Annotated in this window: 51 protein-coding genes (2 of these 51 cut by a window edge); 19 read left to right on the forward strand and 32 right to left on the reverse strand. The window is 45.2% G+C overall.

The features are described from left to right. From AC0VYA_RS18650 to rsmI, 4 genes are all read right to left on the reverse strand, one after another. A protein-coding gene (locus AC0VYA_RS18650; protein WP_475489265.1) for an alpha/beta hydrolase family protein crosses the window boundary here: on the reverse strand, nucleotides 1–978 show its 5' portion. It extends 315 nt beyond the left edge of the window; only the first 978 of its 1,293 coding nucleotides appear in the window; its start codon is at nucleotides 976–978; its stop codon lies beyond the left edge, outside the window. Between the two features lie 113 nt (nucleotides 979–1,091). Beyond that, a complete protein-coding gene (locus AC0VYA_RS18655; RefSeq protein ID WP_473476175.1) occupies nucleotides 1,092–1,745 on the reverse strand; it encodes a 2OG-Fe(II) oxygenase in 654 nt (217 codons plus the stop codon). Between the two features lie 75 nt (nucleotides 1,746–1,820). Continuing rightward, nucleotides 1,821–2,318, reverse strand: a complete 498-nt coding sequence (locus AC0VYA_RS18660; RefSeq protein ID WP_473476177.1) for a hypothetical protein — start codon at nucleotides 2,316–2,318, stop codon at nucleotides 1,821–1,823. A 68-nt stretch (nucleotides 2,319–2,386) separates the two neighbouring features. After that, nucleotides 2,387–3,232 (reverse strand): 16S rRNA (cytidine(1402)-2'-O)-methyltransferase, encoded by an 846-nt coding sequence (gene rsmI / locus AC0VYA_RS18665; RefSeq protein WP_475489266.1) that lies wholly within the window; start codon nucleotides 3,230–3,232, stop codon nucleotides 2,387–2,389. 152 nt (nucleotides 3,233–3,384) lie between these two features. Here rsmI and AC0VYA_RS18670 point away from each other — a divergent pair, with 152 nt between their 5' ends. Genes AC0VYA_RS18670 through dolP form a run of 4 tightly spaced genes read left to right on the forward strand, consistent with a single transcriptional unit; the run spans nucleotide 3,385 to nucleotide 6,922 of the window. Beyond that, entirely contained in the window at nucleotides 3,385–5,361 is a 1,977-nt protein-coding gene (locus AC0VYA_RS18670) for a penicillin-binding protein activator (protein ID WP_475489267.1), read from the forward strand. After that, a complete protein-coding gene (locus tag AC0VYA_RS18675; protein ID WP_041714081.1) occupies nucleotides 5,348–5,722 on the forward strand; it encodes a YraN family protein in 375 nt (124 codons plus the stop codon). Before AC0VYA_RS18670 ends, AC0VYA_RS18675 begins: the two co-directional genes overlap by 14 nt. A 23-nt stretch (nucleotides 5,723–5,745) precedes the next feature. After that, entirely contained in the window at nucleotides 5,746–6,339 is a 594-nt protein-coding gene (locus tag AC0VYA_RS18680; protein WP_011576419.1) for a phosphoheptose isomerase, read from the forward strand. A 4-nt stretch (nucleotides 6,340–6,343) separates the two neighbouring features. Further along, the gene (gene dolP, locus AC0VYA_RS18685; protein WP_475489268.1) at nucleotides 6,344–6,922 is read left to right on the forward strand and encodes a division/outer membrane stress-associated lipid-binding lipoprotein; all 579 of its coding nucleotides are present in this window, start codon (nucleotides 6,344–6,346) and stop codon (nucleotides 6,920–6,922) included. Nucleotides 6,923–7,211: 289 nt separating this feature from the next. Here dolP and AC0VYA_RS18690 read toward each other — a convergent pair whose 3' ends face one another. From AC0VYA_RS18690 to AC0VYA_RS18790, 21 genes are all read right to left on the reverse strand, one after another. Further along, a complete protein-coding gene (locus AC0VYA_RS18690) occupies nucleotides 7,212–7,637 on the reverse strand; it encodes a ClpXP protease specificity-enhancing factor (protein ID WP_011576421.1) in 426 nt (141 codons plus the stop codon). A gap of 14 nt (nucleotides 7,638–7,651) precedes the next feature. Continuing rightward, nucleotides 7,652–8,284: a stringent starvation protein SspA gene (sspA, locus tag AC0VYA_RS18695; protein WP_011576422.1), complete on the reverse strand. Its 633-nt coding sequence runs from the start codon at nucleotides 8,282–8,284 to the stop codon at nucleotides 7,652–7,654. Nucleotides 8,285–8,477: 193 nt separating this feature from the next. Next, nucleotides 8,478–9,212, reverse strand: coding sequence for a cytochrome c1 (locus AC0VYA_RS18700; protein ID WP_473476189.1), 735 nt, complete (start codon nucleotides 9,210–9,212; stop codon nucleotides 8,478–8,480). Beyond that, complete coding sequence (locus AC0VYA_RS18705) at nucleotides 9,209–10,477, reverse strand: cytochrome b (protein ID WP_011576424.1); 1,269 nt, start codon at nucleotides 10,475–10,477, stop codon at nucleotides 9,209–9,211. Before AC0VYA_RS18705 ends, AC0VYA_RS18700 begins: the two co-directional genes overlap by 4 nt. 1 nt (nucleotide 10,478) lies before the next feature. Continuing rightward, a complete protein-coding gene (gene petA / locus AC0VYA_RS18710) occupies nucleotides 10,479–11,111 on the reverse strand; it encodes a ubiquinol-cytochrome c reductase iron-sulfur subunit (protein WP_006991014.1) in 633 nt (210 codons plus the stop codon). A 257-nt stretch (nucleotides 11,112–11,368) separates the two neighbouring features. Continuing rightward, nucleotides 11,369–11,761, reverse strand: coding sequence for a 30S ribosomal protein S9 (gene rpsI / locus AC0VYA_RS18715; protein WP_006991013.1), 393 nt, complete (start codon nucleotides 11,759–11,761; stop codon nucleotides 11,369–11,371). Between the two features lie 12 nt (nucleotides 11,762–11,773). After that, nucleotides 11,774–12,202 (reverse strand): 50S ribosomal protein L13, encoded by a 429-nt coding sequence (gene rplM / locus AC0VYA_RS18720; protein WP_006991012.1) that lies wholly within the window; start codon nucleotides 12,200–12,202, stop codon nucleotides 11,774–11,776. A 318-nt stretch (nucleotides 12,203–12,520) separates the two neighbouring features. Further along, on the reverse strand, nucleotides 12,521–13,108 hold the full coding sequence (locus AC0VYA_RS18725; protein ID WP_011576425.1) for a CBS domain-containing protein: 588 nt from the start codon (nucleotides 13,106–13,108) through the stop codon (nucleotides 12,521–12,523). Nucleotides 13,109–13,215: 107 nt separating this feature from the next. Then, nucleotides 13,216–13,518 carry a hypothetical protein gene (locus AC0VYA_RS18730; protein ID WP_011576426.1) on the reverse strand — a complete coding sequence of 101 codons (303 nt, stop codon included), beginning with the start codon at nucleotides 13,516–13,518 and terminating at the stop codon, nucleotides 13,216–13,218. Nucleotides 13,519–13,690: 172 nt separating this feature from the next. Beyond that, nucleotides 13,691–14,545: a nucleoside triphosphate pyrophosphohydrolase gene (gene mazG / locus AC0VYA_RS18735; protein ID WP_475489269.1), complete on the reverse strand. Its 855-nt coding sequence runs from the start codon at nucleotides 14,543–14,545 to the stop codon at nucleotides 13,691–13,693. After that, nucleotides 14,545–16,707: a GTP diphosphokinase gene (relA, locus tag AC0VYA_RS18740; RefSeq protein WP_011576428.1), complete on the reverse strand. Its 2,163-nt coding sequence runs from the start codon at nucleotides 16,705–16,707 to the stop codon at nucleotides 14,545–14,547. The genes mazG and relA overlap by 1 nt, the downstream gene beginning before the upstream one ends. 275 nt (nucleotides 16,708–16,982) lie before the next feature. After that, nucleotides 16,983–17,363, reverse strand: a complete 381-nt coding sequence (gene acpS, locus AC0VYA_RS18745; RefSeq protein ID WP_475489270.1) for a holo-ACP synthase — start codon at nucleotides 17,361–17,363, stop codon at nucleotides 16,983–16,985. Nucleotides 17,364–17,377: 14 nt separating this feature from the next. Next, nucleotides 17,378–18,115, reverse strand: a complete 738-nt coding sequence (gene pdxJ / locus AC0VYA_RS18750; protein ID WP_475489271.1) for a pyridoxine 5'-phosphate synthase — start codon at nucleotides 18,113–18,115, stop codon at nucleotides 17,378–17,380. Beyond that, nucleotides 18,112–18,834 (reverse strand): DNA repair protein RecO, encoded by a 723-nt coding sequence (recO, locus tag AC0VYA_RS18755; protein ID WP_011576431.1) that lies wholly within the window; start codon nucleotides 18,832–18,834, stop codon nucleotides 18,112–18,114. Before recO ends, pdxJ begins: the two co-directional genes overlap by 4 nt. Before the next feature lie 47 nt (nucleotides 18,835–18,881). Next, a complete protein-coding gene (locus tag AC0VYA_RS18760; RefSeq protein WP_006991004.1) occupies nucleotides 18,882–19,163 on the reverse strand; it encodes a hypothetical protein in 282 nt (93 codons plus the stop codon). Between the two features lie 99 nt (nucleotides 19,164–19,262). After that, nucleotides 19,263–20,981: a single-stranded-DNA-specific exonuclease RecJ gene (gene recJ / locus AC0VYA_RS18765; protein WP_475489272.1), complete on the reverse strand. Its 1,719-nt coding sequence runs from the start codon at nucleotides 20,979–20,981 to the stop codon at nucleotides 19,263–19,265. Nucleotides 20,982–21,054: 73 nt separating this feature from the next. Next, a complete protein-coding gene (gene dsbC, locus AC0VYA_RS18770) occupies nucleotides 21,055–21,783 on the reverse strand; it encodes a bifunctional protein-disulfide isomerase/oxidoreductase DsbC (protein ID WP_475489273.1) in 729 nt (242 codons plus the stop codon). Nucleotides 21,784–21,928: 145 nt separating this feature from the next. Beyond that, on the reverse strand, nucleotides 21,929–22,834 hold the full coding sequence (xerD, locus tag AC0VYA_RS18775; protein ID WP_475489274.1) for a site-specific tyrosine recombinase XerD: 906 nt from the start codon (nucleotides 22,832–22,834) through the stop codon (nucleotides 21,929–21,931). Next, nucleotides 22,824–23,132 carry a putative signal transducing protein gene (locus tag AC0VYA_RS18780; RefSeq protein ID WP_041714088.1) on the reverse strand — a complete coding sequence of 103 codons (309 nt, stop codon included), beginning with the start codon at nucleotides 23,130–23,132 and terminating at the stop codon, nucleotides 22,824–22,826. Before AC0VYA_RS18780 ends, xerD begins: the two co-directional genes overlap by 11 nt. A gap of 86 nt (nucleotides 23,133–23,218) precedes the next feature. Beyond that, on the reverse strand, nucleotides 23,219–24,331 hold the full coding sequence (locus tag AC0VYA_RS18785) for a PilT/PilU family type 4a pilus ATPase (protein ID WP_475489275.1): 1,113 nt from the start codon (nucleotides 24,329–24,331) through the stop codon (nucleotides 23,219–23,221). Between the two features lie 32 nt (nucleotides 24,332–24,363). After that, nucleotides 24,364–25,407: a type IV pilus twitching motility protein PilT gene (locus AC0VYA_RS18790; protein ID WP_006990998.1), complete on the reverse strand. Its 1,044-nt coding sequence runs from the start codon at nucleotides 25,405–25,407 to the stop codon at nucleotides 24,364–24,366. Between the two features lie 28 nt (nucleotides 25,408–25,435). Here AC0VYA_RS18790 and AC0VYA_RS18795 point away from each other — a divergent pair, with 28 nt between their 5' ends. The 6 genes from AC0VYA_RS18795 (at nucleotide 25,436) to AC0VYA_RS18820 (ending at nucleotide 32,200) form a co-directional block, all read left to right on the forward strand. Continuing rightward, the gene (locus AC0VYA_RS18795; protein WP_475489276.1) at nucleotides 25,436–26,119 is read left to right on the forward strand and encodes a YggS family pyridoxal phosphate-dependent enzyme; all 684 of its coding nucleotides are present in this window, start codon (nucleotides 25,436–25,438) and stop codon (nucleotides 26,117–26,119) included. Nucleotides 26,120–26,255: 136 nt separating this feature from the next. Then, entirely contained in the window at nucleotides 26,256–27,077 is an 822-nt protein-coding gene (gene proC, locus AC0VYA_RS18800; protein WP_475489277.1) for a pyrroline-5-carboxylate reductase, read from the forward strand. Nucleotides 27,078–27,102: 25 nt separating this feature from the next. After that, nucleotides 27,103–27,645: a YggT family protein gene (locus AC0VYA_RS18805; RefSeq protein WP_011576440.1), complete on the forward strand. Its 543-nt coding sequence runs from the start codon at nucleotides 27,103–27,105 to the stop codon at nucleotides 27,643–27,645. Further along, nucleotides 27,626–28,075, forward strand: a complete 450-nt coding sequence (locus AC0VYA_RS18810; RefSeq protein WP_475489278.1) for a DUF4426 domain-containing protein — start codon at nucleotides 27,626–27,628, stop codon at nucleotides 28,073–28,075. Before AC0VYA_RS18805 ends, AC0VYA_RS18810 begins: the two co-directional genes overlap by 20 nt. Nucleotides 28,076–28,160: 85 nt before the next feature. Then, nucleotides 28,161–29,468 carry an ABC transporter substrate-binding protein gene (locus AC0VYA_RS18815; RefSeq protein ID WP_475489279.1) on the forward strand — a complete coding sequence of 436 codons (1,308 nt, stop codon included), beginning with the start codon at nucleotides 28,161–28,163 and terminating at the stop codon, nucleotides 29,466–29,468. 20 nt (nucleotides 29,469–29,488) lie between these two features. Then, nucleotides 29,489–32,200 (forward strand): ATP-binding protein, encoded by a 2,712-nt coding sequence (locus tag AC0VYA_RS18820; RefSeq protein WP_475489280.1) that lies wholly within the window; start codon nucleotides 29,489–29,491, stop codon nucleotides 32,198–32,200. Between the two features lie 62 nt (nucleotides 32,201–32,262). Here the strand turns inward: AC0VYA_RS18820 and AC0VYA_RS18825 are convergent, their stop codons facing one another. Continuing rightward, complete coding sequence (locus tag AC0VYA_RS18825; RefSeq protein WP_475489281.1) at nucleotides 32,263–33,435, reverse strand: XylR family transcriptional regulator; 1,173 nt, start codon at nucleotides 33,433–33,435, stop codon at nucleotides 32,263–32,265. Nucleotides 33,436–33,617: 182 nt separating this feature from the next. On the opposite strand from AC0VYA_RS18825, the gene xylB reads away from it, so the two are divergent. After that, nucleotides 33,618–35,096: a xylulokinase gene (xylB, locus tag AC0VYA_RS18830; RefSeq protein ID WP_475489282.1), complete on the forward strand. Its 1,479-nt coding sequence runs from the start codon at nucleotides 33,618–33,620 to the stop codon at nucleotides 35,094–35,096. 153 nt (nucleotides 35,097–35,249) lie between these two features. Beyond that, a complete protein-coding gene (gene xylA, locus AC0VYA_RS18835) occupies nucleotides 35,250–36,569 on the forward strand; it encodes a xylose isomerase (RefSeq protein ID WP_475489283.1) in 1,320 nt (439 codons plus the stop codon). A 557-nt stretch (nucleotides 36,570–37,126) separates the two neighbouring features. Here xylA and AC0VYA_RS18840 read toward each other — a convergent pair. The 3 genes from AC0VYA_RS18840 to AC0VYA_RS18850 form a co-directional block, all read right to left on the reverse strand. Further along, complete coding sequence (locus AC0VYA_RS18840; protein ID WP_475489284.1) at nucleotides 37,127–38,527, reverse strand: sugar porter family MFS transporter; 1,401 nt, start codon at nucleotides 38,525–38,527, stop codon at nucleotides 37,127–37,129. Between the two features lie 127 nt (nucleotides 38,528–38,654). Next, nucleotides 38,655–39,806, reverse strand: coding sequence for a glycoside hydrolase family 43 protein (locus tag AC0VYA_RS18845; RefSeq protein ID WP_475489285.1), 1,152 nt, complete (start codon nucleotides 39,804–39,806; stop codon nucleotides 38,655–38,657). A gap of 134 nt (nucleotides 39,807–39,940) precedes the next feature. Continuing rightward, nucleotides 39,941–40,645, reverse strand: a complete 705-nt coding sequence (locus tag AC0VYA_RS18850; RefSeq protein WP_041714610.1) for an NUDIX hydrolase — start codon at nucleotides 40,643–40,645, stop codon at nucleotides 39,941–39,943. Nucleotides 40,646–40,931: 286 nt separating this feature from the next. On the opposite strand from AC0VYA_RS18850, the gene AC0VYA_RS18855 reads away from it, so the two are divergent. Continuing rightward, nucleotides 40,932–43,349 (forward strand): glycoside hydrolase family 3 N-terminal domain-containing protein, encoded by a 2,418-nt coding sequence (locus AC0VYA_RS18855; RefSeq protein WP_475489286.1) that lies wholly within the window; start codon nucleotides 40,932–40,934, stop codon nucleotides 43,347–43,349. Between the two features lie 94 nt (nucleotides 43,350–43,443). Here the strand turns inward: AC0VYA_RS18855 and AC0VYA_RS18860 are convergent, their stop codons facing one another. The 3 genes from AC0VYA_RS18860 to AC0VYA_RS18870 are packed head-to-tail and all read right to left on the reverse strand — an operon-like array spanning nucleotide 43,444 to nucleotide 47,172. Beyond that, nucleotides 43,444–44,442 carry a substrate-binding domain-containing protein gene (locus AC0VYA_RS18860; RefSeq protein ID WP_473476227.1) on the reverse strand — a complete coding sequence of 333 codons (999 nt, stop codon included), beginning with the start codon at nucleotides 44,440–44,442 and terminating at the stop codon, nucleotides 43,444–43,446. Between the two features lie 41 nt (nucleotides 44,443–44,483). Continuing rightward, nucleotides 44,484–45,809, reverse strand: a complete 1,326-nt coding sequence (locus tag AC0VYA_RS18865; protein ID WP_475489287.1) for a glycoside-pentoside-hexuronide (GPH):cation symporter — start codon at nucleotides 45,807–45,809, stop codon at nucleotides 44,484–44,486. 16 nt (nucleotides 45,810–45,825) lie between these two features. Next, entirely contained in the window at nucleotides 45,826–47,172 is a 1,347-nt protein-coding gene (locus AC0VYA_RS18870) for a GH1 family beta-glucosidase (RefSeq protein WP_475489288.1), read from the reverse strand. Nucleotides 47,173–47,377: 205 nt separating this feature from the next. On the opposite strand from AC0VYA_RS18870, the gene AC0VYA_RS18875 reads away from it, so the two are divergent. From AC0VYA_RS18875 to AC0VYA_RS18900, 6 genes are all read left to right on the forward strand, one after another. After that, nucleotides 47,378–48,640, forward strand: a complete 1,263-nt coding sequence (locus AC0VYA_RS18875; protein ID WP_475489289.1) for a sugar MFS transporter — start codon at nucleotides 47,378–47,380, stop codon at nucleotides 48,638–48,640. A 21-nt stretch (nucleotides 48,641–48,661) separates the two neighbouring features. Then, nucleotides 48,662–51,238, forward strand: coding sequence for a glycoside hydrolase family 3 protein (locus tag AC0VYA_RS18880; RefSeq protein WP_475489290.1), 2,577 nt, complete (start codon nucleotides 48,662–48,664; stop codon nucleotides 51,236–51,238). 324 nt (nucleotides 51,239–51,562) lie between these two features. Then, a complete protein-coding gene (locus AC0VYA_RS18885) occupies nucleotides 51,563–54,547 on the forward strand; it encodes a TonB-dependent receptor (RefSeq protein ID WP_475489291.1) in 2,985 nt (994 codons plus the stop codon). Between the two features lie 124 nt (nucleotides 54,548–54,671). Then, on the forward strand, nucleotides 54,672–55,403 hold the full coding sequence (locus AC0VYA_RS18890) for a SapC family protein (RefSeq protein WP_475489292.1): 732 nt from the start codon (nucleotides 54,672–54,674) through the stop codon (nucleotides 55,401–55,403). A 44-nt stretch (nucleotides 55,404–55,447) separates the two neighbouring features. Then, the gene (locus AC0VYA_RS18895) at nucleotides 55,448–56,461 is read left to right on the forward strand and encodes a cupin-like domain-containing protein (RefSeq protein WP_475489293.1); all 1,014 of its coding nucleotides are present in this window, start codon (nucleotides 55,448–55,450) and stop codon (nucleotides 56,459–56,461) included. A gap of 34 nt (nucleotides 56,462–56,495) precedes the next feature. Next, a protein-coding gene (locus AC0VYA_RS18900; protein WP_475489294.1) for a tryptophan halogenase family protein crosses the window boundary here: on the forward strand, nucleotides 56,496–57,671 show its 5' portion. The gene runs 318 nt beyond the window's last position; 1,176 of the gene's 1,494 nt are visible here — the first part of the coding sequence; it begins with the start codon at nucleotides 56,496–56,498; its stop codon lies off the right edge, out of view.

Below are 57,671 nucleotides of genomic sequence, written 5' to 3' on the forward strand. Positions count from 1 at the left end.
CATCAGATACTTGTTATCACTACCGGTTTGTTCAAAAAGTTTTTTAACACCGTCTTCATAGCCGGATACATCATCCTGATCCCCTGATACATAAAGACTTGGAACCGTAATATTCGCCATCGATTTCGCATCATGTACAGAGGTTTCACCGCCCCAAGGTGCGAAAGCAATCATCGCTTTCCAGCGAGGGTCCACTGACTCCCGTCCCCCATTGCAACTATTAAATACCGGCAATAGTTGTTTGGCCGCATCTTCAGGGAAACCCAGACGTTGTAACCCCTCTTGATGAAAGTCGTAGCAGGCACCAATAGTATTGATTGCACCAAAGCCGCCCATGGAATAGCCAATGACTGCTGCATCGTCGGTATCAGCGATCTTAGCGATGTCTGAACTGTCTTGGCTAAAATAATCGAGCACAAATTGCTGGTCCCTCGCCCGGTTTATTAAAGTGCTAGGAAAACCAGAGAAACCTGAATTTACGAAATCTACATCCCCAGTGGTCGAGTCTGTATGGTCAATACCTACAACGATATAGCCATGACTGGCTAGATGTTCACCAAGATAATACATGATCGTTCGATAGCCAGTATAACCATGAGACAGCACAACCAAAGGAAATTGACCTGATGCTTGAGGAGCAGCGTTTCGATGAGCCGTACCTATTAAGCTAAAGGGCTTGTGCAGACGCGTGACGTTTTCATAAGTAGCAGTTGAGGCTTCAGTCGCTTTAGGATCGGCTGGATACCACACCTCTAAGGTCAGTGGGCGGTCTTTACGTGATGTAAACGTCTGTGTATCAAGTTGCTTTTCGTGGGTTACGTTGAGCGTTTGCACACCAACTGTGTATTGCCCTGCAAATGCAAGTTCCGGTGTGATAGATGGCTGGACAGTATATAGCTGTTCGTCCGCTTGAACGAGGCAACTTACCGATATAATGGTCAGTGCTGTGAGGAGTGCAGTAGAATTAAATATCTTCATTTTTTTCTCTTATTTATGTCTTTTTTCGAATTATTGTCACGCTCATTGGCTTATTATGGAATTTATATTATTTGTAATATTTAAAGCAACACAGATCTTGTATTCAAATATGTTTAGCGCGGAGGATCGATTTGTCCACCGATGCTATTGTTGGTGCGAAACCATCCCGCAATACTGTAACGATCCCTTTTAGCCGCGCGGACTTCATGGGGAAATTGCTCACTCAAAAAAATAATACATTGGTTAAAAGTAGGCTCTACTATCAAAAAAGGTGATACTTGATCATCATGAAACATAAGTAATTCCCCTCCATCAGCTTTAACCCAATCAGCGTTTAAATACACAACACTGCTAAGCAGACGATTACTGTTTCCTTTAAAAGCATCCACATGACGTCTATAAAAATCACCTGGGCCGTAATGAGCATAATGGCTTTCGTAATCGAATAATCCCAAAAATAAACGCCGATTTATCTCTATTCTCAGGTTTTCCATCAACTTTAAAAATAAGCCTTGAGATTCACTTTGACTGTTAATCCACGCAATACTGTCACTGCGCACACCGGTATTCACTTGTTGAAGTTGCTCACGGCCGATGGCTGCTTGCTTAAAGTTGAGGCGCACATCACTACTCGCTTCAAGATAAAGTGCATTTATCACCAGCTCTGGTAAAAAGTCAGAAACAACGCAGTAACCTGAAATGGTAAGCTGCTCACAGATATACACGATCACTTGCTCATTTAAGCAACCGGCTTCATGTGTTTGCATGTATTTGGAATCCTAATGGATGGCTGAAAGGCCGAGGGTTACACTCTTGCGAGCGCGCCAGTATTGGCAGTTAAATTAAATGTTACGTGTGGCTAAATAGGTTTGTAAAATGATGGAAGCATCAAAACTCGCGCGATGACGTTGCTCTCCTGTTTCAGATAAAATTCGGGACTTTGCCAAATGCCAATTATCCATCTGATGTTCATTTAATATCATTTCAAGCTGACTTAATTCGAAAGACATGCTCATGCCTGCACTCTCATATAAGCGCGATAACCATGGACTATCTACCACCCACCCATCGGAATAAACAGTGAGTCCATTCAGCAGTTGATTAAGTTCGATACATACTTGATGTACAGGCGCACCTTTTTCAAGCAACATACTCCGACTGATGCCATGCAGCCCTTGTGCCTCTTTGCTCCAATGTTGCCAGTCATTTTGCGGGCGAATAAGTCGGCAGAAGCGTGTATCTGGGTCCAGTGCAACGCCCACTTCAATAGGATAACTACTGGCACCAAATCCGCTTGCCTCAATGTCGAGGATGATAGGTGAAATCATACTACTGCGCACTAAATTTAGACTCCTCCATTCATACCTTCCAACGCCACATCCATGCTAAGAGTTTTTGTACAATAACGTTATGACTCACTGCCAAACTCTAAACCAATTTGATACAAGGTATTCTTTTTTAAGCCATATTGCTGAGCAACAATGGCAGCGGCTTTCTTGGGTGGCAATTCAGCCATCAATAACTTAAGCAACTTCAATGCCTCTTCTGGAATATCGCTTACATCAGATTTGTGTCCCGCAATCATCAGCACGAACTCACCTCGTTGATGATTCGAATCCGCATGCAACCACTCAAGGGCTTCACCTGCCGTACCTGAATAGAAGGTCTCGAAGGTCTTACTCAGCTCTTTGGCTACCACCACCTTGCGTTCAGCCCCTAGCACATCAACAACAGCCTGTACGGTATCAGCAATTCTGCGCGGGGATTCATAAAATACGCTGGTAGCAGTCTCACGCTCTATCGACTCTAGCGCTTGAATTTTTGCTTGTTGCTTGGCCGGCAAAAAGCCTTCGAACCGAAATCTGTCGGTAGCGAGTCCCGCACCACTTAATGCTGTGACTGCCGCGCATGCACCAGGTAAAGGGATCACATCAACATGGTTTGCCCTACATTGATTCACCAATCCGTAACCCGGATCGCTAATTAACGGTGTGCCCGCATCAGAGATAAGCGCAATATTTAAGCCTTGTTGTAACTTTTCAATAAGTTGTGCCGCCCGCTGAGTTTCGTTGTGATCATGTAATGAAATTAAGCGTGTGGAGATATCAAAATGCTGCATGAGTTTTTGGCTATGGCGCGTATCTTCTGCCGCAATCAAATCTACCTCATTTAAGGTACGAATTGCGCGCAGAGTAATATCTTCTAAATTACCGATAGGAGTAGGAACGATGAAGAGCTTTCCGAAATTTGCCACTTTGTATGCCTTTTAAATATGCCGTTGGACATTGATGCCGCTATTTTACCTTGTAACGTCCCATTTCTCTAAGCTCTGAGTAGGTAGATATTTATCAGCGTTGGTATAAACTAACGGGCGAATTATCAAGATGTTAAGTGAGTGCACTGTAAATGAAATTAATCAGGTCGGTAGTGGTTGTTAGCCTAGTCGTTTTTATGGCCTCCTGTGCAGATACGCCGAACAAAAAAAACACGGTAAAACGACCAGATATCAAGGTAGTGCAACCAGACCGTGAGCTTAACAGTCAATATTACCTAAACCAAGCGCAACGTCAGTTTGCCGAGACGGGTGACACTACTCAGCGTAATAGATTGATATTGCAAGCCGCGTCTGTTTTACAGCAAGAAGATAATTGCAATGCCAGTATAAAGTTGCTTAATATCCTTACGCCTGAACTTATTCACCCTGACCTTCAATCTGAAGCTCAATTGCTGTTGGCACAGTGTTATATGCAACTGCCTACCCCTGCGGTATCCCAAGCACAAAAGCTTGTGAATAAATTGCTTAAAAGCAAACATGAGTCAGCTCAGCTCAGTGAATTACAGGCCCTTATTGACGAACAGCAACATGCTTGGTTAGCCGCGAGTGAAAATTTATTAGCCGCTGGCAACCTCAATCAAGAAAATAGCCTTAGATTATGGCGGGCGATTGGCAATCTAACCAACAAGCAAGAAAAGCAAGCCGTGATAGATGAGCCCAGGCTCAAGTCATGGATTGAACTTAAAACGATTATTCAACAGCTAGGCACGCAGCCTCAAAGACTAAAAGTTCAGGTCAATCAGTGGCAAAATAAGCATCCATCCCACCCCTTATCTGAGGTACTCCCGGAGGCGTTAGTCAACGCCATGGAGCAAGACACTATAACGTCTAAGCGAGTGGCGGTATTGCTACCGCTAACAGGTAGGCTTTTTAGCCAAGGGAACGCAATTAAAGACGGAATTATTGCAGCGTACCTAGCTCATTTGAATAGCGAGTCAACGTCAAACAGCCAAGCTTCAACCCAGAACATTGAATTACAGTTTTTTGATTCAGCCTTAAAAACACCCAAGGAGTTGAGTGAACAGGTCACTGACTACGATACGATTATTGGGCCGCTACTAAAAGAGAAGATTGCTCAATTAATAGCGTTGTTACCAGCCAATAAATCGGTATTAGCGCTAAATCGTATTGACTCTATTATCGCAAATAAAACAACGGACAATGCACTAGTCAATAACATCATTGTGGATCAAGCAGTGCCGGCAGAAAACATAACACTGCCAGATGTTGATAACGCGTTTGAAACACTTCCCGCAGCATCGCCAGAAGTGTTTTACTTTTCACTAGCCCCTGAAGATGAAGCCATTCAATTGGCTAAGCACATACATGACCTAGGCCTGCGTCACCCCATAGTATTAGCGGCTGACACCAGTACCACCCAGCGCATGTCTGAGGCTTTCATTCAACAATGGCAACAAAATGACCAACAACAAGATTACGTTGTCCCCGCAACAGGCACCTTTACCGATAGCAAAAATATGCGCAAGTTGGTGTCTGAGTTATTAGATGTAGCCCAAAGCCGCCAGCGCGTGAAACAAATAGAACTACTTACCACCAGTGAAGTGTACGCAGTAGAGCGCAATCGCCGCGATGTAGATGCGATAATTTTATTTGCCAACCCGGAACAGACTGAATTACTTAACCCTATTATTGAGTCGAGCTTGAGTCCTTTCGCCGCTCGCGAAATCTCCGTTTTCGCCTCATCAAGAAGTTACACTTTGGAATTGAACAAAAACAGTATTCGAGATTTACGCAATTTGACCTTTATTGATATGCCATGGATGATGCCCAATAACCCATGGCAAGACTTAGCAAATGATACCCAGGCCTTATGGCCTCAAACCCAAGATAGTTTGTTACGTCTATTTGCCCTTGGTTACGATGCCTATAACCTAGTGCCTAAGCTGCGCCATTTGAGACTCCTGCCGATCACTTCGGTAAAGGGCTTAAGTGGCGAGTTAAGTATCAGTGCGGATGGGGAAGTTCACCGCGTATTGCCCTGGGCGAAAGTAGCGCAAGACCGGGTCATTCCCATTGCCATGGACTAACCCGTTGCGCTCTTTAATGAAGGGCGCGCAAGGCGAAGCCCAAGCATTAGCTTATTTAAAGCAGCAAGGGCTTACGTTGGTGACGCAAAATTACCGCTGCCGAAGCGGCGAAATTGATATCATCATGCGCGACCATCAAGAACTGGTCTTCGTTGAGGTCAAATACCGTAGCGGACAACAGTTTGGTAGCGCAGTGGAGTTTTTTCATCCCCACAAACGACGTAAATTCGAGTCTGCTATACAGCATTACATGCTAGACAATAAGCTGAATCCTTCGTTAATCGCCCATAGAATTGATATAGTCGGCATAGATGTATTAAGTAACAACAATGATAAAATCAGTTGGTTAAAGTATGTATAACAACAACGCGCACTGGAGCATGAATGTTAGAGAGTGTTAAAGCCAATTTTACCGAGAGCATTCAAACTATGATTGCTTCGTTAGAAGAACTACCTGAGCCCATTGCACTTGCCACGCAAATGATGGTTAATGCACTTATCAACGGAAATAAAATACTGTCTTGCGGTAACGGTGGTTCAGCAGCCCATGCCCAAAGTTTTGCTTCTCAAATGCTGAATCGATACGAGCGAGAGAGACCTAGCTTACCCGCCATTGCTTTAAGCACCGACACCTCAACCATGACGTCTATTGCCAATGACTACAGCTACGACGAAGTGTTTTCTAAACAGGTACGCGCCCTAGGGCAAACAGGCGATATACTACTGGCCATATCACCTAATGGCGCCTCTAGAAGCGTTATCAGCGCCATGGAGGCCGCTTTGAGTCGCGATATGACCATTGTTGCGTTAACTGGGCTGGATGGCGGTGAAATGGCAGGTTTACTTGGCCCGAATGATGTAGAAATCCGTGTTCCTTCAAGTCGCGCCGTGCGTATTCACGAAGTACATTTATTGGTTATCCATAACTTATGCGAAGGGGTAGACGATTGTCTTTTCCCAGAAACTTCACAGGAATAATGACGTGTTAAATTATCATCCTAAATTACTTATCAGTACATTGTTAGTCCTTAGCCTTTTACAAGGCTGCGCTGCACTAGTGGTAGGCGCTGGGGTCGGTGCGGCTTCTGCTGCCCACGATCGTCGTTCATTAGGCACTCAGCTTGACGATAAAACCGTTTCAAGTCGTATCTCTATCGCCTTGTCTGACAATAAAGCTATTGACGAGCAAGCGAATATCCATGTTCACGTTTTTAACGGATCCGTCTTGTTAGTCGGACAAGCACCGAATGAAGCCTTGATCAATCAAGCCCAAGTGGCCGCGACATCTGTGAAAAATATAGAAAAATTGCACAATCAAATTCGACTGGGCTCCCCAGTTTCAGCCAGCACCACCACCCATGACGTATGGCTAACCTCTAAAATCAAAGCCAACCTAGTGGCAGACAAACGGATAGACGGCTTCCACATTCATGTGGCGGTTGAAAACTCCGAGGTTTTCCTAATGGGTTTGGTTAGCACTAAAGAAGCAGAAATAGCAGCCACAGTGGCGCGTAATATTGATGGCGTGAAACAAGTCATTAAAGCATTTGAGTATCTGTAGCAGTATATAACGGCTACATTGAAAGCGCTGCCTGATAAATCCATGGAGCGCTTTTTACCACCCTCATAAGGTACTTTGGACTTTGTTTTGTAGCTATTTTTTAAACCTTTACTGTTACATCATTCAAGCGCCTTGACTAAGTCCTTTTAAGTTTTTCCCTGAGAAGTGAATTGTTCACTGGAATTGTATTGGCCTCTCATGTGTTCAAGCAAGAGCACTGGTATGCTAGCTGTCGAACAATAGACACAAAAAAAGGTGCCTTTTGGCACCTTTTTTAATGTGTAACACTTTACTTAACAATGGTTAAATTGGGCTTACCCTTTTTACTTGGGGCTGGCGCCTTTTCTGGTGAATCTGATGATTGAACGGGTGTTGGCGTTAAATCACTGCCGTCGCCCTCAAAATCGTCTTCAGGTGTAAACACCGTACCTGCACCATTTTCTTTGGCGTAAATCGCCAAAACCGCCTTACATGGAACAACGATATTACGTGGCACACCGCCGAAGCGAGCATCAAAGGTAATCTCGTCGTTGCCTAGCAACAACTTGCCACAAGAGGCGGGAGAAACATTAAGTACTATCTGACCATCACGAACATGTTCTTGTGGCACTAATGTACCTGAAACATGTGCATCAACCACGATATAAGGCGTCAAATTGTTATCCACAATCCATTCGTAGAATGCACGGAGTAAATAAGGCTGATTTGATGTCATATTGTCATTTCCCACTAAAGAGGGTTATGAATTTCGCGTTCTTGGTCCGTCAAAGATGCTTTGAACGAACTTCTTTCGAAAATGCGATTCATATAAGTGCGTACATCTTTTGCGCCAGTGCCCGTCAATTCAATACCAAGAGACGGCAAACGCCACAATAATGGAGCAAGATAACAATCTACGAGACTGAATTCTTCACTCATAAAGAACGGCGTCTCTGCGAACAATGGTGCCAAGCTCAACAACGCTTCACGCAATTCATTACGTGCAGCGGCTACATCGCCTTTACCCGCTAGAATTTGCTCAGCAAGTACATACCAATCATTCTGAATACGGTGCATGGTCAAGCGGCTTTGGCCACGAGATACAGGATATACAGGCATCAATGGAGGGTGAGGAAAACGCTCGTCCAAATATTCCATGATGATATGAGAATTATAAAGTACTAATTCTCTGTCAACCAAGGTTGGTACCGTGCCATAAGGATTTAAATCAATTAAATCTTCAGACAAGTTGTTTTTCTCGATATAGCTGATTTCTACTCCAACACCTTTTTCAGCAAGTACGATACGCACTTGATGACTATAGATATCAATGGTGTCTGAGAACAACGTCATGATAGAACGTTTATTTGTGGCTACAGCCATTAAGCTTCCTCCTAAATTCAGATATCCAGCTGTTTATATTTACAATAAAGCCTGCTGAAATATCCAATATTACTGTTTTTGCACCCTAGTTAAGGCTGCATCAACAGCAAAACGGTAAATTAATCTACCAGTGATAAGAAAGGGGCACGGGGCCCCTTAAAATTTTGCGGATTATACATTAACTTTTGTAGAATTAATGCACATCTCTCCAATAATCTTTCTTCAATAAGTAAATAAGTACGAAGAACACCAACAAGAATATTAAGACCCAGCGACCGATACTCTCAGACTCTAAGCGTGAAGGCTCACCGGTGTAAACCAGGTAGTTCACTAAGTCCAAAACGGCACTGTCATATTCTTCTGGGCTCAATTCCCCAGAACCATCAGATTTGATACCGACATAGCGTTCGACCATTTCGCCGTCGACCATATGCTCTTCAGTCGTCTTGCGAGGAACACCTTGCAACTCTTGCAATACATGTGGCATACCCACTTCAGGGAACACTAGGTTATTCACACCAAACGGACGACTCTCGTCGACGTAGAACGTACGTAGATAGGTATACAACCAATCAGCACCACGTACACGAGCTACCAAAGTCAAATCTGGAGGCGGCGCACCGAACCACTTAGCTGCAGCATCAGCAGGCATACCATTTTTAATATACTCGCCGGGCTTTTCGCCTGTGAACTGTAAGTTCTCTTGACCAAGCTCAACAGGGATACCTAAATCTTCGAACGCACGCTGATAACGTTGGTACTGCATTTGGTGACAACCCAAACAGTAGTTCTGAAAGATCTTGGCGCCGTTTTGCAACGATGCCTTGTCTGTTAAGTCATAGTCAGCGGTGTCTAAGTGAGCACCGCCGCCTGCTGCGAATACTGCATTTGGCAATAAAAATGCTAAAACGAGTATTAACTTCTTCATCCTGTAATCCTCGCTGGAACTGGCTTGGTTCTTTCGTTTTTACTGTATATCCACAGTAAGAAGAAAAAGCCGAAATACATTATGGTCAAAATTTGCGAAGCAATAATTTTCCACGCTTCTTGAGGTGTACCACCTAGATAGCCTAGGAAGATAAACACGCCGGCAAATACGAGCAGGTTCCAACGGTGCAAGCCACAGCGGTAACGCCAAGACTTAACACGTCCACGGTCAATCCAAGGCAATAGCGCCAATGCCACAATCGCTGCGAACATACAAATTACACCACCCAGTTTATGCGGTACGGCTTTCAAAATTGCATAGAAAGGCGTGAAATACCAAACAGGGAAGATGTGCTCAGGTGTTTTAAGCGGGTTAGCAATTTCAAAGTTAGGGTGCTCTAAGAAATAGCCGCCCATTCCTGGGTTGAAGAACATGACATAGCAAAAAGCGATTAAGAACAGGCTGAACGCCACCAAGTCTTTAAGCACAATATGCGGGAAGAAAGGTACGATATCATCAATGATGTCGTACTTATCTGTGTAGTACTCATGCATCTTAAATTTAGTTTTTTCGGCTTCTGTGAGTGAGCCTTTTTTACGTTTAACGTCGGTTCCATCAGGGTTGTTCGAACCCACTTCGTGAAGCGCAACAATATGCAAAAACACGAGAATAACGATAACCAGCGGTAACGCGATGACGTGCAAAGCAAAGAATCGGTTCAGCGTTGCTCCCGAGATAACATAGTCACCTTGGATCCAAATCACTAGATCTGGGCCAATAACAGGAATAGCACTAAACAAGGATACGATAACCTGTGCTCCCCAGTAAGACATTTGCCCCCAAGGTAATACATACCCCATGAACGCTTCCGCCATCAACGCTAAGTAGATGAACATTCCGAACAACCACAGCAACTCACGTGGTTTCTGGTATGAACCATAAATCATGCCGCGGAACATGTGCAAATACACCACGATAAAGAACGCAGAAGCACCGGTACTGTGCATATAACGTAAGATCCAGCCATATTCTACATCACGCATGATGTATTCGACTGACGCGAATGCGCGCTCGGCTGAAGGCTCAAAACTCATGGTTAACCAAACACCAGTCACGATTTGGTTAACGAGTACGATGGTAGCTAGAAAGCCAAACACGTACCAAAAATTCATATTACGCGGTGCAGGATATTGAATCGCATGCATGTTTGCCACACGCATAATTGGTAAGCGGTATTCAATCCAATCCATTAAATTTTTAAACATATTATGCAGCCCCTTCTTCGGAACCAATCAAAATGGTGTTGTCGTCCAAGTACATATACGGCGGAACAACCAAGTTAAGTGGTGCAGGAACGTTATTGAATACGCGACCAGCCATATCAAATTTAGAACCATGACATGGGCAATGGAAGCCTTCAGGAACGCCTTCAACGTACTCTTCAAAAGCGCCATCTTTTAGATGTTGAGGAGAGCAACCTAGGTGAGTACAGATCCCAACCAACACTGAGTATTCAGCTTTAATGGAACGATATGAATTACGAGCGAACTCAGGTTGTTGATCCTCTTCAGAATTTGGATCTTTCAATAAATCATCAATTTTGGTCAACGATTCAAGCAATTCTGGTGTACGTCTGGTGATCCAAACTGGCTTACTACGCCAAATAACGCGAATAAGCTGTCCAGGCTCGATTTTACTTATATCTGCTTCTACATCAGCACCGGCTGCTCGCGCTTTCACACTGGGGTTCCATGAACCGATGAAAGGTATAGCAGCACCTGCGACACCGACACCACCCACAACGGACGTAGCGACAGTCAAAAAGCGACGTCGATTGTTGTCTTGCGGTTGGTTTTCGGTAACAGACGAATCATTCGCATCTAATGATACATTGCTCATCCAATAATCTCCGAGGGTTGAATTTGCTCACACTTCTTTGCAAAAAAGGCTTTCAATACCTTACGAACTAAAAGAAGTTATAGTTTTGTCATTAACCGAAAATGATAAAAGAAAACCCACAATAAATACAAGGAATTCGTCAATAAAACGAAGAAATACCGAGACTTAAGAGGGAAATTTGTACAAGACGGCATTTTAGCCAAAAATAGGCCAAAAAAAACCCGGCAAATAGCCGGGTTTCGAATTCATAAAAACGATTAACGTTTTGAGAATTGTGGACGCTTACGCGCTTTATGTAGACCCACTTTCTTACGCTCAACTTTACGTGCATCACGGGTTACGAAACCAGCTTTACGTAGAGAAGGACGAAGTGTCTCATCAAATTCCATCAATGCACGAGTGATACCGTGACGAATTGCGCCAGCTTGGCCGCTAATTCCGCCGCCAGCAACTGTGACGTATAGATCGAATTTTTCAGTCATCTCAACCAATTCAAGTGGTTGACGAACAATCATTCGTGCCGTTTCACGACCGAAGAATTCATCTAGAGGACGTTTGTTAACAACGATGTTACCACTACCTGCACGAAGGAAAACACGAGCGGTAGAGCTTTTGCGGCGACCAGTGCCGTAGTATTGAGTATCTGCCATTTTCTATGCTCCTTAAATGTCTAAGACTTGAGGCTGTTGAGCAGCGTGTTTATGCTCAGGACCAGCGAAGACTTTCATTTTGCGGAACATATCGCGTCCAAGAGGACCTTTTGGCAACATACCTTTAACCGCTTTTTCAATGATCATCTCTGGTTTGAAGGCTTGTAACTTCTCGAAGTTAGTCTCTTTAAGACCGCCTGGGTAACCAGTGTGAGAGTAGTACATTTTACCTTTGGCTTTGTTGCCGGTAACAACTACTTTCTCTGCGTTGATCACAACAATGTAATCCCCTGTGTCCACATGAGGTGTGTACTCAGGCTTATGCTTTCCGCGTAAACGGCTAGCAATTTCAGTCGCTAAACGACCTAGTGTTTTGTCTGCGGCGTCTACCACATACCATTCACGTTTTACCGTTTCTGGCTTTGCAACAAAAGTTTTCATCTAATATTACCCAAAAAATATATGTCTAAATGTTACGTTGTTTCTGCTATTTCAAACCGAAGTTTGCAACCTCAGAAACCGCTAAAATCAATACACTGACCCCTTCGAGTCGTACGATTCTTCCACTTTCCCAAAGTGGGTGTAACTGGGCAGGGCGCGAATTATACAGATGTTTTTACGAAACGCGAGCAGAAATTGCGCATTTTTGGCTGGGTATAGCAAGAAAAATTATCTCAATTTGTCAGTGACAACTGGCAATACGAGGAATTTGCCATACAGCAAATTCCTCGTATTGCTATTATAAAAAGCCTTGGGCTCTTAACCGTAGGCTTTAAACAATGGCGCTTCACTATAAACTTCATTAAAGATGTCAAAAAAGGTTGGGCTAACACTCAAGTTCATCGCAATTCCTAAGCCTTTTGCTAAGTCGCTGGCTGATACGATGCCACGGATCTGATGCGCTTCGCTGTCAACGACTAAACAATGCTGCAGACCGTTGGCTTTGAGCATTTCGACCAAATCACCGACACTAGAGCGTTTCAACTCTCGCAATAAAATCACTTTTAGATCTGCTTTGGTACGCATAAAGTGACGAACGCATAAGTCTGGGCGCTCAATACCAGAGGCAATGCGCTTTATTTTTTCTTGATCGTTCAAGTCGTCAAGGCTAATCACGCCGATAAACTTGTAGGCGCTATCAAGCACAATTTTCAAGCGTACTTTCTCTTCGATCATACGTTGCTCTACTTCAGAAATAGGCGTATCAGCTTGAATAACAATTGGTTTTGTTTTTTTGAAATCAGTAAACACTGACGTGGCGGGGGAATCAAGGGAAACCCCTTGAAACGTTTCAGGCCAAGCTAATTCATCTAATTGGTTTAATTCGTAAAGGGCGATGTTTTTCATGATTTTCTTCCTCCCCCAGCGTTGGGTAAGCTAATGCTGGGGTGTTAATTCAATTAATTTATGTCACTGCATTGCTAAGTACAATGCGCGAACTGGATATGGATAAATTAAAGAATGGAAGGCGGGGCGCGAATACTAGTTGAACCAACGGTTTGCCCAATAGACGCCTGTGCTCCCACTGAAAAACGTGTTTGCTTGGCCTTAATGCGCAGTGTTGGATGTTTGAATCCGATATGGAGATGTTCTTCGCGGTCATCCGCTTCTTGGGATAACTGCAAAGATTGTGAGTCTAATACGTCTGACAGCAACGCACTGCGTTCGATATTTACGTTGCCACTGCTCGCCGCTCGTCCCTCAACACTGAGTAACGAGAACAACAAAGGAAATAACAGGACAAGTAACTTATTCATAATCTAACGCGGTTGATTAAACCCAACACCTCTTGAAAATAAGAATTTTATAAGATTAAATTTAAATCTACACCGAGTATGTAAAAAGTGAAATCAAAGTTTGTAACAAAGAGCAACATCGATTGTCTTTAAGCAGATTGCACAACGGTCTACATAAAGTTAAGGCAACAGATTATTTAGAAAGTTCTTTCGCCTGCTGCCAATATACTTCTAGCTCATCCAGTGATGTGTCACTAATAGCTTTCCCTTGCTCCTGCGCAATAAGCTCAACTTGCCGAAAGCGCTGCTCAAACTTATTAGACGCCTTTCGTAATGCCGTTTGGGCATCCACTTTGACGTGGCGTGCTAAATTCACCACCGAAAAGAGAACGTCACCTATTTCATCTTCAATCGCTGATTGATCGGGCGTTGGCGCATTTACTTCCACTATCACTTCATCAATTTCTTCTTGAAGTTTATCGAAGACCGGCGCCAGCTCAGGCCAATCAAAACCAAATTTCGCGCACTTTTGTTGCAGCTTTTGGGCGCGGAGTAACGGCGACATGCCTGCAGGTACGTTGGCGAGAATACTGTTGTCTGCCGTTTTACCCGCGGCGATGCGCTCTTGAGCTTTAATACTCTCCCATTGGCCTTTTTCTGCTAACGTGACATTGCCGTTTTCATCGGCGAATATGTGCGGATGACGACGGCGTAACTTAGCGGATATCCCTCGTGCTATATCCTCGAAAGCAAACGCATCTTGCTCTTGTGCCATCTGGGCATAAAACACCACTTGAAAGAGTAAATCTCCCAGTTCATCACGAATATCTGCCATATCACCTTTATCGATGGCATCGGCGACTTCGTATGCTTCTTCAATCGTGTAAGGTGCAATACTGGCAAAGGTCTGTTGCTTATCCCAATCGCAACCATTAGTCGGGTCACGCAAGGTTCGCATAATGCTTAACAGTTCGCTTAACGCGCATTCATTCGCATTGCTGCCCTTGTCCTGTTGATTGTTTATCTCTGGCGCTGATTCGGGTTTCATTAGTTGTCTGTTCGCTGAACCATTGACACACCTTTTATCCCTTCAATACGACTTATGACTCGTGACAGCCCCTGCAGGTCTTTAAGCTCTAATCTTAGGGAAATCCGTGCGAGGCCGAATTTCACATCGCTTGCACTATTGACCCCTAGTAACCCAGCTTTTTCGTTGGCCAGTACAGTCGTGATATCCCGTAATAAACCGTCTCTGTCACTGCAAAACACCTGAATATAAGTCTGGAAAGAGGCATTAATATTACTTGCCCAGTCCACATCAATCTCTCGTTCAGGATGTTGCTCTAATAAGTGACTGAGTTGTTCGCAATCTTCTCTATGTACACTGACGCCGCGGCCCTGAGTGATATAACCTTGAATGGTTTCCCCCGGTAAGGGCTGGCAACAACCAGCAATCTGCGTCATCAGATTTCCTACCCCTTCCACCACAACGGTATCTTTTTTGAACTTACTCGACTGAGGTTTTTTAGGTTTAATCCGTGGATCAATTTCGGTTGGTGGCACATGCAGTTGCTGCAGATAATGCACCACTTGCATTAAGCGAATATCTCCCGCACCAATTGCTGCATACAAATCGTCTACTGTATGCATGTTATAGCGGGTACATGCCTGTGCAATGTCTTTGCTGTCGATACCGGCTTTTTGCAATTCTCGCTCAAATATTTCTTTACCCGCGGCTAAGTTTTTATCCCTGTCTTGCTTCTTAAAATAGGTATGAATTTTCGCCCTGGCACGGGATGAATGAACGTAACCAAGTCCAGGGTGCATCCAGTCGCGGCTGGGGTTGAGCTGCTTACCGGTCAAAATATCGACCTGATCACCCGTACGTAATTCGTAGGTAAATGGCACTATACGCCCACCCACTTTCGCCCCAATACACCTGTGCCCCACATTGCTGTGAATATAATAAGCAAAATCTAATGGGGTAGAACCAAGTGGTAAATCGACAACATCGCCTTTGGGCGTAAAAACATAAACACGATCATCGAATACCTGACTACGCAATTCCTCGACTAAGTCGCCGGATTCAGCTACTTCTTCTTGCCATAACAGGATTTTACGCAACCAGTTGATACGCTCTTCATAACCTGAGCGGCTGCTACTTGTACCCTCTTTGTAGCGCCAGTGAGCAGCAACACCTAGCTCTGCGTCTTGATGCATTTGCGCTGTGCGAATTTGTATCTCAATGGTCTTATCTTCTTTACCTAGCGCCACGGTGTGAATCGATTGATAACCATTGGGTTTTGGCGTTGCGATATAATCGTCAAATTCACGGGGTATATGCTGCCAATTGGAGTGCACTACACCTAACGCCCCGTAACAGTCTTGTAACCGATCGGCGATCACCCGCACGGCACGAATATCAAATAACTGCTCAAAGCTAAGGTGCTTTTTCTGCATCTTTTTCCAAATGCTATAGATGTGCTTAGGTCGCCCGTACACTTTCGCCTTGATATGCTGTGCATCTAACGCTGCCTGCAATTCCTCTACGAAATCTTCAATATATTGTTGACGGTCTGTGCGTCGCTCATCCAATAAATTGGCTATTTGCATGTATGTTTCTGGGCGCAGATACCGAAACGAGAGGTCTTCAAGCTCCCATTTCAATTGTCCTATCCCCAATCGGTTGGCCAGTGGTGCGTAAATATTGGAGCATTCACGAGCGACTAGAACCCGAGTTTCTTCGTCCTCATTTTTAACTTGTTGTAAGGCGCAAATTCGCTCAGCCAGTTTAATGACGACGGCTCTCACATCTTCGACCATAGCCAGCAGCATGCGTCGCACGTTATCTATTTGCTCTTCATCATTTTTACGAGCGCTGTTGGCTCTAGTATGTAAAGACTTGATGGCGTCCATACGCCTAACGCCAGTAATGAGCTTTTGAATGCCCGTACCGAAACGCTCTTCAATTTGCTCTTCAGTTAATTCATGAGTTTGGCAATAGGGGTAGACAAGCGACGCTTGAAGCGTCTCATCATCCATGTGTAATTCATGCAGAATTTCCACCATTTCTTGACCTACAAGCAATATCTCTGGGGTGTCGGACACTTCCCGTAATTTATGCTTACACACATCAGAAAGGGACAGTGAATCTAACCATTCATCGAAAGGGGGCCGTTTGGACTCATGAACTTTACGGATAGCAACCATAACGTATCCTTGTATTCAGTAACGTTAACACCCACGCGCGTGCCTAGGCTGAAAAAATGATAAATATATACAGTAAATGCGCCAACTTTACCGAACCGGAAAAGTCCTATGATAACTGGGGCGAACTTATCGTATTCGCTGCATTACTGCCGGTGCGCAGTTGAAAATTGCCGACAACGATGCCTAATACTAGCAAAAATATACTCTCATTAATGTAAATACTGCATTTTTGGTGCGCCCTATTTCACTCGCGCACCAAAACATAGCATTAAGTCTTACGGGGACTCTAAAATGACAGTGGCAATTGCGTAATGCTGCTCATCTGAAATCGAGATATGGCTTGAGGTAATATTACGCTGCTCACATAGTTGGGCAAACTTTGCGTAGAACTTCAGAAAAGGTTGTCCTGAGGGCAAATTGTGCACTTCAACATCTTGAAAGCTAATGCCGTTACCTATGCCAATTCCTAATGCCTTGACCGCAGCTTCTTTAGCGGCAAAACGCTTAGCCAAATAGCGGGCTGGAAACGAGTGCTCGTCAAAAATTGCCAGTTCAGTAGCGGTCAATATGCGCTGTGCCAAACGATGAGAGCGCGTCAATTGCTTCTCGATACGCCCGATTTCAATTATGTCTGTGCCTAATCCCATCACCGCCATTGCGACTCTCCCATTTAGTGCCCGCTGCGCGCTTCTAACATTAAACTGCGCATGTCTGACACAGCTTTGTCTAAACCATCAAATGCTGCGCGAGCAATAATGGCGTGACCAATGTTCAACTCGATGATCTGCTTAATGGCTGCAATAGGTTTAACGTTATGATAGTGCAAACCATGCCCAGCATTGACTTTCAGTCCTTTGGCGTCAGCATATTCGATGCCAGCCACTAATTTTGCTAGTTCGGCTTCTTGCTCGGCTTCATTTTTGGCTTCAGCGTATTGGCCGGTGTGAATTTCGATATACGGCGCATTGCACGCTACCGCAGCATCAATTTGGGCAAAATCAGCGTCAATAAATAATGAAACCAAAATGCCGGCATCACTAAGTTGCTTACACGCATCTGCTATTTTCTGTTGATTACCCACCACGTCCAATCCGCCTTCAGTGGTCAGCTCTTCACGCTTTTCAGGGACTAAACAACAGAATTCGGGTTGAGTATTAAGGGCTATTTCCACCATTTCATCAGTCACGGCCATTTCTAAATTTAACCGGGTGTTGATCGTTTGACGCAGCAGGGCGACGTCTCGGTCCATAATATGTCGTCGGTCTTCGCGTAAGTGTACCGTGATACCATCTGCCCCTGCGCGCTCAGCAATGTCAGCAGCGTGAACAGGATCCGGGTAACTTGTGCCTCGAGCGTTACGTAATGTGGCGATATGGTCGATGTTGACCCCTAAAAGAATGTCTCTCAAAGCTCTCTCCCTCTCGATTTAAAATGGGTTTGTTTAAATAACTCTCTGCTCATTAGCGGTTTACTGCCTAACAACTCCCCGAGCGTAGTTCGAGTGATGTGCTTAGCGGCTAATAAACTGTCTTTGTCCCAGTTTTCGCTGGCCACATTTAATAAACTTTGGCCTGAATAACAGCCTGACAAACGTATGTCACCTTGATATACGCAGCCGAGCTCAGGCACTATCCGGTAATATCCATTATCAGCAACAGGCTGGCCTGTATCGGCATCATGAGTAAGATCAATTCCGTAGCCCAATGCATCTAGCAGGCCTAGCTCAAAGCTACGCAAAACGGGTTCAAAGTTTGTTTGGGCTACCAAGGCATGCATACTTTGTTGATACAATACGAAAATCTCGGGGTGGGGGATCTCATCCGCCAGTACACGATTCAAAACTTCGTTCAAATACAGGGCGCAATACAAAGCTTGCCCGGCCAAGCGTATCATTGCGCCGGTGGACTCTACCTGTTGTAAGTTTTTTAATTCGGAGCGCCCTGACACCCCAATCAACAGCGGCTGAAATGGTTGAAGAAGGCTCTTTTTGTCGCTTTTGCTACCGCGAACACCTTTCACAACAGCAGACACTTTACCGTTTTCTAAGGTGAAAATGTTAACCAGAAAGCTTGTTTCGCGATATGCACGTCGATGCAATACATAGCCATTGAGTTGTTCAGCTGCCACAAGATGCTCTTCAATTGCAGGAGAAAATAACCGGATTTTAAATAGTATTAAGAAACCTTGATCCTAACGACTTTCATAGCTTCAAAAGGGAACCCGGCGACATCTTCAGTGATGGGATAGTAGGTTAAATTGACCCGCGCACCTTCAAGATTTTTATATTGTTTTTTACGGCGAAAGCGAAACGGAACGTCGTAGCCTTTAATCATCAAGGTATTTACAAACCATTGATCTTCATTACGTTGCACGTGAGATTCTACGCTCATATCTTCAGAATGGGTCAACTCATCATGCTTACTAAGCAGCTTATCGATTTCCGATTTTTTTGCCATCATTGCGCCCTGTTTGCCTAAGAATAGATATAATAGCACCACAGCGAAGACAAAACGATATCCAGTCTGCTCATGGTTAACGTCCCTATTTCAGGGTAATCAAAGTGGATTTAATCCCTCGACTAAAAACTGCAAAGAAGTCCGACCGCGAAATTCGTTAATATCTAATTTGTAGGCCAACTCCACGTGTTTGCATTGCTCGTTAGGCCATATTTTGGTATCAACGTTAAATGCGATTGCATCGATTAATTTTCCCGACGGCATACGCAGCATCATTTTCAAATGCTTTTGGCCGACAATGCGCTGTTCAACCAATTCAAATTCGCCATCAAAAAGTGGCTCAGGGAAACCTTGTCCCCAAGGACCGGCGTCCTTCAGTAATTGGCTGAATTCTAAAGTCAATGAGCTGGCGGGTATTTCACCGTCTGAAATAAGCTCGCCAGCCAGCGGTTTACCTGCCAAATGCTCTTCAGCCAGTTGGGTAAATCGCAACTTAAATTCGTCTAATTTGCGCGCTTCGATGCTCAGACCCGCTGCCATAGCATGGCCACCAAATTTGATGATAACACCAGGGTAGCGAGTGCTGAGTTCTTCTAATAAGTCACGAATATGCACCCCTGGAATGGAGCGCGCTGACCCCTTAAGTATTTCATCATCTTGATGAGCAAAAGCAATGGTGGGCCTAAAGTACTTTTCTTTGATACGCCCAGCCAAAATACCAATCACGCCTTGATGAAAGTCAGCTTGGTACAATACCAAGCCGAGGGGCATGTCTTGCTCTGATAATTGTAAATTTTCGAGGGTCGTTACCGCTTCTTGCTGCATAGATTGTTCAATTTCACGACGTTCACGATTTAAACTGTCTAGCTCAACGGCAATCTGCTTGGCTTTGTAATCTGAATCCGTCAGTAAACATTCAATCCCCATGGACATGTCGTCTAATCGTCCAGCGGCGTTTAGCCTAGGTCCAATAACAAATCCCAAATCAGAGGCTACCATTTTACGTTTATCTCGCCCTGCGACATCTACCAAGGCTTGAATACCCGGGCGGCACTTGTCACTACGAATACGCAATAGCCCCTGATGCACTAAAATGCGGTTGTTTTCATCCAAAGGCACCACATCGGCTACAGTACCTAACGCGACTATATCCAATAAGTCTGCTAGATTTGGCACTGCAAGATTGTTCTGTGCGAACCAATCAATTTGGCGCAAATGCGCTCTCAGCGCGAGCATCAAATAAAATGCAACGCCTACCCCAGCCAAGTTCTTTGATATAAATGAGCAGTTTGGTTGATTCGGGTTAACAATGGCATCTGCAACAGGTAGTGATTCTGCAGCTAAGTGATGATCCGTTATCAACACGGTTATACCTAGTTCCTTGGCACGTTCGACCCCAGCAAAGCACGCAATGCCGTTATCCACGGTCATGATCACCTGAGCACCTTGCTCGTGTGCCACATCAACAATTTGCGGACTCAGTCCGTAGCCAAAGTTAAAGCGATTTGGCACTAGATAGTCATGATTTTTACTGCCCATCATGCCCAGCGCCAGCATGCTCAGCGCCGTACTCGTTGCCCCATCGGCGTCGAAATCCCCAACAATGATTATCCGCCTACCCTTGGCTAATGCATCAGCCAATATACTCACGGCTGTATCAACGCCTGACATGTCTTTGTAATGCAATAGCGCTTTGGCGCTTCGCTCAAGTTGTTGCTCAGAAGTAATGCCGCGAGAGGCGTATATTTGTTTTAAGGTAGGGTTGATGGAGTCAGGTAGATGCTCATCGGAAACAGGGGAACGGCGGCGTATTTGCACAAACTTACTCTAAGTTGATAACAATAAATAGGGGTAAACGGTAAAGCAGGAGCATTTACTCCTGCTCAACATACTATGAGGCGTCTTGAATAGCTTGCAATAATTGCATCGGTGGTTGGTAGCCAGGCACCACGCTGCCATCAGGCAAAATAATATTAGGCGTACCATTTACACCTACGCTCTGACCAAAATTATACTGCTCAGCGACTTGATTTGAACAACTTGCTTTAGCGACGTTTTCGCCGCCTTTCGCTTCATTTAACGCTTTTTGCGGATTAGCTGAACACCAGACTGACACCATATCTTGATACGGCTTGCTGTTTAAGCCAGCGCGAGGAAAGGCTAGATAACGAACGGTAATGCCTAAATCATTGTATTCATCCATTTGATTATGCAACTTACGGCAATATCCACAGGTAATATCAGTAAACACATTCACCACGTACTTTTCTTTCTCTGCTTTGTATTCAATCACAGAATTTTTGAAGTGCTCCACCCCATCAACACGCATTTTAGTCAACGTTGTTTCTGTCTCGTTGCGCATGCCTTCATCTAGATTAAATATACGGGCTTGAAGGAAATATTTGCCATCATCACTGGTGTAAAACAAGCCTTTATCAGTTTGTACTTGTAATAACCCTGGAACCGGCGCATCGCCAATAGACGTGACTTGCATGCCTAATGACATTTGAATTTTTTGCTTAACACTATCAAGGTTTTGACTGCTAACTGATGCAGCACTAACACTCAGGCTGACCGATAAAAAGGCAAAAGCAGCCACAAATAACGCACGATATTTCATATAAATTCCAACTTGAACAGATAAAGATAAGACCCTTGTAGGGAAAAATAATTTCATTTTTATGGACAAACATAGTAACTGCTAATGCCCTTGATACCAAGAGCACGACACAATTACTCACACTATTAACGGCTATGTAGGAGCACTATCCTCTAGGGTGATGTGCTGCAACCAATTCCTGTAAACGAGCAGTGGCCACGTGGGTGTAAATTTGCGTGGTGGATAAATCACTGTGACCTAATAACATTTGCACGACACGTAAATCGGCACCGTGATTCAACAGATGGGTAGCAAAAGCATGGCGTAAGGTATGTGGCGATAAATCACTGGTGATGTTGGCTTGCGTGGCGTGAAATTTAATACGATGCCAGAACGTCTGTCGCGTCATGATCGTGCCGCGATTGCTGGGAAACAACACGTCGCTTTCATTCCGCAGCAGTGCTCCTCTCGCCTCTTTCATGTAAGTAGTGAGCCAATCCAATGCTTCTTCCCCTAGCGGCACCAGGCGTTCCTTATTACCTTTGCCAGTTACTCTGACCACACCTTGTGAAATACTCAATTGCCCGACGCGTAATGTGACTAACTCAGTGACCCGCAAACCGGTAGCGTACAAGACCTCAAGCATGGCTTTGTCGCGCAATTGAATGGGGTCATCGGTTTGTGGTGCATTGAGTAAATCATCCACTTGCTGTTCTGAAAGCGTTTTAGGCAGGGGTTTACTGAGCTTAGGGTTTTGCATACGACTGACGGGATCATCTTCACGTAACCCGTGTGCCAACATATAGCCTGAAAAACGCCGTAAACTACTTAAACAACGAGCGCTACTGCGCTCAGACAAACCATTGTCAAAACGCTCGGCCATGTACTGATTAATATCCTCAGTTTGAATATCAAGCAAATTAACGACAGAGGGTTGCACCCTTAAGAAGTCGCTGAATTTAGTCAGGTCACTGCGATAGGCATCTAAGGTGTTTTCACTCAACCCTTTTTCTAACCAAATCGTATCTAAGAATTGTTCAATTATCTCATGGTTATCAAGCTTACTGGTCAATGTGTGTTTCCTGCCCACATTGCCAGCAGACCTCAAAATTTCCACCATTGGTTTCGCCACAACCAGAACATACCCATTCGACGGCAGTGTGGTTCTCCATTTGTTCGATAAGAATCTCTGCTCGCGCCTGCCAGCTACCATCGTTTAGCCACACTTCTGGCTGACAATCTAACGGAGATAACTCTCCCATGGCACCGCTGGCGAATTCGTTTTTGATAAAGCAAGGGATCTTGTGCTCATCAAGAAGCTGTTTGACTTGCCACACCATGAAGCGGTCGTTATTTGTGTAAATTCTCATCATGTCTCAAAACTACGTGAGTAATAGTAATTCCAATAAATAATTGCTCAGTGGTTAATTATTGACTGGAGTGGCTATAAATTGGCTTAATCCATATCGATAGATACATTTGACAACGAACCTAATGCGTCACCTTGATCAGAATCAAGTTTAATCATCAGGCGCAGGTCATTTGGTGAATCTGCATGGTGTATTGCTTGTTCCAAGCTGATTTTTTGTTCTTGGTACAAGGTATAAAGTGCCATATCAAAACTTTGCATGCCCATTTCTTTGCCTTTACGCATGGCCTCTTTTAAGCCGCCAATTTCGTTTCGCTGGATCAAGTCAGTCACCAGAGGGGAATTTAGCAAAATTTCAATGGCGGCCACGCGTCCTTTGCCATCGACCGTTGGTACCAATTGCTGTGCAATGACCGCACGCATATTCAAGCTCAAATCAAAACGCAGTTTTTCATGCTGCTCTGGTGGCGCCAAATGCATAATACGCTCAATGGCTTGATTGGCGTTATTAGCATGTAGCGTAGCCACACATAGATGCCCGGTATCGGCGAATGACATTGCATATTCCATGGTTTCCATGGAGCGGATTTCACCGATCAAGATAACATCTGGGGCTTGGCGCAAAGAGCTTTTTAATGCGTCATCAAATGATTGTGTATCAATACCCACTTCTCTTTGGGTCACAACACAGCTTTGATGTTCGTGAACAAATTCAATTGGATCTTCAATGGTGAGAATATGCCCTCGGGAATGATGATTGCGATGGCCAATTAAGGCAGCCAAGGACGTAGACTTACCGGTACCAGTGGCACCAACAAACAACACCAAACCGCGTTTACTCATAATAATATCTTTGAGCACAGCAGGCAGTCCTAAATCATCTGCTTTAGGAATGTCGGTCACTATTCGCCTAATAACCATGCCCGGCATATCACGTTGCCAAAATGCGCTACAACGAAAACGCCCGATCCCCTCTCTGGCAATCGCAAAATTGCACTCTTTGGTTTGCACAAATTGCTCTTTTTGCGCATCGGTCATAGCATCTTGCACTAACCCCCAAGCACCGTCTTCATCCAATTTACTGCCGCCTATTGGCGTGAGTTGACCATTAATTTTCGCGCTGATTGGCATGCCTACCGTGATAAACAAATCAGACGCATCTAAATCAGTCATTTCTTGCAAGTAAGGGGTTAAGTCCATAGTTGTCTCTGGTAAGTGCGTTGTTGCATGCGTTAAAAATTCATGCCCGGCTTTTTATCAATTGATAATGAAGCGGCATCCTCATTGGTAATCAAACCTTGAGCGACCATTTTTTGTAAGCACTGATCCATAGTTTGCATGCCATGAGCTTGGCTGGTTTGCATAACAGAGTACATTTGCGGCACTTTATCTTCACGAATAAGGTTACGTATAGCGGGTATACCAAGCATGATTTCATGGGCGGCAACACGTCCACCGCCTACTTTTTTCAATAAGGTTTGTGAAATAACCGCCCGTAATGATTCTGACAACATAGAGCGCACCATGGACTTTTCTTCTGCAGGGAACACGTCAATCAGTCTGTCTATGGTTTTTGGCGCAGAGTTGGTATGCAGTGTACCAAACACTAAATGACCTGTTTCAGCAGCTGATATCGCTAACCGAATGGTCTCAAGGTCGCGCAGCTCGCCAACAAGGATCACATCTGGATCTTCACGCAAAGCCGAGCGCAGCGCATTACTGAAACTGTGTGTATCGCGATGCACTTCACGTTGATTCATCACGCACAGCTTATTTTCATGCACGAACTCGATGGGATCCTCAATGGTCAGGATATGCTCCCGCTTGTGCCGGTTTATATGATCAACCATGGCCGCAAGCGTAGTACTTTTACCCGAGCCAGTCGCTCCAGTGACCAATACAATCCCAGTAGGCTGATTAATAATGTCCTTGAATATCTGCGGTGCGCCTAAATCATCTAGGCTTAAAATTTTGCTTGGAATGGTTCTCAGCACAGCAGCTGCACCTCGATTTTGCACGAACGCATTAACCCGAAAACGCGATAAGTCTTTCACTTCAAATGAGAAATCGGTCTCTAAATTTTCTTCGTACTCTTTGCGTTGGTTATCGTTCATGATTTCGTATATCAGGGCATGAACTTGCTTGTGATCTAAGGCGGGAACATTTAACCGACGCATCTCTCCATCAACGCGAATAATTGGCGGTAGGCCTGCTGACAGGTGTAAATCTGATGCGTTATTTTTGACACTAAAGGCTAAAAGTTCGGTAATATCCAAAGCCTATTCTCCGTTAACAAGTTGCAATATGGGAACAATAGCAGAACGACTTAAAATCGCACTGAAAACAATCACTCAGAGTGTTTGTGATGCTAATCGTCCAGCAAATTCAGTCAAATTACTAGCCGTAACCAAAACCAAACCCGTATCAGATATCGTGCAAGCGTATGAAGCGGGACACCGTTTATTTGGTGAAAATTATGTACAAGAAGGTGTCGACAAGATTCAGCAGCTCAGGGAATTAAGCGATATTGAATGGCATTTTATCGGCCCTTTGCAATCAAACAAGACCCGCCCTGTGGCTGAAAACTTCGATTGGGTGCACAGCATCGACCGCTTGAAAATCGCCCAGCGATTAAGCGATCAACGCAGTGCTCATAAAAAACTAAACGTGTGTATTCAAGTTAATGTTGATAATGAGAGTAGTAAGGCGGGTGTGGTAGTGGATGAAGTCAGTGCGTTGGCTGAGCAAATCAGTGTCATGCCTAATTTAGCGTTACGCGGGCTGATGACGATCCCAAAGGCACAACAAAATGACGGTATGCAGCGCAAAAGTCTGTTGGTTATGAACGAGCTATTCTTACAACTACAGACAAAATATCCGCAAATTGATACCCTAAGTATGGGAATGTCAAACGATATGCAACTTGCTATCGAATGCGGTTCAACCATGGTAAGGATCGGCAGCGCTATTTTCGGTTCCCGTCAGTAAAATCGAGCCTCAATACAATTACTTTCGTTCATAGCAAGATCCATAGGATTCGTTAATAGAGTATGCATATAGAATTTAGTAAATTTAAAAAAAGGTGTCGATTTTCATTCTTCGAAAACCACAACATAGGATAATTATGCAACATAGACATATCGCCTTTATCGGCGCAGGAAACATGAGCAGAAGCATCATCAGTGGCATGTGTAACAGTGGCTACCCAGCTGATAAAATTATTGCTAGCAATCCATCTATGCCTAAATTAACCGCCCTAGAAAGTGATTTTTCTATCCAAATAACGCAGCAGAATGAGCAAGCGGTTCAAGATGCAGATGTGATTGTACTTGCCGTGAAACCTCAACTGATGGAACAGATGTGTTCAACCTTAAAAGACAACGTCTCGTTAAACGGCAAACTGTTTATCTCTATCGCTGCGGGCATTGAAACCTCACGCTTAAGTGAAATGCTTGGCGGTCAGTCAAATATTGTTCGCACTATGCCAAATACCCCAAGCTCTCTAGGTAAAGGCATGACTGGTTTGTTTGCTCCGACCCAGGTTAGTCAGGAAGACAAAGATTACGCTGGCGACTTAATGGCGCAAGTGGGTGAAGTTGCCTGGGTTGAAAAAGAATCAATGATCAATGGAGTCATTGCAGCAGCAGGCAGCAGCCCTGCGTATTTCTATGCCTTTTTAGAGGCCATGCAAAAAGAAGCAGAAAGCCAAGGATTCGATCATCAAACCGCGCGATTACTTGTTCAACAGGCTATGTTGGGGGCTGCAGAAATGGTTTGTCACAATCCTCAACTTGAAATCAGTGAATTGCGCGCCCAAGTTACTTCAAAAGGTGGCACTACCGCCAAAGCCGTTGAGCATTTTCAAAACAACGGTATTGATACTTTAGTGTCTGGTGCAATGCAGGCGGCAGTCACTCGAGCCGAAGAAATGGCCAAATTATTTTAATTAGTTTTTAGGAAGATACATATCTATGAGCGCGATGCAGTTTTTAGTTAATACCCTGTTTGAATTGTATTTAATGGTAGTGCTGCTGCGCTTTTGGTTGCAATTGGCTAGAGCGGATTTTTACAATCCTTTTAGTCAGTTTGTGGTGAAAGCCACACACCCAATTGTCGGCCCCCTGCGTAGAGTTTTACCATCAATAGGTAGAATGGATACCGCAACATTAGTGCTAGCACTGCTGGTGGCGGGCCTTAAAATAGTCGTTCTTAATTTGATAGCAGGGAACACCAATATTAATCCTTTGGGCTTGGTGATTGGCTCTTTCTATTTAGTAGTCAAAGAAGCGCTGTCGTTAATGATGTGGGTATTGATTATTCGCGCCATCATGAGCTGGGTAAGCCAAGGTTACAACCCCATGGATATGGTACTTGGTCAGCTGACTGAGCCTTTGCTGGCCCCCATAAGACGACGTCTTCCTAACTTAGGTGGTTTAGACTTGTCAGTAATGGTGGTGATTTTGGTGATTATCTTTTTGCAAAAGCTACTAGGTGATGTCTTTGGCTATTTCTAAACGTGCGTTTTTAGCTGGCAGCGTGATGCTGCTGGCAAACTTGTTTTTCTCAGGAGCGGCGCTTTCTGAGCAAAAAGAGACATTGGGCAACTGGGACGTTCATTATATTGCCTTTAACAGTACCTTCATTACGCCTGATATCGCCAAGCATTACGGCATAGTTCGCAGTAAATACAATGGCGTCATTAACATTTCAGTGCTCGATAAAGCCGACCAAGCAGCACAGTCCGCGGTGCTAACGGGAACCGCACGTAATTTACTCGGTGTGAGTAAGAAGCTCACGTTTAAAGAAGTGAGTGAGGGCGAAGCTATTTACTACCTTGCGGTGTTGCCTTTTAGCGATCAAGAAACGTTTCGTATTTCAGTTCAGATAAATGATGGCTTAGAACAGCAAGTCCTTAACTTTCAACATAAATTTTACGTAGAATAGGAAAAATTAGACCAAAGTTATCGTCAGATAATATTGCGTCACCGCCCGTTCTCACATACTGTTTAGTCTCCAATTGGAGGCTAACATGCATAAACAGTGTAAAACGGAATCACTCGTGAACGCTTCATCTGTCGATAAATCCAAACGAACCACGTTAGAAACGATTGGCAAAGGTGTGCTGCTCGGTACTTCTATCATCAAAGCCCCTTACGTATTTGCCCGCCAGAAACACACTTTGCGCGTATTAGGCACGCACGTGACACTGCAAGAACCACTAAGACAACGTGCGATGAGTGACTTGGGTATTGATATCCAATTTGAACCCAAAGGTAGCCCAAGCGTTCTGCAACGCGGGTTACTCTCCCCTGAGAGTTTTGATATTTACGAACAATGGTCCAATAGTATTCGTCCACTGTGGCGAAATCATTCGATCCAAGCAATTGAGACCAAGCGCATTACTCACTGGGATGAAATCAATTCGTTATGTAAAACGGGTAGGATCACCCCAAAAGCAAAATATGGCGCTGGTGACGCCCCTTTTAAAATTGTAAACGTACAAGGAAATGGCTCGCTGGGCAGTGAGCAAACCGGCCAAGTGAGTTTCTTGCCCTATGTACACAATGTGGACTCATTTGGCTATAACACCAACGTAATCGAGAAAGGCATAGCCTATAAGACCGAAAGTTGGGGCTGGCTGCTTGATAAAAAACACAGCGGAAAAGTGGGTATCATCAACGACCCCACTATAGGCTTATTTGACTTAGTGTTAGCGGCTGATGCCAGTGGCGCAATGAAGTTTGCGGATATAGGCAATATATCTGTCGATGAATTAGACCGCCTATTTGATATTTTGATTGATTTGAAACATCAGAAATTTTTTGGCGGCTTTTGGAACTCAGTGCCAGAGTCTATTGATTTCATGGAAGCGGGACGGGTTCATATTGAAAGCATGTTCTCCCCCGCGGTTTCTGCGTTAAACGGTAAGAACATTCCAGTCACATTCGCTGCCCCTAAAGAAGGTTATCGCGGCTGGCATGGAGTAATGTGCTTATCTTCTCATGCCCAAGGGCGCACAAAAGATGTAGCATACGAATATATGAATTGGTGGATGTCGGGCTGGCCAGGCGCGTTTATCGCTCGTCAAGGGTATTATATCTCCAACGCACAGCGCTCAGCTAATTACCTTGAGCAAAGCGAATGGGACTACTGGTATGATGGGAAGCCTGCCAGCCAACCACTTAAAGGCCCGGATGGAAACACTTCTGTGATGCGAGGAGAGGTGCGTTCAGGTGGCAGTTATACTGACCGTTTCAGTAATGTGGCGGTTTGGAATACGGCTATGCCGACTTACGACTATACCTTACAAAAATGGTATGAATTTATAAGCTCATGAAATGGCTGAGAAAATAACACGTGTTTAGAACCCTGAAAGCCCAGATACTGCTTGTTTCGGTAATATTAATTCTTTTACTGGTATCACAAGTATTTGTTACTCGCAGCAATCATAGCACCTTCGTAAACAGTTTAGATCTAACCCATCAAGCCGTTATAAAAGTGAGCTTGGTGCGAGAGCTGGAGCGAGATGTATTAGACTTACAACGGAATGTATTAATATATAAGGATTCGGCCAGTAAATCTGCTATTGCACGTTTCAATTCATTAATTCAAAGTTCAATTGATAATCTGGCAACATTAGAGTCGCTGACCAGCAAAGAAGAACAAGCTGATATCTATCACGGCTTTATTTCTAGAATGCGTAATCATATAGCCGAATACAAAGATAATTTTTCAAACGTAATTACTGGGCGCAGTAAGCGTGACAAGCTCTTTGAGAAAGATCTGACAGTTGATATCAATGACATATTAGCGTCTTTATCCCAAGGGGATAGTTCTACCTCTCTCAGTTTATCCCGCACTAAATACCATATCACTCGGGCGGAAAACGTCACCTATCAATATCTGCTCAACCCAGATTACCAATTGGTAGAAAGTTTCAGAGGTGAGTTAAGTCAAGCGAAGGAGAGTTTACTACAAAGTGCTTTACCGAACGAAATGACATCTGCCTTAATCACAAAGCTAGACAAAGTAGACGGTGAGTTTTTACAACTCACCAATGTCACAAGTGGGTATTTATTTTTAGTTAACGTGGTTATGGCGGGCTCAGCTAACGAATTTCTATTTATGGCCAGAGAGCTCAATCGCCTTGTGACCTCAAAATTGGGCGACACCAATGAGCAAGTAAAAAGTAACATTGAAAAGAATCAAATAAGCAGTGATTTATTTTCTATTATCGGGATTTTCCTTGCCTGTATCACAGCTTACTTTTTAGCGTCTCGGATCATGATCCCCATCAACACCATTACGGAGGTATTTAAAAAGCTTGCCAAAGGTGAAGACGTTGATGCCATTCCAGGGATCACTAGGCACAACGAAATCGGTCAATTAGCCAACGCAGCAGATGTATTCCACGAGAAAAACAAGCAGACATCCGCCTTACTTGCTCAGGCCCAGCGTCTTAACAGCGAGCAAGAAATGCTAAATGCGGAATTAGTTGAGTCAAAACACAAAGCGGAACAAGCCACGGTATCTAAAAGCATGTTCTTGGCAAATATGAGTCACGAAATACGCACCCCAATGAATGGCATAATCGGTTTGTTAGATGTCGTTATGAAAAGTGATTTAACACCCACCCAGCGCCAGCATTTGAATAAAGTAGTGTACTCAAGCCAGATATTAATGAGCCTGATCAACGATATTTTAGACTTTTCAAAAGTTGAAGCGGGCAAACTAGATATTGAGCAAGTAGAGTTCTCCCTCAATTCTGTGTTTGCTAACTTATTGACGAATATTTCTGCTCGGGCACAAGAGAAAAATCTCAATGTGCGATTTATATGTGATCCCAATATTCCCCCAACGCTAATAGGCGACCCTTTGCGCATCAGCCAAGTGTTACTGAACTTAACCAGTAATGCCGTCAAATTCACTCGTAATGGTTCAATTACCATATCTATAACCCATGATGTTATACCCAACAGTGACAAGGTATTGCTCAAGGCTTGTGTGAAGGATACAGGCATTGGCATGTCTAAAGAGCAGCTAGGAAAAGTCTTTGAGTCATTTACCCAGGCCGATGGCACCACCAGCCGTGATTTTGGTGGTACAGGTTTGGGCTTAACGATAGTGAAGCAGCTGGTGCATCTTATGGGGGGCAATGTCACCGCACAATCAGAGCTCAATGTTGGCAGTACATTTGAGGTCACATTCACTGTAATCGTCCAATCTGATGAGCAGAATATTTTTCATATTGCGCCTCAGCCTCAGCGCAAAATGTATTATTTCAGTAAGACGCCCAAAGGCTTGATTGAACAGCAGTATTTCAACAATGTCGAAATGGATTATCATCACTTCCCGCATATGCAGCTTGAGAAAATGTTGCCTGAAATAACAGAGAATGACATTGTTATCATAGACGTGGCGGACTTAGCTGAACACAAAGCAATAGGTCCGTCGATACAGAAACTGAAAGACGATGGCAGAAATGTTGGCTTTATTACTGATACTCAACCGAGTAATTTGCCACAGAAGCTGATTAATATTTGGAGCTTCCCTTGTTTAACCCACCCTTTTACACCTGGTCACTTGGTCTCGTTTATTCATTCACTGCTGAATGAAGAGCAGTTCGTATCTGACATCCCTAGCCCGCAGTTCAATGAGCAAGTGGAGTACGACGGTCATATTTTGCTGGTAGAAGACAATAGCATTAACCAGGTTGTTACCGGAGAAATGCTGCGCGTGCTTGGCATCACGTTCGATATTGCTGAAAATGGCCAGCAAGCGGTCACCAAAGTGATTAATTCCGCGCATTATGACGTGGTGTTAATGGACATACAAATGCCAGTCATGGACGGCTATCAGGCCACCATTGAAATACGTCAACAAGGTCTTCTTGACTTGGTCATATGTGGATTATCCGCGAACGCAATGAAAGAAGATTTCGTACAAGCTAAAGAAGTGGGCATGAACGAGTATCTGACCAAGCCGTTAAAGTTAGTTGCTTTAGAAGACATGCTCAGTAAGTATCTACCTGCTAAAATAATGGTAAAAGCACAAACAGGAAACGAATAGGAAACGAAAATAAGGTGCGAAAAATAGCCTGCTTATGCCACCCAAAGCAGGCCAACAGATGATTACTCCTCTAAGTGCTTTTCTCTATATTCCCTAGGTGTTTTGCCATAATGTTTTTTAAACACTGCATACATGTACTGCAATGAAGGGTAACCGCATAATGTGGCGATTTCCGTTGTAGAAGCACTGCCTTTTACTAACATATCACAGGCTTTTTCGAGTTTTTCATTGTGAATTTCTGTGTGGATACTATGGCCTCTTTCGTCCTTAAAACGCTGCTCAAGGTTCGAGCGCGATACACCAACGTAATCCAGTACTTGTTCGACTTTTATACCTCTGGCTGCATTTTGTCTTATGAAGTGCATAGCTTGAATCACGTAGGGGTCTTTTAGCGCTTTGAAGTCGGTGGATTGACGCTCAGAAACGCCTGCAGGTGGCACCAGTACCCGTTTGTTCTTCAAGTTGCTGTTTTCTAATCGTCTATGCAGTAATTTGGCGGCTTGAAACCCCATTTCAAAGCACCCTTGGGTCACCGAACTCAGGCTAATGCGACTTAAATAACGTGCAATGTCGTCATCATCAATACCTACAATAGATATATTGTCTGGCACTAACTTGCCTATCTGTTCACAAGCTTGGAGTAAATGCCTCGCTCTAGCATCGGTCACACTGATTATTCCCACCGGATTTGGCAAGCCTTGGATCCAGTCAGATAAGCGATTCATAGTGTATTGCCACGTTTCTGGTCGCGTGGGGTGTCCTCGATAAATTGAGCATTCGTAACCATCTGCTTGGCACAATTTAACGATCGCCTGTTCACGCTCTACCGCCCAGCGGTGATCGTTATCACTGGGCAAGCCATAAAACGCAAAACGCTCTAAGCCTTTCTTTTTTAAGTGTTCGTATGCGGCTTGCACTACAGCGAAATTATCAGTGGCCACATAAGGCACATCAGGGTAATCCTCTTCATTAGAATAAGAGCCCCCGACCCCAACGACTGGAATTTTGCTGTTCACGAGCATTCTCTGAATTGAGGGGTCGTCAAAATCAGCAATAATACCGTCCCCGCCCCAGTCTTCAACGTGCTCTAAGCGGATTAGAAAGTCCTCTTCTAAGTACACATCCCAATCCACTTTCGAAGATTGCAAGTAGTGGCCAATCCCTTCAATTACTTGTCGGTCATACACTTTGTTAGCGTTAAATAGCAAACTAATACTGTGCTTCGCTTGAAACATAAATCACCTAATCTCTCTCAATGTCCGGTCGTATAGTGCATTAGCCTGTATCACGTAACTACTACCTTACTCGTTAAGAGTATTACGAAATTTCGTTATTAAATTTCGTTATTACCTGCATTGCAGTTTAATTTAATCGTTCTGCTAGTATCTGGCAAACTCATTATTAGGCAGGTACTCCCATGTTTTTAGGTGTTGATTTAGGCACATCTGGTATCAAGTTGGTGTTAACCGACAACAGCGGTGCAATAGTAGATAGCGCGTCCTGCGCATTTGAAGTATCAAGGCCCAAGCCCTTGTGGTCGGAGCAAAACCCACAAGACTGGTGGGACGGATTCTGCGCTGCTATGGACAAACTTCACGCGCAGCACGACCTGTCTGATGTACTAGCAATTGGTTTTGCAGGTCAAATGCACGGTGCAACCCTACTTGATGAACACCAACAGGTGCTTCGTCCTGCGATACTTTGGAATGATGGACGCTGCGAAGCCCAGTGCGCAGAAATTGAACAGCGGGTTCCCAATGCACACAAGATTACGGGCAACATTATTATGCCTGGCTTTACTGCACCCAAGTTATTATGGGTAAAACAGCATGAGCCAGAACTGTTCGCAAAAATCGATAAAGTGCTACTGCCTAAAGATTATTTACGCTTGCTACTCAGTGGTGATTTTGCCTCGGATATGTCAGATCCGGCAGGCACCATGTGGTTAGATGTGGATAAACGATGCTGGCATGCTGACATGCTTAACGTATGTGGTTTAAACGAATCTCATATGCCAGCTCTGTTTGAAGGCAATGCCATTACCGGCACCTTGTCTGATGACGTGGCTAAACGCTGGAACATGAAAAGCGTACCGCTGGTTGCTGGTGCTGGCGATAATGCCGCAGGCGCCATTGGTGTCGGCATTGTCAAACCAGGCCAGGCGATGCTGTCACTTGGTACTTCTGGTGTGTATTTTGCCGTAAGTGAAGGCTTTCGCAGTAATCCTGAGTCAGCGGTACACAGCTTTTGTCACGCCCTGCCCCATACCTGGCATTTGATGTCCGTTATGCTAAGTGCAGCCAGTTGTTTGCAGTGGTACGCCGAGCAAGTCGTTAAAAAAGAAGTATCTGTGCTGCTAGCAGAACTGGAACAAACCACCAACAATCAAACCACTAACACGCAAGACAGCACCCAAAACGGGCCGTTGTTTTTGCCTTACTTAAGTGGTGAGCGTACTCCTCATAATAACCCCAATGCAACTGGAGCCTTTTTCGGATTGACCCACTCGAGCTCACAAGCGGCTTTGACCCACAGTGTATTAGAGGGTGTAACGTTTGGCCTCGCCGATGGTGTAGATGCATTGCATGCGTCAGGGGTACAGGTGGATGAAATTACCTTGATTGGTGGTGGCGCCAAAAGCGCCTATTGGCGACAACTTATTGCTGATGTTTTGCAGCGCCCAGTAACCTATCGCCAAGGCGGCGATGTGGGCCCAGGTTTAGGTGCCGCTCGCTTAGCGCAATTGGCTATGCAACCAGAGAAACCAATCGAACAGATTTGCCCGCAACCCACGCTTAATTCTGTGTATCAACCTAACCTTGAAAAGGCAAAGTCTTATGCCCAACGCCGAGCTACGTTCTCGGCTTTGTACAAGGCAACCCAAGAATTTTTTTAGCCCATTGAGTAACGGAAAAATCGCGCTCAGTGACATTTTAAAAACCAACAAAACACAAAAGTTAATCTAAAAAACGTAATTGTGGCGCACTCCATCAGTTGTGATGATGGGGTGTATCAATGAGACGTCAACAGCATTAATCAGGAGAGCCTCATGGCTGAATATTTTAAAGATATCCCTAAAGTAAAATTTGAAGGTACCAGTTCAGATAACCCATTAGCATTTCGCCATTACAACCCAGAAGAGCTGGTGCTAGGCAAGAGCATGAAAGAACATTTACGCCTAGCGGCGTGTTACTGGCACAACTTCTGTTGGGACGGCGCTGATGTATTTGGCGCAGGTACGTTTAATCGCCCTTGGCTGCAAGCAGGTGATGCCATGCAGCGCGCAAAAGAAAAAGCTGACGTCGCATTTGAGTTTTTCTCAAAGCTGAATATTCCTTATTACTGCTTCCACGATGTTGATGTTTCCCCTGAGGGTAACTCAATCAAAGAGTACATTGACAACTTTGCTCAAATGACTGACGTACTCGAAGCCAAACAAGAAGAAACGGGTCTTAAGTTGTTATGGGGCACCGCAAACTTGTTCAGTAACCCACGTTACGCTAGCGGTGCTGCATCTAGCCCAAACCCTGAAGTATTCACTTATGGCGCGACTCAAGTAATGCACGCTATGAATGCGACTAAGCGATTAGGCGGTGAAAACTACGTGCTTTGGGGTGGTCGTGAAGGTTACGAAACCTTGCTAAATACCGATTTACGCCAAGAGCGAGAGCAACTCGGTCGTTTCATGAACATGGTTGTTGAGCATAAGCATAAAATTGGCTTTAAAGGATTATTGCTAATCGAACCTAAGCCACAAGAGCCGACTAAGCATCAGTACGATTACGACACCGCAACTGTTTATGGCTTCTTGAAGCAATACGGTTTAGAAAACGAATTTAAAGTGAACATTGAAGCTAACCATGCCACCTTGGCCGGCCACTCGTTCCAGCATGAAGTCGCTACGGCTATATCACTTGGCTTATTTGGTAGCATCGATGCCAACCGAGGTGACCCTCAACTAGGTTGGGATACCGACCAATTCCCGAATAGCGTTGAAGAATTGTCATTGGTTATTTATGAAATTCTTAAAGCGGGTGGTTTTACATCTGGTGGCTTTAACTTTGATACTAAGCTGCGTCGTCAAAGCTCAGATCCACAAGATATGTTCATCGCCCACATTGGCGGCATGGATCACTTAGCAATGGGCTTGAAAAAAGCCGCGTTGATGATTGAAAATGACTTCCTTGGTCAAGCTGTCAGCAAGCGTTACGCAGGTTGGAACGGCGAGCTAGGTAAAGGTATTCAAGGGGGCGATTTCAACCTTGAGTCACTCGCTAACCTCTGCGTAGATAAGAACCTACAACCTAAGCACGTCAGTGGCCAGCAAGAGTTATTAGAGAACAAGGTTAATAACGTTTTATACGGCTAAAAAACCTAATGACGGGTAGCTGAATCAAGGACGTGGCCACTCCCACGCCTTTGACTCGCCCCTGAGCAACGTCCTGTTTACACGCTCCCCCTAATAGCCTAACCCCCGTTAGGCTATTTTTTTGCCTGCTATAAATTCGATTGCCTATTAGCACACGAAAGTGAGCGGCTCGTCCCATGCGCTATTCATTTAAGTCGCTAGTACAAAGCACTCACTTAACTAGAGTTCCTTAGATACAGAGTGTTACTGCCTAGAGTCAACGAAGAATTCCAGAGCGAATAGAGAAACTCAGAGCGAATAGAGAAGCCTATGCATGTTCATCTGTACCCACCTATCCCGCTTCAATTATGTAGATAATTATTGTTATTGTTATTGGTCAGGGCTTAGCTGATGGCAAAAGCGCAGTGTTGAAAGTGTTGTGCTGCGCGATAAAGCGGGTGTATTGGATAAAGCGGGGGTATTGGGTAAAGCGGTGGGTGAAATAACCCCAGACACATAGTTCGTATAAAAGAAAGCCGCTTTAGGCAGCGGCTTTCTTAAGCGTAAATCGGTACGGGTTAGCCTTGCATTTCTTCCAGCTCTTTGCCTCGCGTTTCCTGTACTAGCTTGTACACAAAGACAATGGATATCAAAGCGCCGAGTGCGTATATGCTGTACGCGCCTGCTAGCCCGATAGAAGCCAAAAATATAGGGAAGGTGAAGGTCACTATAAAATTAGCGCCCCACTGAGCAAAGCCTGCCACGGCCAAACCAGAGCCACGGATTTGATTAGGGAACATTTCCCCTAACATCACCCACATCACAGGGCCCCAAGATAGGTTAAAGAAAAACACATAAGCATTTGCGGCAATAAGTGCGATTACGCCTTGATCTCCCAAACTCAAGTTGCCATTAGCATCAAGGCCGGAGTTAGCAAAAATGTACACCATGGTGCCAAGAGCAAATGTCATGCCCACAGAACCAATCAACAAGAAGGGTTTGCGCCCGACTTTATCAATCAGGAACATAGTCACAAATACGGCTGCGATGCTGACTGCACCACTTATCACGTTGATCATTAACGCATCGGACTCTGAGAACCCAGCTGCCTGCCATAAAACAGCGCCGTAGTAAAACACCACGTTAATACCGACTAACTGCTGAAATACAGCCAGACCTATACCGATCCACATAATAGGGCGTATTTTACCGCTCACCTTGTCAATCAAGTCAGTCAGCTTCGGCTTAGATCCTTGCGTTTCACGAGATGCTTCAATTTCTTGCAATTTGGTTTGCCCTTGAGCATCGCCGTACAAGGCATTTAACACCCGCTTGGCTTTTTCAGTGTTTTTACTCATCACCAAATAACGTGGGCTTTCTGGAATAAACATTAACGCCACAAGAAAAAGCGTTGCGGGGATAAGCTCGATCCAGAACATCCAGCGCCATGCTTGATAGCCCATCCAAAACTCGGCAGTGGATGAGCCAGCAATATTCGCGAGAAAGTAATTACTCACAAAAGCAGAAAATAGACCGAAGATGATGGCCACTTGTTGCACTGATGACAACGTGCCACGAAAACGCGCCGGCGCAATTTCACTGATATAGGCAGGTGCCATGACTGACGCTGCACCTACGGCTAAACCACCCAGAATACGATAAACCACAAATTCCATCGATGACGTTGAAACACCCGAGCCCCAAGCGCTGATAATAAAGAATATGGCTGCTGTAATGAGCAAAGGGCGACGTCCAAATCTATCCGCTAAGCGCCCGGCACTAAATGCGCCAACAGCGCAACCTAGCAGCATGCTTGATACATTGAAGCCAGTACCTGCATTATCGGAATTAAATGCACCTTGCAATCCATCAACCGTACCATTTATGACGCCGCTGTCGAAGCCAAATAGGAAACCCCCTATCGTTGCAACGCAACTGACAAGAATGATCATCAGTGTATTTTCGTTATTTTGAGACAAAACCTATTCCTCTTTCATATCTCTGGTGGATAACGCCTGATTAAAGCTTTATTTATTGGTAACTTATAAGCTTGAATTGGGCGTTATTAAGTAAAAAGCCTGAACACAGGTTCAGGCAAAAATATCGTTATTGATAATAAGCTTGGTAAGGGACAATCGTGCCATCCTCGTTATATTTCAGCTCTGCCATCTTCACACTCCGTAAGTGGGTTTGCCCTTTTGATAACGTGCTATCGTGATAGAACAAATACCATTTGCCTTGAAACTCAGCGATAGAATGATGATTCGTCCAACCGATAACGGGGTCAAGTACCACCCCCTTAAAGGTATATGGCCCCATGAGGTTCTCACTCATGGCATAAACAATTTTGTGCGTATCGCCAGTCGAGTAAGACAGATAGTAATTTCCTTGATACTTATGTACCCAAGCGGCTTCAAAGAACCGGCGCTCTAAATCCCCCTGTTTAATGGGCTTGCCGCTTTCATCTAAAATCATGATGTCTTGTGGCTCACCATCCATAGACACCATGTTATCTGCTAGCTTCACGGCCTTGGGCATCAGGGCTGGTGCATCATCTGCAGGGTAGTCATCTTGGGGACTGTATTCACCTTTTGTCCAGCGCTGCAATTGGCCTCCCCAAATGCCACCAAAGAACAAATAGTGCTGTTGGTCATCATCCTCAAATACGGCGGGATCCATGCTAAAGCTACCGGCCATTGGCTCTGCTTCAGGCGTAAACGGGCCAACAGGTGAATCACTTGTAGCCACACCGATACGAAAAATATCTTGCTGATCTTTTAACGGAAAATAGAGGTAATACTGGCCGTTTTTGCTGGCAGCATCAGGCGCCCACATTTGACGACCCGCCCAAGGCACATCATCAACAGATAGCGCTACGCCATGTTCAGTCACTTCCCCGCCGACTTCATTCATGGACAGGATATGATAATCACGCATGGCGAAATGATCACCGTTATCATTTTGTGGGATGCCCGCCTCGTAATCGTGTGACGGGTAGATATACAACTTACCGTCAAACACATGTGCAGAAGGGTCTGCGGTATATATATTGCTGACTAAAGGTAAAGATTTAGAACCATACTCATCCAAGCCTTTGTGCTCTGCCTTTGCCGTTTTTTGTTGATGTGTTGCAGGCGCGTTCGAGCTCGCAGTAGTTTGCAAGGTATCGCTTGCGGCTTCTTTGTGGCTAGATTGTTCTGAACAACCTGAAAGCATTGCGGCACTTAAAGCCAATAGAGTTAAATAACGTGTGTGCACTGTAATGTCCTACTATAAATTGGTTATAGTCATGTTAACCATATGTGACAAACCCTGTCTAGCACACCCCATTCAAATACCCTTATATGACAAAAATAGTAAAGCCTGAATTAAAAAGCGCAATCTGGCTCTGATCAAAATTCAAAGTTAAATCCGTGCTCACAGAGCTTTTGATACACCACCATATCAAATCGATATAGGCTGGCAGCACGGTGCATCACGCCCTGCTGTTTTTCTTCACAATCAATTAAAAGATTCATCTTCAAAATTTTTCGTCTGAAATTCGGCTTATCGAGTTTTACGTCTAGGATCGCCTCGTACACTTCTTGTAACTGTAATAACGTGAATTTTTCTGGCAATAGGTTGAAGCCAACAGGTTCGTGACGAACTTTGTTTTTAAGATGAGATAAAACAGCTTTAACGATAGTGCTGTGATCGTAAATCAAGGTCGGTAGATTATGTACATCGCACCATTCAACATGCGACGCGGTGCCGCCAGGCATCATCTTATATAAATCAGGGCGCACCAACGCATAATAAGCAATGGTGACAACGCGCTCCGCTGGGTAACGCTGAACCTCACCGAATGCACGAAATTGCTCTAGGTACATGTCGTCCACGCCAGTAATCATTTTCAAAATACGCTTAGCCGCATTATCGATTGATTCATCGTACGAGACCCATCCACCTAATAGTCCCCACTGACCTTGGGCTAATCCTGCGTTATATTTTGCGGTCAACACCATCAATCGGCCGTTTTCAATTCCCAAAACCACATTATCTACTGACAAGGCTTCAATCATATGAGGCTTAGATGAGTCATTGTTTTTTTTATCCAATTGCTTTCCCCCAAGCTCTAACATTTTCCAATAAACACATCGATAGACACATCAAAGTGCATCTTAACCAAAATCATTCTATTAACAATCAGTAAACAAACAGCCCTCTGGTTGTTTTTTAAACAAAAAATGCATTTTTACTAAAATATAATAATTGATTTACAAATTGTCACAATGACCATTATGATTTCATCTCGTTACACTAGTCAATAGCGTGGGATATTCCGGCAACCAAAGTGTGCCAACGTCGTCCCCCATTACTTTCAGTGCCAAATAGGGATTTAATATGAGAATGTGTTCGATCAAAAGCGTGCTTGCTGTGGGCTTGGCCTCCTTAGCATTTAATAGCCTTGCAGCCAGCGGTTACCAAGACGCCAGTTTGCCCACCGAACAAAGGGTAAGTGATTTATTGCGTCAAATGACCCTGCAAGAAAAAGTCGCCCAGCTACAAACCGTGTGGCACGAAGGTCGTGAACTAAAAGGACCAAATGGTGCATTTAGGACCAGCAAGGCCGAAAAAATACTGCCATTGGGCATAGGCCACATTGCTCGTCCCAGTGAAGATCTATCACCCGCGGATACCGTTAAATATACCAATGCGATTCAGAAGTGGTTAATCAATAACACCCGTTTATCCATTCCGGCAATTTTTCATGAAGAAGCGTTACATGGCCATGCCGCCAGTGAAGCCACGAGTTTCCCACAAGCAATTGCTATGGCCAGCACATGGGACCCAAAGTTAATTTACGATATTTATCAAGCCAGTGCGCAAGAGGTGCGCGCCCGCGGTGGCAACCAAGCCCTGACCCCAATTCTCGATGTTGCTCGCGACCCTCGTTGGGGCCGGATAGAGGAAACCATGGGCGAAGACCCATATTTAATCGGTGAGTTAGGTGTTTCCGCTGTAAAAGGCTTTCAAGGTGATGAGCAAAATATTCCTGAAAATCGTGTTATGGCGACGCTTAAGCACCTTGCCGGACACGGCCAACCGACAGGCGGCTTAAATATCGCCCCCGCGCCAATTGGCGAACGCGCCCTTCGCGAAGTATTTTTATTTCCCTTTGAAGCAGCGGTAACATTAGCCCACGTAGGCAGTGTGATGGCGTCTTACAACGAGATAGATGGCGTTCCCTCTCACGCAAATAAAATGTTGTTAACCGATATTCTGCGCGATGAATGGGGCTTTGATGGCCTACTAGTCAGTGATTACTATGCGATCAATGAGCTTATCACCCGTCACGGATTAGCGGGCACCAAAGAAAATGCCGCTATCATGGCACTGAATGCAGGTGTCGATGTGGAAATGCCAGACCGAGATGCCTTTCCTCTGCTTGAAAAACTGGTGAATGACAAAAAAGTATCCATGCAAAAAATCGATACTGCGGTGTCGCGCATTCTGCGTGAGAAATTCAAATTAGGCTTATTCGAAAACCCTTATACAGATGAAAGCGCAGTCAACGCTATTGTTGGCAGCCAAGCGCACCGTGACTTAGCGCAGACCACAGCTGAAAAAGCCATGGTGCTGTTAAAGAACGACGGGGTTCTTCCGTTAGATAAAACCAAAATAAAAAGCGTGGCGGTCATTGGCCCCCATGCTGATGAAACCTTATTAGGAGGCTACAGCGATATTCCACGTCAAACGGTGACCATTCTAGACGGATTGCGTAACAAATTAGGTAAAAACGTCAAGGTCGCGTTTTCTCGTGGTGCCCTTATTACACAAGACATTGAAGACCCATCACCCGCGTCAGTAAAAGCGCAAAGCTACGCTAAAGAGCGCTGGAACAAAGAAAACATGAAGCTTGCCGATTTGAGCAACGCTCAAGCACTTATTGATGATGCAGTTGCCCTGGCCAAGCGCAGCGATGTCGCCGTGGTCGTGGTGGGCTCAAATGAAGGGAGCTCCCGTGAAGCCTGGGCTGAGAATCACTTAGGGGATCGTGATTCATTGCATTTATTGGGTAAACAGCACGAACTGGTTGAAGCGATTTTAGCCACGGGCACACCGACTGTGCTGATCCTGTCAAATGGTCGCCCGCTTACATTAGGTAACCTGTATCAAGACGCTCCTGCAATTATTGAAGCTTGGTATTTAGGGCAAGAAACGGGTACCGCAGTAGCAAATGTACTCTTTGGTGACGTAAACCCTAGTGGTAAATTGCCCTTAACCCTGCCGAAAACGATTGGTCAGCTACCTGTGTTTTACAACCACAAACCATCCGCAAAGCGTGGTTATATTTTTGGTGACACCGCTCCTGCATTCGCCTTTGGTCATGGGTTGAGTTACACCACGTTTGACTATGGTGATTTGTCCATTGATGCCGTAAATGCCACAGCGAACGGCTCTGTAAGCGCAAGCTTTACACTAACCAACAGCGGCAATGTTGACGGCGAAGAAGTAGCTCAGCTGTATATTCGCGATGTGTTTTCCAGTGTGACTCGCCCTGTGAAAGAGCTAAAAGGCTTCAAGCGAGTAGCGCTTAAAGCAGGTGAGAGCAAGAAGGTCACATTCGAATTACCGGTCAATCTATTGGCGTTTTACGATGCACAGATGCGTTTTGTGGTCGAGCCAGGTGAAATAAAGCTGATGATCGGCAGTGCTTCAGATGATGTACGTTTAGAAGACACATTTGAAATTACTGGCGAAATTAGTGAAATACAACAAGCGCAAAAAGCTTATTTGACCAAAGTGAGTGTGCAATAGTCTTTCGCGACAAAGTACACGCCAAAACATGAAAAAACGGCCATGAATAGCCGTTTTTTCTTTTTATATTCGCAAGCTAGCGCTCAATGCTCTTCTAAAGCGAAATAACCGAGTCACGCCAAACCAGCTCAGGCTCAAACACGTGGCTGATGTTGGGTTGATTAGCCTGATAAATATTCTTTAAGATCCAACTTGCAGCCATTTTCCCCATGTCTTGCACAGGGTAATTTACAGTAGACAACTTCGGGTACATGTACTGGGCTAACAATACGTTATCGAACCCCATGACCGATATATCGTTAGGCACGGCCATGCCTTTGTCCCGCGCTGCCTGCATTGCACCAGCGGCCATCTCATCGTTGGCGCACACCACGGCACTAAACGGGATATTTTTATTCAGTAGCGCCAGCATGCATTCATTGCCCCCTTCCTCTTGGAAGTTACCTTCACTCAGCAGCGCGTCGTTGCAGGTAATGCCAAACTCAGAGAGCGCTTCTTGATGCCCCAAGTAACGGTTGCTGGCATCCATTTTCCATAACGGGCCTGAAATATAGGCAATGTCACGGTGACCATTTTCTAGCAAGGCCTTGGTGGCTAAGTAGCCCCCACGACGATTATTGAGACTGATACAGTTATCAGCAATTTGTGGGATGTAACGGTTAATTAGAATAAAGGCATGTTGTGTTTTAGCTAGCTCGATGAGGTATTCGTCACTGACTGCTTCAACGTGCAAAATAAGCGCATCGCAGTTACGGTCTATCAGAAACTCGATACCATCCTTTTCACTTTCTGCATCACTGTGCCCAGCAGCGATAATAACGTGCTTGCCCGCCGTGCGAAGTTGCTTTTCTATGCCGCTCATCATGGCGCCGTAAATAGGGCCATGTAATTCAGAGACTAAAATCCCCACGCTATTAGAACAATTTGACGCCAACGAGCGCGCAATAGAACTAGGGCGGTAGTTTAGCGCCTCCATGGCTTTGGTGACTTTCTCACGGGTTTTTTCACTGACCCGGGTACCACCATTCATCACCCTAGATACCGTCGCTAAAGAAACCCCCGCGAGTTCTGACACTTGATAAATTGTCGCCATAACCTGTTGTTTTCACCTCAAATATACCTTGCTCGAAAATATCAAACGGCCTCTTTGACTATGCTCCGTTGAATTTCCGTCACTCTAATATCGTCAAGTTTATAACGACTCATGACCCAAGATACAATGATAAAAGCCACTGCAGGGAAAATAGTAAAAGACAATAGTATGCCCTGAACCGCTTCTGCGCTTTGGGTTGTATCAGCTTGGTAACCGTAATACGCCAACAACCAACCTACTATTGCGCCACCTACAGCAAGGCCAAGCTTGATGAAAAACACCACCGAAGAGTACGTCATACCTGTGATACGAATACCCGTTTTGAACTGACCGTAATCCACCGTATCCGCGATTTTAGCCCATAACAAAGGCGTGCCCATTTGCAGAAATACATTACCAATAAAATAAACTACAAAGGCTAAAATTAATTGATCAGGTTGGACCCAATAACTCCCTACACAAATGACTGCTGCGATAAACAATACCCCAGAGTACACCTTGATTTTGCACAGACGTTTGACCACGCTAGGGGCAACCGCGCAACCAATAATATTGCCAATCATGCCTAGGGTAATAAAGGCGGTAATTAAGTCTTCCCGTAGTAAGAAGTATTTAACGTAGTAAATCGCTAAGGTGTTACGCATTACCATGCCAATCAACACAAAAAAGGCCACGCTGGATAAAATTCGCCACTGATCGTTCTTCCACAACGACGCCATGTCTTGCTTAAATGTAGAATCTTGTTTCGGCGCAGCGACACGCTCCTTGGTACCGGCAAAACAAACTAAAAACATCAGTACGCCAACAGCACTCATCGCGGCAATTGTTAACTGATACCCTTTGGCTTTATCCCCCGCGCCAAACCATTCCACTAAAGGAAGCGTGCAGGCCGTGACAATTAAGCCTCCAAGCATGCCAAAAACGAATCGGTAAGACTGAACAGAGACGCGCTCTTTGGGGTCCCCGGTGATCACACCGCCCAGTGCAGAGTAAGGAATGTTGATTGCGGTGTAGGCAATCATTAACAATGCGTATGTGGCAAAGGCATAGACCATCTTGCCCTGCTCACTAAAGTCAGGTGTGGTGAACGCCATGACACTTATCACCCCAAACGGCAACGCTAACCACAGTAAATAAGGGCGAAATTTACCGTATTTTGTTTCCGTGCGATCCGTCATAGCCCCCATCAGAGGGTCTGTCACTGCATCGAAAATACGCACCACTAAAAACAGCGTGCCCACCACCGCCGGTGAGATACCAAAAATGTCGGTATAGAAAAATGACAGAAACAGCATCACGGTTTGAAAGACAATGTTACTGGCAGTATCCCCTAGCCCATAAGCGATTTTTTCTTTAACGCTAACCATGCTGACTCCTTTGCGACTAAGCGCTTTTAGCTAAGTGGCGACGACTGATAAAATCTCGATATGCCAACCCGCTGGCCTTGATGGTGCGCTGCTGTGTATCATAATCTACGTAGACAATTCCGAAACGTTTCTCGTACCCTTCGGCCCATTCAAAATTGTCCATTAAACTCCAAGCGAAATAGCCTCGAATATCGACGCCCTGCTCGGCTGCATCGCTTACGGCTTGCAGATGACCTTGGAAATACTCAATACGATCGGTATCTTGTACCTGCCCATCAACGAAGGTATCTGCCATGGCGGCGCCATTCTCAGTGATGTACACAGGTGGAAGCGTATATTGTTTGTTTAGTTGCAACAGGATGTCAGTCAAACCCTGTGGGTAAACCTCCCAGCCCATCTCGGTAAAAGGCAGTGATTCGTCAACCCATTTATGCCTATCGTTGCTACCAACCCCCTCATATACCTCGCGGGTATAATAGTTAAGCCCGAGGTAATCTAGCGGCTGACAAATAAGCTCCATATCGCCTTCTTTCACTGGCGGTAGTTCTTCTTTAGATAATGTGTTGATTGACTCAGGGTAACGCCCTTCAAGCACGGGCATGGCATACCAATGGTTCAGGTTTTGATCCGCCGCCCATGCCGCATTTTTATCTTTTTCGCTGTCGGTTTTGGGGTAGCACGGGCTCACATTTAAAACGATACCATTTAGGGTGTTTGGGCTGTTTTTAGCAAGTACTTGCATACCCAACCCATGCGCAAGCAACAGGTGATGCGCAGCTTGCTTGCCGTAGGCTTTGCTTTTTAAACCTGGAGCATGGATGCCCAGTTCATATCCTAAGTACGCGCTGCAAAAGGGTTCATTCAAGGTGGAGTATGAAAAAACTCTATCCCCAAATGCTTGAGTGATTAAATCCACATAATCACGAAAGTGATAAGCCGTCTGACGATTCAGCCACCCACCTTTGTCTTCTAGGTGTTGAGGCAAGTCCCAGTGATATAGCGTCACATAGGGCTTAATATTTTTCTGATTTAGGGCATCCAATAACTGGATATAAAACGCCACGCCTTGTGGGTCTAACTCACCGCTTTGTGTTATCACTCGCGGCCAAGAAATTGAAAAACGATATGCGTCTACTTCAAGAGACTCAATTAGCGCTAAATCCTGTTGCCAAAGATTGAAATGATCACATGCCACTAGCCCATCAGAACCGTCTTTGATTTTGTCTGGCGTGGCACAAAAGATATCCCAAATACACGGTCTGCGTGAATCGGCAGCCCCCTCAATTTGAAAGGCTGCGGTAGCGACACCATAGGTAAAGTCGGCTTGGTTGAGTGGAGAAGATTCTGCGAGGGATATTTTCATAATTAACTTAATCGTTGCCTAGGGTAAATATAAGATTACAAGAATACAGATTGCGCATCTGATGTTACCAAAACCTTTATTTGATTTGACGCAAAGATAAAAAACCAAATGAAAGCGCTTACATTTATGTTATTCCTTTGTTACGCTTAGGTCAACAAAACAAGCTCAACTTGCTAAATTGACCTTAACCTGACAGGTAAAAAACATGATAAACCCAACCACCGCAGTGCCAGCTCAGTCAGTAAACGGCGCGGCGACGCCCAACTATCGTTTTGCGTTAACCTCCTTAACCTCGTTGTTTTTTATGTGGGGTTTTATTACTGCCATGAACGATGTGCTTATTCCTCACTTGAAGGGTGTATTTTCACTCAGTTACACCCAAGCTATGTTAATTCAATTCTGCTTTTTCGGTGCCTACTTCTTGGTGTCTGTACCCGCTGGCTGGTTAGTTAAACGTATAGGTTTTCAACGAGGTATTAGCGCTGGCTTGCTTGTGGCTTGCATAGGGTGTTTACTGTTTGTGCCTGCAGCCACCAGCCACGCCTACTGGATATTCCTAAGCGCCTTATTTGTGCTGGCCTCTGGCATCACTATTTTGCAAGTGGCGGCGAATCCTATTGTCACCCTACTGGGAAAACCAGAAACAGCATCAAGCCGACTCACCTTGACACAAGCATTCAACTCTTTGGGTACGACTTTGGCCCCTATCATTGGCGGAATATTGATTTTCTCGGTGATAGATGAAAGTAACATGACGGCAGACAGTGTTATTTTGCCCTACGTCATGTTGGCCGCTGTGCTGTTTTTGCTCGCTATTATTTTTTTAAAAATAACCCTGCCCGACACCAGTCCTGCCGAAACAGTCGATACAGCTAATAGCCAGAGCACGACGACAGGCAGCCCACTACAACATCGCCATCTTACATTGGGCGCTGTGTGTATTTTTATTTACGTGGGTGCAGAGGTGTCTATCGGTAGTTTCATTGTTAATTTCTTAGGCGAGCAACACGTTGCAGGTTTAGCCGAATCAACCGCAGCGACTTACCTAAGTTATTACTGGGGCGGTGCCATGGTGGGTCGCTTCATTGGTGCCGCCGTGATGCAAAAAATTCCAGCGGGCAAGTTACTCGCATTCAACAGTGTTTGCGCCATGGGCCTTATTGCTTTAGCTATATCATCAAGTGGTTCGCTGGCTATGTGGGCAATATTAATGGTGGGCTTATTCAACTCCATCATGTTTCCAACGATTTTCAGCTTAGCCTTAGCAGGCCTTGGCGATTTAACCAGTCGCGGCTCAGGCGTTTTATGTTTAGCCATTGTCGGCGGTGCGATTGTGCCAGTACTGCAAGGCATATTAGCTGACAGTATTGGCCTGCAATTATCCTTTGTATTGCCACTGGTTTGTTACTTGTATATCGCTTTTTATGGTGTGCAAGGCTCAAAACCAACTCCACCAACATCAGTCTAACTTTTTAACGAGATTTCCATTATGAACCTAAAATTTAATCACGCGCTGATGTTGGGGGCCACCTCCCTGAGCATGCTGTTAGCCGGCTGTAGCCAATCTACTTCAGAAAACGTGACCACATCATCGGCAAAAATAGCTGACAGCACAGACAACGCAAACGCCATCGAAATTTGGCCCACGTTAGACATAGCGGTTAAACGTGACGATAAAATTGAACAGCGTGTGGCGGATATTCTCAGCACCATGACACTAGCGCAAAAAGTGGCGCAAACGATTCAACCTGAAATCCGTGACATTACGCTAGAAGACATGCGTACCTACGGGTTTGGCTCTTATCTTAATGGCGGCGGTGCATTCCCTAATGGCGACAAACACGCTAACCCCAGTGACTGGGTTGGCTTAGCAGAGGAAATGTATCAAGCATCCATTGATGACAGCGTAGATGGCTCAACCATCCCCACCATGTGGGGGACAGATGCAGTGCATGGCCACAACAATGTTATTGGCGCAACACTCTTCCCCCACAACATTGGGTTGGGCGCGACTCATAACCCCGCACTCATTGAAGAAATTGCCAAAGCCACCGCAGAAGAAGTGCTCGCCACAGGCATAGATTGGATTTTCGCGCCCACGGTCGCCACGGTTCGTGATGACCGTTGGGGCAGAACATACGAAGGCTATTCTGAAGACCCTGAAATCGTCAGAGACTACTCAGCCTCTATCGTAAAAGGCTTACAAGGCAGTGCAAACAGCAACTTCCTTGGCGATCGTCAGGTTATCTCAACCGTTAAACATTTCATTGGTGATGGCGGTACGGTGGGCGGTGACGATCAAGGTAACAATATTGCTGATGAGCAAACCCTGTTTGATATTCATGCCCAAGGATACGTGGGCGGTTTAACCGCTGGTGCGCAAACCGTAATGGCATCGTTTAATAGCTGGAATGGCGATAAGGTTCACGGTAATCGTTACCTACTGACCTCAGTGCTAAAAGAACGCATGGGCTTTGACGGCTTCGTGGTGGGTGACTGGAATGGCCATGGGCAGATTTCTGGTTGCAGTAACGAAAGCTGCCCTCAGGCAATGAATGCCGGCCTTGACGTATACATGGTGCCAACAGGCGCATGGAAACCGTTGCTGGAAAACACCATCGCTCAGGTAAAATCAGGGGAGATCAGCCAAGCTCGTCTCGACGATGCTGTCACTCGCATTTTACGGGTTAAGCTTCGCGCTGGCTTGTTCGATAAACCTGCTCCAGCGGAACGGGTTTTATCAGGCAATAAAAACATCATCGGCTCACCTAAACATCGAGCCGTTGCCCGTCAAGCTGTGCGTGAGTCACTTGTGTTATTGAAGAACCACCAGCAAGTTTTACCACTTTCTCCTAGTGCCAATGTGCTCGTAGCAGGTGGGGGAGCGGATAATATCGGCCAACAATCAGGCGGCTGGAGCATTACATGGCAAGGCACGGGTAACACCAACCAGGATTTCCCGGGCGGTACCTCAATTTATCAAGGCATTGAGCAAGCTGTTACTCAAGCAAATGGTAACGTCGAGCTTGCAGTTGATGGCAAATTCACTCAGCAACCTGATGTGGCGATAGTGGTATTTGGCGAACAGCCCTATGCAGAAGGCAATGGCGACCTAGACAACCTAGAATATCAACGCGGCAATAAAACAGATTTAGCCTTACTTAAATCACTGAAAGCCCAAGGTATACCGGTAGTTTCGGTGTTTTTAACCGGGCGCCCGCTGTGGGTTAACCCTGAATTGAATGCCTCTGATGCGTTCGTGGTTGCTTGGTTGCCAGGTACAGAGGGCGCTGGTGTCGCAGATGTATTATTCACTTCAGCGAACGGCGACATTCAGCATGACTTCAGCGGTCAGCTGTCTTTCTCATGGCCGAATAGCCCTACCCAAACCAACATTAATCGTTTCGATACAAATGATTCGCCATTACTACCCTACGGATTCGGTTTGCATTATGGCGACAAAAGCACCTTGGATATGGCACTTCCTGAGCAAGTTGCAAACGATAATGCCCAAGCCTTAACACCTCTTGCGATATACGATAGAAGTGTTCAAGCCCCATGGAAAATGGCGCTGGTGACAGCAGAAAAAAGCGCAACGGTAGCCAGTAGCATGTTAGAAAATGGTGGGCTTAAATTCAGAACCATAGACAGACGCGTTCAAGAAGATGCATTCAAAATAGACTGGTTACAGCCAAATGCCGGTCAGGTGCGCATCTATCATGACTTCCTACAGGATTTGCGCAGCTACACCGAAGCAAGCAGTGTGATGCAGTTTGACTACAAAGTGAATTCTGCCATCAACGCCCCTGTATGGTTACAAATTAACTGCGCTGGAACATGCGCTAGCGACATAGATTTGAGCTCAAACCTAAAACAAAAACAGAAACAAACATGGCAAACCATGAGCGTAGATTTAGCGTGTTTTACCCTAAGCGCAATAGACTTTTCCAAGGTTGGGATCCCTTTTGCGCTCAGCTCAGAAGGCCCGATGAGTCTTTCCCTGTCTGACATCCGCATAGTACCGGACTCTGCCAGTGATGCTGACATAAGCTGCCCTGCTAAGTAATTAAATCACTCGGATTACAGCCCACGGTCTAGGTAACACAAGGCCTCGCACTTCGAAATGCGAGGTCTTGTGACGCAAACAAGGCAAGCGGCAAAATAGTTATCAATAATCAGTGCATTATGACTATTTCAGACCGCTTTATTTAAAAAAAATGGTGATAACTTGCCGCATTTTCGAAAAGTTATCACGCTTGATGTTAATTATTTGTTGATCTGGATTAACAAATAACTTAACCTAAATGAAAGCGCTTACATAAGTGCATTTTTTAAAATTGTAAATGAAAGCGCTTACAACCAACTCGTTCATCGACAACCGGGAACACACATGAAAGCTAAAACATTTTATAAAACACGACTCGCGAGCAGCATATCAGTGCTGTTAGGTGCCACTATGCTAGCACCTGCTGTAGCTCAAGAAGCGAGCGAAAGCGACGTTGAAGTGATTAACGTCACGGGTATACGTGGCAGCATGATCAAGTCTTTAGACGTTAAACGCTCATCAACAGGTATTGTTGATGCGATCAACGCGGAAGATATTGGTAAGTTCCCGGACAGTAACTTAGCGGAGTCGTTACAACGCATCTCTGGTGTCGCAATCGACCGTAACAATGGCGAAGGTAGCCAGGTGACGGTGCGCGGCTTTGGTCCGACCCGTAACCTAGTGACGTTGAATGGACGCCAACTGCCAACAACCACAGGTGAACGTTCATTTGACTTCGCTAACTTAGCGGCAGAAAGCGTTAGCGGCGTGGAGGTATACAAAACGTCTCAAGCACATGTGCCCACCGGTGGTATCGGTGCAACGATTAACATTACTACGTTGCGCCCGCTTAATAACCCAGGTATGCATGCCACTATCAGTGCTCAGGCACTTGATGACACCTCGACGCAAAGTGGCTCTGTTACGCCAGAATTGTCTGGCCTATATTCAAACACGTCTGACGATGGCAAATTTGGTGTCGCTATTTCAGCCAGTTACTCAGAGCGTGAAAGTGGCAGCCAAAAAGCCAGTGTGGGAACAGGCTGGCGTAGCTTCCCTGGTATTGCTGATAATGACTGGTCAGGTAGCAATGCGGCATGGGGCGGCGTAGCAAAAGACGATACCCAAACGAACCGTCCGGGTGATGATGATATTTACTCCGTTCCACAAACGACTATTTACCAATTTGAAGAGCAACAACGTACCCGAACTAACGCCCAGTTAGTCTTGCAATACAGCCCTGTTGATGACTTTACTGCGACTGTCGATTACACCTATGTTAATCGTGATATTGATACCCAATGGAACAACGTATCAGCATGGTATGGCTTTGGCGCGTCTGAAAACGTCTGGTCTGACGGCCCTATCGCGTCACCTCTTTTATACTCAGAAACCTATGCCACGCCAACTGACCTTTCAATGGGTGCGTCTGACGCTGGCACGCGAGACAGAACAGACTCAATCGGTGTCAATCTAGATTGGCAAGTCAACGATAGCCTAAGCCTAGAGCTGGACTACCATAACTCAGAAGCTAAGAACACACCAAACAACCCGCTTGGTTCCAGCAACCAGTTGGCCATGGCTGGCTTTGTGCGTACTTCAGCAGCAACAGATTTTACCGGTGATTACCCTGTATTAGCAGTAGGTGGCGGTAACGCGATACAACCGTCTGACATGATTGTCACCGGCAGCGTATTTACCAATGAGCGCAACACAGCTGAAATCGAACAAACCCAACTTCGCGGTGAATATGTGTTCGATAATGGCGGCAGTATCGATTTCGGTGTGTCGTTAACCGACGCCAGCAATCATAGCCAAGAAGTTAACGTTCAGCGCAATAACTGGGGCGGCGAAGGGACTGCAGGTCAGTTTGACGATGCTTTATTCCCTCGTGAAACCATTCACGACAAATTTGACGACGTAGACGGTGGCAACTTTAACGACTTCGGCCCTGAAAACTACGACATTTTAAATACCTACTTTGCCTTTGACTTTGAAGGTATTCGTTCAGCTGCTGAGGCTTTATTTACACCGGCATCATTCGCCGATGGCACCTTAGTCGGCGATTGCGGCTCGTTATTCTGCCCGTCTAGTGACTACGCAGCAGCGACGGATCAGTTAACCGAAGAAGAAATGACCGCTGTGTATCTTCAATACAACTACCAAGGTGAAATTGGCGATATGCCATACGATGTTCACGTTGGTCTACGTTACGAAGAAACGGACATTACCGCCACCTCTGCCGTGCCAGAATACAACGGCTCGCGCTGGGAAGGCACAACAGAAGTCACTCTTTTGGCCAGCGGCGTTCAAGAATTTCAAACCCGAACAGGCAGTTATACGCATACCCTGCCTAGCATTAACTTCAATATTGAAGTGGTGGAAGATGTCATGCTGCGTGCGGCATATAGCGAAACCATTGGTCGCCCAAGTTATGGTGACATGATTGGCGGGCAAACATTGAACCAAGGCGCACGTATTACTGGCGGCACAGGTAATACCGGTGACCCAGGCTTGAAGCCACTTGAGTCAAACAACATCGATTTATCCGCCGAGTGGTATTACGCAGAAGGCAGCTATGCATCAGTGGGTTACTTCACCAAAGACGTGACTAACTTTATTTCTACTGCACCGATTTCAACTACGTTTGACATCGTCAATCCTGCTGATGGCCCGTATCAAACTGAAGCACTCGCGGCAGTCGGTAACGACGGCTTAGCCCAGCGCGAATACATCTTTGCCACTTACGGCGCAACTGACCCTAATGTGTACAAAGATGACAGTGGCAACATTATCATTGTTGGCAACCCAAACACTGATGCCGCAATGAACTTTGATATATTCACCCCAGTGAATGATTCAGAAGAGCGTACCTTTGATGGCTGGGAATTTACGCTGCAACACTTGATTGGTGACACAGGTTTTGGTTTGTTCACTAACTACACCTTAGTGAATACCGAGAATGAATATGATAATTTCGTTATTGGTGATCAAGTAGCCGAGCAAGGGATCAGTGATACCGCCAACTTTGTGGCCTTCTATGAAGCGAATGGTTTCTCAGCGCGGATTGCATACAACTGGCGTGATAAGTTCTATGTATCTGGCTTTCAAGGGGATGTGGGTCCAGCGCCTGTTTACACTGAAGAGTATAGCCAGATTGATTTCAATATCGGCTATGACGTACCTCAGATAAAAGGATTAAACGTGTTTATTCAAGGTATTAATATTACCAATGAATACAGCCGTAACTCTGGGCGTACTCAGATTGACGTGCTAGATGTTACCCAAACCGGTGCTCGGTACAGCGTAGGTGCACGTTATACCTTCTAACCGTTAGACATTTGCCCGTTATATTGTCTTACGTAAAAGATAAAAAACGCACATAACGAATAAAGGCCGCTTGGATGCATCTTGCTAAAAGCGGCCTCTGTGTTTTCAATAATCGAGGTTTAACATGGCCAATAACGTATTACTCAACAGTATTGAGCATCAAAATATTAAGGTTATCACTGAGCGTTCAGCCGATTACGGTGACAATGTGTGGTACGCCCTCACCTTTCCCAGTGAATTTAAAAGTTTGCAAACTTACTACCCTATCTTTTTCAATAAAGATGCAAACACGGGAGCGTTTTTCCCGGTAGTCTTGTTTGGCTTTGAACAACAGGAAAACCTCTTTCTACAGGATGGAAAGTGGGACGCTGCTTATATTCCATTAACCGTTGCTCGCCAGCCATTTCTTATCGGTAATCAAACCTTTGTAGAAGAGGGGCAAGAGAAAACTCAGCGCGTATTGCATATCGACTTAGACAACCCAAGAGTCAACACCGAGCACGGAGAAGCCTTGTTTCTAGAATACGGTGGTAATACCCCATATTTAGATAGTGTTGCCAATATGCTTGAGGTCATTCACCACGGTGTAAACGACTCCAAGGATTTTATTGATGCATTATTAGCCCACGAGCTACTTGAGTCTTTTACCCTTGAGGTGGGCCTAAATGATGGCTCTAGTCATCAGATGATAGGCTTTTACACCATTAACGAAGACAAGCTAAGCGAACTCAGTGCAGACGTCCTAAGTAAGCTGCATGAAAAAGGTTACTTGCAGGCGATTTATATGCAGATTGCCTCTCATGGCAATATACGCCATCTATTGAATCGCAAAAATGCCAAACAAAGCGCAATGTAAGGCGCTAATCTCATCAGTATATTAGCGAACATGGGTCAGTTTGTATGAGTCAACAAGCAAGCATTAAAGAGATCGCCAATTGCCATCCCGGCGATATTCCTGATTTTGTATTTAGCTCGAACGAACCTCTAGTGCTGCGTGACTTTGCAGCTGATTGGCCAGTGGTAAAAGAAGCCCGAAAATCCAGTAAACACGCCGCCGATTACTTGCGAGGGTTATACCGAGGCAACCCGGTATTTGCCTGTTATGGCCCACCGGAGAATAACGGCCGCGTATTTTACAATGAACAAATGAATGGCTTTAACTTTCAAGGCTCAAAAGTCGATTTGAACCTAGTGCTGGACAAGTTATTCGAACAAGCGGCCCAGCAAAATCCGCCAACTTTTTATGTCGCCTCCACTGAAATCAATAGTGTATTACCAGAGTTTAACAGTTTAAATAATGCAGGCTTAGACCCGCTTAATCCACTGACTAGCATCTGGTTAGGCAACCAAACCAAGATTGCCGCCCATTATGACTTCCCCCATAACCTAGCGTGCTGCATTGCAGGGCGCAGGCGCTTTACGTTATTCCCACCCGAGCAGGTGGCAAATCTGTATGTTGGCCCAATGGAGTTATCCCCAGGCGGGCAAGACATCAGCTTAGTGGATTTAGATAACCCAGATTTTGATACCTATCCCAAATTTCAACAAGCGCTGGATGCATCCCTTACAACGGAGCTCGCTCCTGGAGATGCCTTATTCATCCCCAGTATGTGGTGGCACCATGTGGCGGGGCTTGAGTCGTTCAACGCATTAATTACACATTGGTGGCGGGATACCCCTGCTTATTTGGGGCGCCCCGAGGCGGCTCTTGAATTGGCCATATTGAGTTTACGCAGCCTGCCAGATGCTCAGCGAAAGGCGTGGCAAAACTTGTTCGAGCATTACGTATTCGAGCCGGACTCAATAAAAGATGCGCATATACCGGCAGATGCCAAAGGCATGCTAACCCTACCGCTGGACTTGCCCAACGCAAAAAAAATCCGCGCAGGTTTGCTGAATAAATTAAAAGTATAAACTGAGCGACGTGTCGCACAAACAGGATAAACAGATGGATAAACAACCGATTAAACGTGTCGTCATTGCTGGCGGTGGCACTGCAGGCTGGATGGCTGCGGCTGCACTCTCTAAGTTACTGGGTAAGAATTTAACGGTTTCTCTGATTGAATCTGACGACATCCCCACAGTGGGGGTCGGTGAAGCGACTATACCGACTTTGCATATTTTCCATCGCTTACTTGGCATAAATGAACAAGAGTTTATGGCGGCCACCAATGCCACGTTCAAATTGGGCATTAAATTTGAAAACTGGAAAGCCCAAGGCGAAGACTACATTCACTCGTTTGGATTTCTAGGCCAGGGGTGTTGGGCCGCAGGTTTCCAACATTTTTGGCTTAAAGGCAAACAAAAAGGCATGGTCACACAAATTGGCGATTATGTGCCAGAGCATCTCGCCTCCCGTGAGGGCCGCTTTGCAGTGTTAGCCAATCAAGAGCAAAACCACGCGTATCATTTGGATGCAGGGTTATACGCACAGTTTTTACGAAAAATGGCCCAGCAGCATGGCTGTAAGCGTATCGAAGGTAAAATTCAAACGGTTACCCTAAATGAAAACTCAGGCGACATCAGTTCGCTAACGCTCGCCTCTGGTGAGGTAGTAGAAGGTGATTTATTCATCGACTGCACGGGGTTTCGTGCCCTTTTGATTGAGCAAGCGTTGCACACAGGCTTTGAAGACTGGAGCCACTGGTTACCGTGCGACAGCGCAGTCGCGGTACAAACTACCGCCAAGCCAAATCCTGTACCTTATACCCGCTCAATCGCTCGTGAAGCAGGGTGGCAATGGCGCATACCGCTACAGAATCGCACAGGCAATGGTTTAGTGTTTTGCAGCAAATACATGAGTGATGAGCAAGCCAAAGCGGTTTTGTTAGCCAATGTTGAAGGAGAAACCCTGAATGAGCCTAGGGTTATAAAATATAAAACCGGTACGCGGCGTAAACATTGGAACAAAAACTGTATTGCAGTAGGGTTGTCGTCTGGCTTTATTGAGCCGTTAGAGTCCACCGGTATTCATCTTTTTCAGCGCGCCATAGTACGCTTGATGCTGACGTTTCCCTCAAACGGTATAGAACAAGCCGATGTAGATGAATTTAACACCCAAAGCCGCGCCGATGTGGAAGATATTAAAGATTTTATTATTTTGCACTATCATCAAACAGAGCGC

This window comes from Paraglaciecola sp. QJM3NY_14, assembly GCF_056173245.1.

Bases quoted from the DNA above. Each gene is read 5' to 3' on its own strand.
- petA (WP_006991014.1), bottom strand. From the start codon at position 11,111: ATGAGCAATGTATCATTAGATGCGAATGATTCGTCTGTTACCGAAAAC.
- mazG (WP_475489269.1), bottom strand. From the start codon at position 14,545: ATGAAACCCGAATCAGCGCCAGAGATAAACAATCAACAGGACAAGGGC.
- AC0VYA_RS18705 (WP_011576424.1), bottom strand. From the start codon at position 10,477: ATGTTTAAAAATTTAATGGATTGGATTGAATACCGCTTACCAATTATG.
- dsbC (WP_475489273.1), bottom strand. From the start codon at position 21,783: ATGAAATATCGTGCGTTATTTGTGGCTGCTTTTGCCTTTTTATCGGTC.
- AC0VYA_RS18725 (WP_011576425.1), bottom strand. From the start codon at position 13,108: ATGAAAAACATCGCCCTTTACGAATTAAACCAATTAGATGAATTAGCT.
- xylB (WP_475489282.1), top strand. From the start codon at position 33,618: ATGTTTTTAGGTGTTGATTTAGGCACATCTGGTATCAAGTTGGTGTTA.
- AC0VYA_RS18860 (WP_473476227.1), bottom strand. From the start codon at position 44,442: ATGGCGACAATTTATCAAGTGTCAGAACTCGCGGGGGTTTCTTTAGCG.
- AC0VYA_RS18885 (WP_475489291.1), top strand. From the start codon at position 51,563: ATGAAAGCTAAAACATTTTATAAAACACGACTCGCGAGCAGCATATCA.
- AC0VYA_RS18655 (WP_473476175.1), bottom strand. From the start codon at position 1,745: ATGCAAACACATGAAGCCGGTTGCTTAAATGAGCAAGTGATCGTGTAT.
- AC0VYA_RS18670 (WP_475489267.1), top strand. From the start codon at position 3,385: ATGAAATTAATCAGGTCGGTAGTGGTTGTTAGCCTAGTCGTTTTTATG.
- AC0VYA_RS18865 (WP_475489287.1), bottom strand. From the start codon at position 45,809: ATGGTTAGCGTTAAAGAAAAAATCGCTTATGGGCTAGGGGATACTGCC.
- xylA (WP_475489283.1), top strand. From the start codon at position 35,250: ATGGCTGAATATTTTAAAGATATCCCTAAAGTAAAATTTGAAGGTACC.
- relA (WP_011576428.1), bottom strand. From the start codon at position 16,707: ATGGTTGCTATCCGTAAAGTTCATGAGTCCAAACGGCCCCCTTTCGAT.
- acpS (WP_475489270.1), bottom strand. From the start codon at position 17,363: ATGGCGGTGATGGGATTAGGCACAGACATAATTGAAATCGGGCGTATC.
- sspA (WP_011576422.1), bottom strand. From the start codon at position 8,284: ATGGCTGTAGCCACAAATAAACGTTCTATCATGACGTTGTTCTCAGAC.
- AC0VYA_RS18700 (WP_473476189.1), bottom strand. From the start codon at position 9,212: ATGAAGAAGTTAATACTCGTTTTAGCATTTTTATTGCCAAATGCAGTA.
- AC0VYA_RS18875 (WP_475489289.1), top strand. From the start codon at position 47,378: ATGATAAACCCAACCACCGCAGTGCCAGCTCAGTCAGTAAACGGCGCG.
- AC0VYA_RS18730 (WP_011576426.1), bottom strand. From the start codon at position 13,518: ATGAATAAGTTACTTGTCCTGTTATTTCCTTTGTTGTTCTCGTTACTC.
- AC0VYA_RS18810 (WP_475489278.1), top strand. From the start codon at position 27,626: ATGTCTTTGGCTATTTCTAAACGTGCGTTTTTAGCTGGCAGCGTGATG.
- AC0VYA_RS18680 (WP_011576419.1), top strand. From the start codon at position 5,746: ATGTTAGAGAGTGTTAAAGCCAATTTTACCGAGAGCATTCAAACTATG.
- proC (WP_475489277.1), top strand. From the start codon at position 26,256: ATGCAACATAGACATATCGCCTTTATCGGCGCAGGAAACATGAGCAGA.
- AC0VYA_RS18795 (WP_475489276.1), top strand. From the start codon at position 25,436: ATGGGAACAATAGCAGAACGACTTAAAATCGCACTGAAAACAATCACT.
- AC0VYA_RS18825 (WP_475489281.1), bottom strand. From the start codon at position 33,435: ATGTTTCAAGCGAAGCACAGTATTAGTTTGCTATTTAACGCTAACAAA.
- AC0VYA_RS18890 (WP_475489292.1), top strand. From the start codon at position 54,672: ATGGCCAATAACGTATTACTCAACAGTATTGAGCATCAAAATATTAAG.
- AC0VYA_RS18855 (WP_475489286.1), top strand. From the start codon at position 40,932: ATGAGAATGTGTTCGATCAAAAGCGTGCTTGCTGTGGGCTTGGCCTCC.
- AC0VYA_RS18870 (WP_475489288.1), bottom strand. From the start codon at position 47,172: ATGAAAATATCCCTCGCAGAATCTTCTCCACTCAACCAAGCCGACTTT.
- rplM (WP_006991012.1), bottom strand. From the start codon at position 12,202: ATGAAAACTTTTGTTGCAAAGCCAGAAACGGTAAAACGTGAATGGTAT.
- AC0VYA_RS18690 (WP_011576421.1), bottom strand. From the start codon at position 7,637: ATGACATCAAATCAGCCTTATTTACTCCGTGCATTCTACGAATGGATT.
- AC0VYA_RS18880 (WP_475489290.1), top strand. From the start codon at position 48,662: ATGAACCTAAAATTTAATCACGCGCTGATGTTGGGGGCCACCTCCCTG.
- AC0VYA_RS18895 (WP_475489293.1), top strand. From the start codon at position 55,448: ATGAGTCAACAAGCAAGCATTAAAGAGATCGCCAATTGCCATCCCGGC.
- rpsI (WP_006991013.1), bottom strand. From the start codon at position 11,761: ATGGCAGATACTCAATACTACGGCACTGGTCGCCGCAAAAGCTCTACC.
- AC0VYA_RS18785 (WP_475489275.1), bottom strand. From the start codon at position 24,331: ATGGACTTAACCCCTTACTTGCAAGAAATGACTGATTTAGATGCGTCT.
- AC0VYA_RS18815 (WP_475489279.1), top strand. From the start codon at position 28,161: ATGCATAAACAGTGTAAAACGGAATCACTCGTGAACGCTTCATCTGTC.
- AC0VYA_RS18760 (WP_006991004.1), bottom strand. From the start codon at position 19,163: ATGGCAAAAAAATCGGAAATCGATAAGCTGCTTAGTAAGCATGATGAG.
- AC0VYA_RS18780 (WP_041714088.1), bottom strand. From the start codon at position 23,132: ATGAGAATTTACACAAATAACGACCGCTTCATGGTGTGGCAAGTCAAA.
- AC0VYA_RS18805 (WP_011576440.1), top strand. From the start codon at position 27,103: ATGAGCGCGATGCAGTTTTTAGTTAATACCCTGTTTGAATTGTATTTA.